Annotated in this window: 49 protein-coding genes (2 of these 49 running past the window's edge); 33 read left to right on the top strand and 16 right to left on the bottom strand. The window is 62.8% G+C overall.

Features of this window, described 5'->3' with window-relative positions:
- On the bottom strand, nt 1-1,188 hold the 5' portion of the coding sequence (locus NKH71_RS23335; RefSeq protein WP_352789298.1) for a UxaA family hydrolase. 318 nt of this gene lie to the left of the window's left edge; only the first 1,188 of its 1,506 coding nucleotides appear in the window; its start codon is at nt 1,186-1,188; its stop codon lies off the left edge, out of view.
- A 256-nt stretch (nt 1,189-1,444) separates the two neighbouring features.
- Between NKH71_RS23335 and NKH71_RS23330 the strand changes: the two genes are divergently transcribed.
- The 8 genes from NKH71_RS23330 to NKH71_RS23295 all read left to right on the top strand — a co-directional run bounded on the left by NKH71_RS23330 (nt 1,445) and on the right by NKH71_RS23295 (nt 14,733).
- Nucleotides 1,445-2,347 (top strand): GntR family transcriptional regulator, encoded by a 903-nt coding sequence (locus tag NKH71_RS23330; protein WP_352483619.1) that lies wholly within the window; start codon nt 1,445-1,447, stop codon nt 2,345-2,347.
- A gap of 119 nt (nt 2,348-2,466) precedes the next feature.
- The gene (locus NKH71_RS23325; RefSeq protein WP_352483618.1) at nt 2,467-2,823 is read left to right on the top strand and encodes a DUF2946 family protein; all 357 of its coding nucleotides are present in this window, start codon (nt 2,467-2,469) and stop codon (nt 2,821-2,823) included.
- 99 nt (nt 2,824-2,922) lie between these two features.
- On the top strand, nt 2,923-3,459 hold the full coding sequence (locus tag NKH71_RS23320; RefSeq protein WP_352789301.1) for a copper chaperone PCu(A)C: 537 nt from the start codon (nt 2,923-2,925) through the stop codon (nt 3,457-3,459).
- Nucleotides 3,460-3,484: 25 nt separating this feature from the next.
- Nucleotides 3,485-4,003, top strand: a complete 519-nt coding sequence (locus NKH71_RS23315) for a YcnI family copper-binding membrane protein (protein ID WP_352483616.1) — start codon at nt 3,485-3,487, stop codon at nt 4,001-4,003.
- A 52-nt stretch (nt 4,004-4,055) separates the two neighbouring features.
- Nucleotides 4,056-5,693, top strand: a complete 1,638-nt coding sequence (locus NKH71_RS23310; protein ID WP_502900413.1) for a copper resistance CopC/CopD family protein — start codon at nt 4,056-4,058, stop codon at nt 5,691-5,693.
- A 139-nt stretch (nt 5,694-5,832) separates the two neighbouring features.
- Nucleotides 5,833-7,257 carry an NADP-dependent phosphogluconate dehydrogenase gene (gene gnd / locus NKH71_RS23305; protein WP_352789304.1) on the top strand — a complete coding sequence of 475 codons (1,425 nt, stop codon included), beginning with the start codon at nt 5,833-5,835 and terminating at the stop codon, nt 7,255-7,257.
- Nucleotides 7,258-7,548: 291 nt separating this feature from the next.
- Entirely contained in the window at nt 7,549-11,478 is a 3,930-nt protein-coding gene (locus tag NKH71_RS23300) for a hypothetical protein (RefSeq protein WP_352895351.1), read from the top strand.
- A 2,604-nt stretch (nt 11,479-14,082) separates the two neighbouring features.
- Nucleotides 14,083-14,733 carry a hypothetical protein gene (locus NKH71_RS23295; protein ID WP_352789307.1) on the top strand — a complete coding sequence of 217 codons (651 nt, stop codon included), beginning with the start codon at nt 14,083-14,085 and terminating at the stop codon, nt 14,731-14,733.
- A 265-nt stretch (nt 14,734-14,998) separates the two neighbouring features.
- Here the strand turns inward: NKH71_RS23295 and NKH71_RS23290 are convergent, their stop codons facing one another.
- Complete coding sequence (locus NKH71_RS23290; RefSeq protein ID WP_254816774.1) at nt 14,999-16,048, bottom strand: LacI family transcriptional regulator; 1,050 nt, start codon at nt 16,046-16,048, stop codon at nt 14,999-15,001.
- Between the two features lie 392 nt (nt 16,049-16,440).
- Here NKH71_RS23290 and NKH71_RS23285 point away from each other — a divergent pair, with 392 nt between their 5' ends.
- The 7 genes from NKH71_RS23285 to mgrA all read left to right on the top strand — a co-directional run bounded on the left by NKH71_RS23285 (nt 16,441) and on the right by mgrA (nt 23,915).
- Nucleotides 16,441-17,679: an ABC transporter substrate-binding protein gene (locus tag NKH71_RS23285; RefSeq protein ID WP_031194918.1), complete on the top strand. Its 1,239-nt coding sequence runs from the start codon at nt 16,441-16,443 to the stop codon at nt 17,677-17,679.
- A gap of 107 nt (nt 17,680-17,786) precedes the next feature.
- A complete protein-coding gene (locus NKH71_RS23280) occupies nt 17,787-18,680 on the top strand; it encodes a carbohydrate ABC transporter permease (RefSeq protein ID WP_023721950.1) in 894 nt (297 codons plus the stop codon).
- Nucleotides 18,673-19,608, top strand: a complete 936-nt coding sequence (locus tag NKH71_RS23275; RefSeq protein ID WP_352789309.1) for a carbohydrate ABC transporter permease — start codon at nt 18,673-18,675, stop codon at nt 19,606-19,608. The genes NKH71_RS23280 and NKH71_RS23275 overlap by 8 nt, the downstream gene beginning before the upstream one ends.
- Before the next feature lie 5 nt (nt 19,609-19,613).
- Nucleotides 19,614-20,744: an ABC transporter ATP-binding protein gene (locus NKH71_RS23270; RefSeq protein ID WP_051409752.1), complete on the top strand. Its 1,131-nt coding sequence runs from the start codon at nt 19,614-19,616 to the stop codon at nt 20,742-20,744.
- 87 nt (nt 20,745-20,831) lie between these two features.
- Entirely contained in the window at nt 20,832-21,578 is a 747-nt protein-coding gene (locus tag NKH71_RS23265; RefSeq protein ID WP_023721947.1) for a sugar phosphate isomerase/epimerase family protein, read from the top strand.
- 12 nt (nt 21,579-21,590) lie between these two features.
- Nucleotides 21,591-22,739: a Gfo/Idh/MocA family protein gene (locus NKH71_RS23260; protein ID WP_023721946.1), complete on the top strand. Its 1,149-nt coding sequence runs from the start codon at nt 21,591-21,593 to the stop codon at nt 22,737-22,739.
- 129 nt (nt 22,740-22,868) lie between these two features.
- On the top strand, nt 22,869-23,915 hold the full coding sequence (mgrA, locus tag NKH71_RS23255; protein ID WP_023721945.1) for an L-glyceraldehyde 3-phosphate reductase: 1,047 nt from the start codon (nt 22,869-22,871) through the stop codon (nt 23,913-23,915).
- 81 nt (nt 23,916-23,996) lie between these two features.
- Here mgrA and NKH71_RS23250 read toward each other — a convergent pair whose 3' ends face one another.
- Nucleotides 23,997-24,296, bottom strand: coding sequence for a DUF2934 domain-containing protein (locus NKH71_RS23250; protein WP_023721944.1), 300 nt, complete (start codon nt 24,294-24,296; stop codon nt 23,997-23,999).
- 191 nt (nt 24,297-24,487) lie between these two features.
- On the opposite strand from NKH71_RS23250, the gene NKH71_RS23245 reads away from it, so the two are divergent.
- Nucleotides 24,488-24,838, top strand: coding sequence for a hypothetical protein (locus NKH71_RS23245; RefSeq protein WP_023721943.1), 351 nt, complete (start codon nt 24,488-24,490; stop codon nt 24,836-24,838).
- A 73-nt stretch (nt 24,839-24,911) separates the two neighbouring features.
- Here NKH71_RS23245 and NKH71_RS23240 read toward each other — a convergent pair whose 3' ends face one another.
- Entirely contained in the window at nt 24,912-26,045 is a 1,134-nt protein-coding gene (locus NKH71_RS23240) for a S1 family serine peptidase (RefSeq protein ID WP_245278721.1), read from the bottom strand.
- Nucleotides 26,046-26,395: 350 nt separating this feature from the next.
- Between NKH71_RS23240 and NKH71_RS23235 the strand changes: the two genes are divergently transcribed.
- Nucleotides 26,396-27,478 (top strand): trypsin-like serine peptidase, encoded by a 1,083-nt coding sequence (locus tag NKH71_RS23235; RefSeq protein WP_031194911.1) that lies wholly within the window; start codon nt 26,396-26,398, stop codon nt 27,476-27,478.
- 151 nt (nt 27,479-27,629) lie between these two features.
- Here NKH71_RS23235 and NKH71_RS23230 read toward each other — a convergent pair whose 3' ends face one another.
- From NKH71_RS23230 to NKH71_RS23220, 3 genes are all read right to left on the bottom strand, one after another.
- Nucleotides 27,630-28,334 carry a DUF4760 domain-containing protein gene (locus NKH71_RS23230; RefSeq protein WP_352895350.1) on the bottom strand — a complete coding sequence of 235 codons (705 nt, stop codon included), beginning with the start codon at nt 28,332-28,334 and terminating at the stop codon, nt 27,630-27,632.
- On the bottom strand, nt 28,331-28,702 hold the full coding sequence (locus NKH71_RS23225) for a hypothetical protein (RefSeq protein ID WP_352483640.1): 372 nt from the start codon (nt 28,700-28,702) through the stop codon (nt 28,331-28,333). Before NKH71_RS23225 ends, NKH71_RS23230 begins: the two co-directional genes overlap by 4 nt.
- Before the next feature lie 111 nt (nt 28,703-28,813).
- Nucleotides 28,814-31,015, bottom strand: coding sequence for a caspase family protein (locus NKH71_RS23220; RefSeq protein ID WP_352789315.1), 2,202 nt, complete (start codon nt 31,013-31,015; stop codon nt 28,814-28,816).
- A 211-nt stretch (nt 31,016-31,226) separates the two neighbouring features.
- Between NKH71_RS23220 and NKH71_RS23215 the strand changes: the two genes are divergently transcribed.
- Complete coding sequence (locus NKH71_RS23215) at nt 31,227-31,631, top strand: Fur family transcriptional regulator (protein ID WP_023721937.1); 405 nt, start codon at nt 31,227-31,229, stop codon at nt 31,629-31,631.
- Between the two features lie 223 nt (nt 31,632-31,854).
- Here NKH71_RS23215 and polA read toward each other — a convergent pair whose 3' ends face one another.
- Nucleotides 31,855-34,803 (bottom strand): DNA polymerase I, encoded by a 2,949-nt coding sequence (polA, locus tag NKH71_RS23210; RefSeq protein WP_352895349.1) that lies wholly within the window; start codon nt 34,801-34,803, stop codon nt 31,855-31,857.
- 445 nt (nt 34,804-35,248) lie between these two features.
- On the opposite strand from polA, the gene NKH71_RS23205 reads away from it, so the two are divergent.
- From NKH71_RS23205 to NKH71_RS23180, 6 genes are all read left to right on the top strand, one after another.
- The gene (locus NKH71_RS23205; protein WP_352483602.1) at nt 35,249-36,634 is read left to right on the top strand and encodes a M20/M25/M40 family metallo-hydrolase; all 1,386 of its coding nucleotides are present in this window, start codon (nt 35,249-35,251) and stop codon (nt 36,632-36,634) included.
- Between the two features lie 103 nt (nt 36,635-36,737).
- Complete coding sequence (locus NKH71_RS23200; protein WP_031193995.1) at nt 36,738-37,358, top strand: ribonuclease D; 621 nt, start codon at nt 36,738-36,740, stop codon at nt 37,356-37,358.
- A gap of 204 nt (nt 37,359-37,562) precedes the next feature.
- Complete coding sequence (locus tag NKH71_RS23195) at nt 37,563-37,814, top strand: hypothetical protein (protein ID WP_352483601.1); 252 nt, start codon at nt 37,563-37,565, stop codon at nt 37,812-37,814.
- Nucleotides 37,815-38,104: 290 nt separating this feature from the next.
- Nucleotides 38,105-40,357 carry a transglycosylase domain-containing protein gene (locus NKH71_RS23190; protein WP_352483600.1) on the top strand — a complete coding sequence of 751 codons (2,253 nt, stop codon included), beginning with the start codon at nt 38,105-38,107 and terminating at the stop codon, nt 40,355-40,357.
- Between the two features lie 3 nt (nt 40,358-40,360).
- Complete coding sequence (locus NKH71_RS23185; RefSeq protein ID WP_352483599.1) at nt 40,361-40,699, top strand: hypothetical protein; 339 nt, start codon at nt 40,361-40,363, stop codon at nt 40,697-40,699.
- A gap of 97 nt (nt 40,700-40,796) precedes the next feature.
- The gene (locus tag NKH71_RS23180) at nt 40,797-41,549 is read left to right on the top strand and encodes an SDR family NAD(P)-dependent oxidoreductase (protein ID WP_023718933.1); all 753 of its coding nucleotides are present in this window, start codon (nt 40,797-40,799) and stop codon (nt 41,547-41,549) included.
- Nucleotides 41,550-41,663: 114 nt separating this feature from the next.
- Here the strand turns inward: NKH71_RS23180 and NKH71_RS23175 are convergent, their stop codons facing one another.
- Nucleotides 41,664-43,436 (bottom strand): cation:proton antiporter domain-containing protein, encoded by a 1,773-nt coding sequence (locus NKH71_RS23175; RefSeq protein ID WP_352789318.1) that lies wholly within the window; start codon nt 43,434-43,436, stop codon nt 41,664-41,666.
- A gap of 451 nt (nt 43,437-43,887) precedes the next feature.
- Between NKH71_RS23175 and NKH71_RS23170 the strand changes: the two genes are divergently transcribed.
- Nucleotides 43,888-44,385: a GNAT family N-acetyltransferase gene (locus NKH71_RS23170; protein ID WP_023718935.1), complete on the top strand. Its 498-nt coding sequence runs from the start codon at nt 43,888-43,890 to the stop codon at nt 44,383-44,385.
- A gap of 420 nt (nt 44,386-44,805) precedes the next feature.
- On the opposite strand, the gene NKH71_RS23165 is transcribed toward NKH71_RS23170, so the two are convergent.
- Nucleotides 44,806-45,255, bottom strand: a complete 450-nt coding sequence (locus NKH71_RS23165; RefSeq protein WP_023718936.1) for a baeRF12 domain-containing protein — start codon at nt 45,253-45,255, stop codon at nt 44,806-44,808.
- A 441-nt stretch (nt 45,256-45,696) separates the two neighbouring features.
- On the opposite strand from NKH71_RS23165, the gene cysG reads away from it, so the two are divergent.
- The 6 genes from cysG to NKH71_RS23135 all read left to right on the top strand — a co-directional run bounded on the left by cysG (nt 45,697) and on the right by NKH71_RS23135 (nt 51,443).
- Nucleotides 45,697-47,148: a siroheme synthase CysG gene (gene cysG, locus NKH71_RS23160; protein ID WP_352592662.1), complete on the top strand. Its 1,452-nt coding sequence runs from the start codon at nt 45,697-45,699 to the stop codon at nt 47,146-47,148.
- A complete protein-coding gene (locus NKH71_RS23155) occupies nt 47,145-47,450 on the top strand; it encodes a DUF2849 domain-containing protein (RefSeq protein ID WP_023718938.1) in 306 nt (101 codons plus the stop codon). The genes cysG and NKH71_RS23155 overlap by 4 nt, the downstream gene beginning before the upstream one ends.
- A 73-nt stretch (nt 47,451-47,523) precedes the next feature.
- On the top strand, nt 47,524-49,194 hold the full coding sequence (locus tag NKH71_RS23150; RefSeq protein ID WP_023718939.1) for a nitrite/sulfite reductase: 1,671 nt from the start codon (nt 47,524-47,526) through the stop codon (nt 49,192-49,194).
- Nucleotides 49,169-49,933, top strand: coding sequence for a phosphoadenylyl-sulfate reductase (locus tag NKH71_RS23145; protein ID WP_023718940.1), 765 nt, complete (start codon nt 49,169-49,171; stop codon nt 49,931-49,933). The genes NKH71_RS23150 and NKH71_RS23145 overlap by 26 nt, the downstream gene beginning before the upstream one ends.
- A gap of 215 nt (nt 49,934-50,148) precedes the next feature.
- Nucleotides 50,149-50,685, top strand: a complete 537-nt coding sequence (locus NKH71_RS23140; RefSeq protein WP_023718941.1) for a DUF934 domain-containing protein — start codon at nt 50,149-50,151, stop codon at nt 50,683-50,685.
- Nucleotides 50,686-50,822: 137 nt separating this feature from the next.
- Nucleotides 50,823-51,443: a DJ-1/PfpI family protein gene (locus NKH71_RS23135; RefSeq protein ID WP_352483597.1), complete on the top strand. Its 621-nt coding sequence runs from the start codon at nt 50,823-50,825 to the stop codon at nt 51,441-51,443.
- A gap of 146 nt (nt 51,444-51,589) precedes the next feature.
- Here NKH71_RS23135 and NKH71_RS23130 read toward each other — a convergent pair whose 3' ends face one another.
- Together NKH71_RS23130 and NKH71_RS23125 are read right to left on the bottom strand one after the other, a co-directional pair.
- Nucleotides 51,590-52,612 carry a fatty acid desaturase gene (locus NKH71_RS23130; RefSeq protein WP_352483596.1) on the bottom strand — a complete coding sequence of 341 codons (1,023 nt, stop codon included), beginning with the start codon at nt 52,610-52,612 and terminating at the stop codon, nt 51,590-51,592.
- 121 nt (nt 52,613-52,733) lie between these two features.
- Nucleotides 52,734-52,937 (bottom strand): hypothetical protein, encoded by a 204-nt coding sequence (locus NKH71_RS23125; RefSeq protein WP_023718943.1) that lies wholly within the window; start codon nt 52,935-52,937, stop codon nt 52,734-52,736.
- A 237-nt stretch (nt 52,938-53,174) separates the two neighbouring features.
- Between NKH71_RS23125 and grpE the strand changes: the two genes are divergently transcribed.
- Complete coding sequence (gene grpE, locus NKH71_RS23120; protein WP_023675250.1) at nt 53,175-53,810, top strand: nucleotide exchange factor GrpE; 636 nt, start codon at nt 53,175-53,177, stop codon at nt 53,808-53,810.
- Between the two features lie 119 nt (nt 53,811-53,929).
- Here grpE and NKH71_RS23115 read toward each other — a convergent pair whose 3' ends face one another.
- Nucleotides 53,930-54,709 (bottom strand): cupin domain-containing protein, encoded by a 780-nt coding sequence (locus NKH71_RS23115; RefSeq protein WP_352483595.1) that lies wholly within the window; start codon nt 54,707-54,709, stop codon nt 53,930-53,932.
- 53 nt (nt 54,710-54,762) lie between these two features.
- The gene (locus NKH71_RS23110; RefSeq protein WP_352483594.1) at nt 54,763-55,413 is read right to left on the bottom strand and encodes a TetR/AcrR family transcriptional regulator; all 651 of its coding nucleotides are present in this window, start codon (nt 55,411-55,413) and stop codon (nt 54,763-54,765) included.
- 75 nt (nt 55,414-55,488) lie between these two features.
- Here NKH71_RS23110 and NKH71_RS23105 point away from each other — a divergent pair, with 75 nt between their 5' ends.
- Nucleotides 55,489-56,121, top strand: coding sequence for a trimeric intracellular cation channel family protein (locus tag NKH71_RS23105; protein ID WP_023718946.1), 633 nt, complete (start codon nt 55,489-55,491; stop codon nt 56,119-56,121).
- A 9-nt stretch (nt 56,122-56,130) separates the two neighbouring features.
- On the opposite strand, the gene olsB is transcribed toward NKH71_RS23105, so the two are convergent.
- Nucleotides 56,131-57,006: a l-ornithine N(alpha)-acyltransferase gene (olsB, locus tag NKH71_RS23100; protein ID WP_023675251.1), complete on the bottom strand. Its 876-nt coding sequence runs from the start codon at nt 57,004-57,006 to the stop codon at nt 56,131-56,133.
- Between the two features lie 149 nt (nt 57,007-57,155).
- Nucleotides 57,156-57,315, bottom strand: partial view of a hybrid sensor histidine kinase/response regulator gene (locus NKH71_RS23095; RefSeq protein WP_023718947.1) — the 3' portion only. 2,129 nt of this gene lie beyond the right edge of the window; the window shows 160 of its 2,289 coding nt (coding positions 2,130-2,289); its start codon lies off the right edge, out of view; it ends in the stop codon at nt 57,156-57,158.

Raw genomic sequence — 57,315 nt, 5'->3', positions numbered from 1 at the left:
GTAGCCGGGCGTGTCCATGAACACCAGCCCGTGCCCGGTGACCTTTTCGGCATAGCCGAAGACGCCGTTGAGCGGCGTCTGGCCGCCCTTGGCGACCGCGCCGAGCGACTTTTCCAGGATGGTGGTCAGGCCGCCGCGCTTGTTGCCCGGCGAGGGATTGTTGTCGATGGATGCGCCATGCTTGGCGACATGGTCTTCCCACCATTTCACGTAGCCGTCGAGCTTGGCGGCGATCTCGGGAGTTGCGGCGCGATAGGCAAGCAGGTGCTCGGCGCCGTAGATCTCCGTCGTTTCGGAGAGGATGCCGACGCCGCCGACGCCGGCCAAAATGTCGACGGCCGCACCCAGCGCCGGGTTGGCAGTGATGCCGGACATGCCGTCGGAGCCGCCGCATTGCAGGCCGACGACGATCTCGCTGACCGGGATCGGCTCACGCTGAAGCTTGCCGACCTCTTCGGCGATCTCGGCCAGCACGACCAGCGCCTTCTCGACCGATTTGCGCGAGCCGCCGGCTTCCTGGATGTTGAAATGGCGTTTTCCCGCGGCGACGCCCTTCTGGCCATAGAGGGTGAGCTGGTTGACCTCGCAGCCGAGCCCGACCATCAGCACGCCGCCGAAATTCGGATGACGTGCATAGCCGGCCAGCGTACGGTGCAGCACCATCATGCCATCGCCGGTGGCGCTCATGCCGCAGCCCTGGCCGTGGACGATCGGGACGAAGCCGTCGATGCCGGGATATTGCGGCAGAAGCGTGCGGTTCGCCGCGTCGGCGATGGCATGGCAGACGGTGGCCGAGCAATTGACGCTGGCGAGAATGCCGATGAAGTTGCGCGTGCCGGCACGGCCGTCGGCACGGCGGTAGCCCATGAAGGCGCGGGCGCGGTCGGCCTCGGTCGCGTGCACGGCCTCGCTCGGCGGCACCACCGGCAAACGCCCGCTTTCGAAGACCAGATTGTGCGAATGGACATGCTCGCCGGGCGCGATATCCTGCGTGGCACGGCCGATTGCCTGGGCGTATTTGACCACGGCTTCGCCGGCGGCAATCGGCTTGATCGCCACCTTGTGGCCCGGCTCGATCAGCGCGGCGGCGGCGGCGCCGCCCGGCAGTACGGTGCCGATCTCGATGCGGCCATTGGCGACCGCGACATTGTCGGCGGGAGACAGAAGAATGCTGTTTGCGGCGTTCACGGGAGCTTCCTGGGTATGTTCCTGGGTGCGCGAGCGAATTGACACGCGGCTCTTAACATATAATGTCTTTTATCGTGAAAAAACATTTTTGCGTCAATTGTTTTTTCGCCAGAGCGCGACGCGTCTTTTGGATGCGCGACGTAGGCTCTACAACCAAAACTAGCGTTGCGCATGATGTTTTCCGAAGCGATTCCGATTTCATGCGCGAGAAAAGCTTCACGCCGGCCGCAAACGCCGGCGCGCCACGGGGCAGGGGATGTCGAAGAGCAACAACGTATACAAGGACGCCTATAATCGCGGTCTTAGGCTGCTCGACGAAACCAGGAGCCTGCCTTCGGAGCCGGAGCTGGGCACGCTGCTCGGCGTCAGCCGCACGACCGTCCGCACCATCCTTGCCCGCATGGAAGAGACCGGGCTGATCGATTGGAACAAGCGCAGCAAGACGGTTCTGCGCGAGCCGCGGCCGGACGATTTTTTTCCCGAGGAAGAGACCGACACGCTGGCCGAGATCATCGAACGCTCCTTCATGCGGCGGCTGCTTGCCGGTGGCGCCGAGGCCGGCATGCAGATCAACGAACTCGAACTGGCGCGCGAGATCGGCGTCGGCACCACCAGCGTGCGCGAATTCCTGATCCGCTTCTCGCGCTTCGGCCTGATCGAGAAGCGCCGCAACAGTCATTGGGTGCTGAAAGGCTTTACCCGCGCCTTCGCGCTGGAGCTGACCGAAATCCGCGAGATGTTCGAACTGCGCTCGGCCGCCGCCTTTGCCGCTCTGCCCGAGGACAGCCCGGTCTGGGCCGACCTCGACAGCCTGGAAGACGAGCATCGCCTGCTGGCGCGCGAGATCGCCGTGCGCTTCAACGCGTTCTCCGAGCTCGACGAGCGCTTTCACCGGCTGATCCACCGCGCCTCGCACAACCGCTTCATCGTCGATTTCTACGACGTCATCGCCATGATCTTCCACTACCACTACCAATGGAACAAGGCGCAGGAGCGCGAGCGCAACGAAGTCGCGGTCCAGGAGCATCTCGCCTATATCGCCGCGCTCAAATCGCGCGATCTCGCCAAGGTCGACGCCGCCTGCCGCAAGCACCTGAAATCGGCCCGCCACACGCTGCTGACGTCGATCCCGGAGGGCAGGCAGCCGCTGCGCGCGTGATTGTGTTGCGTTGCCGCAGCAACGTTTTGGCGATTTTCCGGCCGCCGGCTCCGTGCTAGAGAGCTGACGTTGCTGCGTGAAGAGGCTGGTTCTTGACCATACGCCGGAGACGATGGAGCATGCCGGTCGCGTTCGCCGCGGCCTGGCTTTTCGTGCTCCAGTCGATGTTCGGCGCGTTTGCTTCCGGCATCGAGCCGAACGCCTCGCAATTCGATGCTTTCGGCAACACGATCTGCACCCATGACGGTGCGGCGCAACTCCCGGCAGGGGATCCGCATCAGCAGCACATGCCGGCTTGCTGCATGCTTGGCTGCAACCTCGTTTCGGCGGTCTACGCGCCGCCCGATGCCACCGGGAGCCTGTCTCGCAGCCCTTCCGTCGAAACCATCGCCTTTTTCCTGCCGGCCTTCCGGCATCGCGATTTCGCCCGCGCCCGCACTCCGTCCAATCCGCGCGCACCACCGGCGACGGCCTGATCCGTTCTGGTTTGCGCCGCGCACACCCTTGGCCGGCGCGTTTATCGACATCGTTCGCGACCGGCATCGGCGCGATCTCTTAAAATCCACGGAGCAATCATGTCTCACTCTTTTCGCGCTGCCGCATCCAGCCGCAGGCGCTTCTCACTGGGTAGTTTCGAGCAGCGTCTCGGCGTCGCCCTTTGCGTTCTTGCCCTCCTGTTCGCCAACGCCCAGACGGTGTTGGCACATGAGTTCAAGCTTGGCGGTCTCGAGATCGGGCACCCCTGGTCGCGCGCCACGCCAGCCGGCGCCAAGGTAGCCGGCGGCTACTTCACCATCACCAACACCGGCAGTGCGCCGGATCGCCTGCTGTCGATCGCCTCCGACATTTCGGTTAAGGCCGAACTGCACGAGATGGGCGTCAGCAATGGCGTCATGACCATGCGGCCGGTCACCGGCGGCCTCGAAATCCCGGCCGGCGGCAAGGTCGCGCTGGCGCCTAAGGGCTATCATCTGATGTTCATGGATTTGAAGCGGCGGCCCAAGGAGGGCGAAATGTTCTCCGCCACGCTGACCTTCGAGAAGGCCGGGCCCGTGCAGATTGAATTCGCCGTGCAAGGCATCGGCAGTGCGGCACCCCAGGACGACGACTGACTTGGCCGCTTCGAGAGGTACCATCATGAAGAAATCTCTTTTGCCCGGCTGCGTGCTTCTTGTTCTCGGGACCAGCGCGGCCTTCGCCCACATCACGCTCGAAACGCCGGAGGCGGCGGTCGGCTCGACCTACAAGGCGGTTCTTCGGGTGCCGCATGGCTGCGAGGGCAAGGCAATGACCGCCTTGCGCGTGCAGATCCCGGAAGGGGTGCTCTCGGTCAAACCGATGCCGAAGCCGGGCTGGACGCTGCAGGTCAAGAACGGCAAATACGAGAAGTCCTACCAGCTCTACGGCCAGGCAGTGACCAGCGGCGTCAAGGAGGTCGACTGGAGCGCCGGCAGCCTGCCGGACGAATTCTACGACGAATTCGTCTTTCGCACGACACTGGCGTCCGACCTGCCGGCAGGCCAGACGCTGCATTTCCCGGTGGTGCAGGAATGTGACGGCGTCGCCGATCGCTGGATCGAAATTCCGGCGGTCGGGCAGGCTGAGGACGCGCTGGAATTTCCGGCGCCCGGCCTCAAGCTGCTGCCGAAGAAGTGAGCTCCAGCGGCGCGCTTTGGCGGATGAGCGCGCCGCTGCTCTTGGCGGTGAGATGAGCGCGGCATCCTTCCTGCGGCGAGCTTGCATGGCCGGCAACCATTCTGGCCGGCTTGTGGCTGGCCTGCTCGCCGCCATCGTGCTGCTCGCCGTAATTGCCATGCCTGATCCGGCCTTCGCCCATGCGGCGCTGATCAAGGCCGAGCCGGCTGACGGTGCGGTGCTGGCGCAGAGCCCGTCGCCGATGTCGCTGACCTTCAGCGAGCCGGTTTCGCCGCTGGTGCTGACGCTGGTGCGGCCCGACGGCACGGCGGTCCCGCTGAGCTCTTTCCAGCTCAGCGGCCAGACCGTCGAGATCGACAATCCGCAGGCGCTGACATCCGGCACGCATGTGCTGAGCTGGCGAGTGATCTCCGCCGACGGGCATCCGGTCGGCGGCTCGGTGCTGTTCTCGGTCGGCGCACCGAGTGCTGCGCCGGCCGCCTCCGAAGCCGTCGACCGGGGGCTTCGAACGGCGATCTGGATCGGCAAGGTTTTTCTATATATCGGCCTGTTTTTCGGCGTCGGCGGTGCCTTTGCGCTGGCCTGGCTGGCGCAAGGCGGTCGATCCGGCCAGCGCCTGATCGTCGCGGCAATCCTGTGCGGGCTGGCCGCCGCACCCCTGTCGCTCGGCATGCAGGGGCTGGATGCGCTTGGCGCGCCGCTTGCCCGGCTGGCGCAGCCGGTCATCTGGCAGACCGGGCTGGGCACCAGCTTCGGCTGGACGGTGCTGATCGCGCTGATGGCGCTCGGCCTCAGCCTATTATCGCTGGTCGTGCCGCCCGCCGACGCAAAGCCGCTCGCCTTGGCCGGACTGGCTGGCGTCGGCGCAGCACTTGCCGCCAGCGGGCATGCCAGTGCCGCCGAGCCGCAATGGCTGACCAGGCCGATGGTGTTTCTGCACGGAACTGGTATCGCCGTCTGGGCCGGGGCGCTGGCGCCGCTTGGTCTTGCCTTGAAACGGCAGCCGGCCAAAGCCGGGCCATTGCTGCGACGGTTTTCGCGAGCGATCCTGTTCGTCGTGGCCGTGCTTGCGGCAGCCGGCATCGTGCTCGCCGTCATCCAGGTGCAAACGCCGTCGGCGCTGGTCCACACCGCTTATGGCCGGCTGCTGCTGCTCAAGCTCGTGCTGCTCGTCTTTCTGTTCACGCTCGCCGCCGTCAACCGCTTCAAGCTCACGGCCTCGGCCGAGGCAGGAAATACGGAAGTCCAGCGGCGGCTGGCCCGCTCGATCGCCATCGAGGTGCTGATCGTGGTGGCGATCTTCGGAGTTGGCGCCGGCTGGCGCTTCACGCCGCCGCCGCGGGCGCTGGCAATCGCCGCGGCACAGCCGGCATCGGTGCATATCCACACGCAGCAAGCGATGGCCGATCTCAGCATTGCGCCCGGCCACACCGGACCTGTTGCTGCTTCGATCTTCATCATGACCGGCGATTTCGGCCCGCTCGACGCCAAGCAGGTGACGCTGGTGCTGTCAAAGCCCGATTCCGGCATCGAGCCGATAAAACGCCCTGCGACGAAGCCCGGCGACGGCACCTGGCGCGTCGACGATCTCGTCATTCCGATCGCCGGCCGGTGGACGGCGCGGCTCGATATCCTGGTCTCCGATTTCGAGATGGTGAAGATAGAGGCGCCGATCGACATCAGGCCGTGACGAGAGCGCTGGTCCGCGCAACACAATTCGGCGAGACGGTTGACGCGGCCTTGAAGGCCCGTCAATCATCGTCATCAAGAATGGGCATCCAACCCAATCGCGGCTCAAAGCAACAAGATCCGAAAGCAGGGAAGAAACAATGGAAAAAGCCGAAATCGGCCTGATCGGCCTTGGCACGATGGGCTCCAACCTGGCGCTCAACATCGCCGAGAAGGGGCACCGCATCGCCGTCTTCAACCGCACGGCGGCGCGCACCGATGCCTTTGTCGAAAATGCCGGCGCGCTCAGGGATAGGGTGGTGCCCTGCTACAGCCTCGAGGAACTGGCCGCCGCGATCCGGCCGCCGCGGCCGATCATCATCATGGTGCTGGCCGGCAAGCCGGTCGACGAGCAGATCGCGGCATTGCGCGGCGTGCTGTCGGCCAACGACATCGTCATCGACGCCGGCAACGCCAATTTCCGCGATACGATGCGGCGCTTCTCGGAGCTTACCGATTCGGGCCTGACCTTCATCGGCATGGGCGTGTCCGGCGGCGAGGAGGGCGCACGCCACGGTCCCTCGATCATGGTCGGCGGCACCGAAGAGTCCTGGAAGCGCGTCGAAAAGGTGCTGACCGCGATCTCGGCCAAGTTCAAGGGCGAGCCTTGCGCGGCGTGGCTTGGCACCGACGGCGCCGGCCATTTCGTCAAGACCATCCACAACGGCATCGAATATGCCGACATGCAGATGATCGCCGAGATCTACGGCATCTTGCGTGACGGGCTCGGCATGGGGCCGAAAGAAATCGCTGAGGTGTTTTCCCAGTGGAACACGGGCCGGCTCAACTCGTACCTGATCGAGATCACCGCCAAGGTACTGGCCGCCGACGACCCCAAGACCGGCAAACCGGTGGTCGACATCATTCTCGACCGCGCCGGCCAGAAAGGCACCGGCAAATGGTCGGTGATCGAGGCGCAGCAGCTCGGTATCCCGGCCACAGCGATCGAGGCGGCTGTGGCGGCCCGCGTGCTGTCGTCGATCAAGGACGAGCGGCTGGCCGCCGAAAAAGCCTATGGCGGCGGCGTGAGCAAGATTTCCGGAGACAGGGACGCGCTGCTCGGCGATCTCGAGCTGGCGCTGTTTGCCGGCAAGATCGCCGCCTATGCGCAAGGGTTCGCGGTGATGAGCGGCGCGTCGAAGGAATTCAACTGGAACCTGCCGATGCCGGTCATCGCCAAGATCTGGCGGGCCGGCTGCATCATCCGCTCGCAATTGCTGGATACGATGGCGGAGGCCTTCGGCGCCGGCGGCGCAGCCACCAACCTGTTGATGGCGCCGGCTTTCGTTTCATTGATGCAGGAGGCCCATCCGTCGCTTCGCCGTGTCGTGGCAAGTGCAGCCGAAGCGGGCTCGCCGGTGCCGGCCCTGTCATCGGCGCTTGCCTATTTCGACAGTTACCGGCAGGGCCGCGGCACCTCGAACCTGATCCAGGCGCAGCGCGATTTCTTCGGCGCGCACGGCTTCGAGCGTATCGACGGGCAGGGCGCTTTCCATGGCCCGTGGGGGAGCGGGGCGGCGGGGTAGCCTCATATTGGGCGTTCACGTCTGCGCCGTCGCCTCCTGAAAGCCGACTTCGTCATTGACGACATTGGAAGTCTCGTTGCGCCAAGCCGACCTTCGCAAGCATCCCATAAATCGAGTACCAGGCAGTGCGATCCCCGTCGCTTCAGCACCGGCGAGTTTTGACCTGACAATAGGGCCCACATACATTCAGCGCAGGCATCAGGGAACCGAAGCCGAATGACTTTTCAATGCCAAAACCGGCTAAGAAGCAGATACGTGCTTCCGAAAAACTAGGTAATTGGAGCGATACGTTTGAACCCACCGAACGCTGCTGACTATCGGGGCGCCCGTGCATCTAATGCCGGAGATCAATTTCACGAACTTTGGGCGCTCCAGCAGATGCTGGGCCTGCTTATACCCGGGACTCAGCTTGCTGCCGTCTCGGTTGAGGGAATTGGATATGAGGACGGCGGTACGGTCGGCACTGATGCACCCACTTGGGATGGCGTCGATTGCGCTCTCTACTACGGCGCTCCCACCCTAAAAACGGCTGACCGAGTTGAATTCGCGCAGCTGAAATACTCTCCTTCGGACCCGGCTACCTCATGGTCGGTCGCCCGACTCACGTACAACTCCAAGAAGACTGGCGACAACTCGGTCATCAGAAAGCTGGCCGACGACTTTGCCGCTGCGCGTGCTGACGTCAAACCGGAGGCCACGGTCAAACTCCGGTTGGTGAGTAACCAACCGGCAGGCGCGGACATACTTGACCTTCTCAATCCCGGTCTCACCTCCGAGACGCCCGCGATCCGTGCTGTCCGCGGGACAAACCTAAGGAAAGTCGCGACGGCATCGGGACTGATGGGCGAGGAGCTGAAGGCGTTCCTGGCTGCGCTTGACCTTAGTGAGTGCGGATCGCTGTCTCGTTTCTCGCTGAGAGAAAGTGTCGTCGAAAAAACCACGCAGGTTTTGGGCGACGAAGTTGGCAATGAGATCGAGAGCCTGCAATCTCAAGTCCGTACGCTCATGCTCCCCGAGCGCGTGCGCGAATTCGTTGACGAACACAAACTCCTTGCCTGGTTTGACGTCGGGGACCGCAAGGCGTTGTTCCCTTCGCCCCAAGACATCACCCTCCCAAAGAAGCAGATCGTCCGGGTCGCCACCGGAGAGGTCGTGCGAAAACTGAACGAGGGTAGACGGCTGATACTCGTCCATGGTGAAGGCGGTTGCGGCAAGACAACGTTGACGCAACAACTCGCCTCTCGCCTTCCGCCCGGGTCGGTTGTCGTTACCTACGATTGCTATGGCGCTGGCCGCTACATGTATTCCGACGACCGTCGACATTTGCCTGAGCGAGCTTTTCTGCAAATCATCAATGACCTTGCGCTGGCTGCAGAACTTCCAATCCTGATCCCACGAAGTCGGACACACCCGGTCACGACAGAAGTTCTCTTCAAGCGCCTCAAATTCGCAGGCGAGGCGATCGCCGCAGTGTCGCCCGATGCGATCGTGTTGATCATTGTAGATGCCGCTGACAATGCGATGACCGCGGCAGCAAAGACCGTTCCAGCCGATCCTTCGTTCGTCTACGAACTCGCAACCGCAAACCTGGAATCGCTGCCGCCGAATGTTCGATTCGTGGTGTCCGCAAGGACGGCGCGGAGAGATTCACTCAATCTTCCACCAATGACAGAAGAGATTCCGTGTCTCCCTTTCACGGAGAACGAATCGCGACTCCATTTGCTTGAAGCATTTCCGAACGCCTCGAATGCCGACATCACAAGCTTTCACGCGCTGACAGGTGGCAACCCCCGCGTTCAATCCTACGCGTTGCAGGCGGCGGACGGAAAACTTGAAACGTTGTTCGAGGCGCTCCTCCCAAACGGCAAAAGCCTTCCTGACGTCATAGAAGCGTCCTTCACGCTCGCGCTACACAAGCTGGGTCAGCGCGACATTCTGGACGGGCTCGTCGCATCGCTTGCCTTCCTTCCCACACCGGCGACGCTTGCAGCCGTGGCAGAAACCGCAGGGACGACCACAGAGATTGTGCGTGACTTTGTTCTAGACCTCGGTCGCGGCCTAAGGCTAGAAGCCGATACCGTTACGGTTTCCGATGAGGACTTCGAGGATCATATCAAAGCGCGTGCCGCTGCTAGACGAGCGGCTACGCTTGGGAAGATCGCAGATTATTTTTGGACGCGCTACAAGTCCGACGCCTACTCGGCGGCCTACGTAGCAGATTACCTGATCAAGGCTGGGCGGCAGCAGCACGCCTTTGACATCATTGACACAGACACCAAAGTCCAAGCGGTGCCGGACCCGATCCGCAAGCGCGAGATACAGATACGTCGCCTCACTCTTGCTCTCGCCTCGTGCCGGCAAACCGGGAACACGGTCAAGGCACTTCAGACCATTCTCATTGGCGCTGAGGCTCAACACGACGAGGGTGCATTCTACACGCTCATTGATCGCGAAACCGAACTGGCGACCGAGTTCAGCGGCCCGTCGATCATGCGCCGCATCCTTCTCGACCGGGATGAAGTCGGAGCTCATGGCTCCGTCATGGCGCACCTTGCTCTCAGCGCCGGTCGAAGCGGTGATCGTGCGGCAACGCTACACTACCTGCGCATGTACGACGCGTGGATCGGTCGTCGGCCTGAAAACGATAGCCCGTCGCGAAGAGGACGACCTGACGAATGGAAGGTCGAAGACGACGACATAGCCGCTCGCGTCGAAGCTGCATTCCTCGTCGGAGGCCCACAACCGGCGATGCACGAGCTTTGGAGGTGGACCCCCCTTGGTGTCCGTCTCGCAGTCGGCCTTAAGGTTGTGCCGCGTCTGATTGCCGCTGGCGGAGGCGACGCTCTCCTTACCTTCCTAAAAGAAGGGCACCTAAAAAAGCCGTGGCCGCTTGTACTGGCGGTCCCCTTGGCGCAGGCAGGCTTCGCGGTCCCAAGCGAGATCCTTCTGGAATGTTTGCGACGCCTGCGGAGCGCATTTATCCCCGGCATTGACCTAGGCTACTCGCGTGCCGCGCCTGCGTGGGAGCCAGAATGGATGCGCACGCTCGTAGGCGCCTGCGAGCTGGCCCACGCTCGTGGGGGCGACGGCGCAATCGTAGCCCGCGCCGTAAGCAAAATTACGAAAGCGCTCGAGAACAGCCGCCAGGGACGGCTGTACACGTCGGATGCTGTTCGCATCGACGGCCTGATGCGGTTGTGGCTACTGGCGCGATCCATTGCAGGCGACGAGCGCAAGGCCGGTGAATTCGTGAAGTATGGGGACGGGCTCGAGGCAAAACCCGTCAGTGAGCCGCCCGCCAAGCCCAAAGCTGCCCGAAAGAAGGGCAAGGCAGACAGGCAAAAGGTCGAGCACGACGACGAAAAGGAACGTCTACATCGCGTGCTCCACGTCCTCTTTCCGCTCTACGCGCAGCGCGTTGACTTGATTGAGAAGCGGCGATCGGGAGACGACTCCCTCCTAGACGTGGCAAAGCTCGCGGTATCCGGAAACAGCTACCAGCTCGATCAAGGATATCAGGGGGTCCATCTCCGGGTCGTCGCGGCGCGCAGCGTGGCGGAGCTCCTCTTTCTTGGCGGCATGCCGATCGACCAACTCTATGAGCGCTGTATGGGCACCGCGAGCGAGAAGCCAAGCAACTTTCTAAGCAGAGACGCCTTGATCCTGAGCGTCTTTAGAATGTCGTCCTCATTCCACCCTCAGTTCATGACGCACATCGCAAAGGCGGCCGCCGGCGTCCGATCCTTGAGCACACGCGCCACGGACAAGGTCGATGAGCTCGTTGGACTGGCGCGCCTCGTGCTGCCGATCAGCAGGCTGGACGCCCAGGCCTGTTTCAACGAAGCTGTGACCATCGCCAAGGAGATCGACGAAGAGGCAATTGACCAAATTAGCTTCTCGTCCTCGTTGGTGGATGTTCTCGCGCGCAGCGGCCCGAGGCACGAACCGGTTCTCGCTTCTAAGTTCGCCACGTTCGCGGCCGCGGCATCGATCCGCCTAGAAGGCCATGAGGGCTTCAGTTGGACCGCGTTGCTCGAGGGCTTGTGGGCCTGCACCTTCCTACTGCCTTGTCCTCTGCGGCGCGATGGATGGACGATGGGACCGTCGGCCTTCGCGACACCCTGCAGCCCGTGGTTGAGGCTTCGATATCTTCCAATCAGATCGACGCTCCGCTGGGCTTGGCACTCTCCATTCTCCTGGACGGCCCTGATCTGGAGGTAATTACAGCGCTCGTGCCTCAGCTGCACGCCATGAAAAGCAACGAAGACGCAAACCTGCTAGAGGAGACGTCCCGTCTGATCCTTCTTGCAGAGGGCCAGGGTGTACGACCGGAGCGCGCACGTCGCCTCTTAGCCGCAGTCTCGCCTGATGCACGTGGCGAGTGGTTGTCGCAACTTCGGCGCCTCATGGACTTCGCCCAGCAGCAAAGGCGCGCGGATACGATCCAGCCTAAGAATGAAGACCACCGCATTAGCCTGCGTGGTACTCCAACTCCTACCGATGAGGCCGCGCCGAAACTCCCGGTGGTCATCACGGAAGTTTCCAAAGCGGGTCTCGAAGAGGCAATACAGGCTTCGCGCGGGCAGGATCGCTATTTTCAACCGGCCACGACCCTCGGTGAAATCGCCTCGACCCTGCGCATGGCGGATAGCGTTCCATTTCTGGCCGCGCTAACTGCGATCGACAGTGATCTCGTTGGTGCTGCGGAGTGGAGTCCTCTGCTTGCGAACCTTCTGAGAGACTGGAGCTCAAGCCCCGCGGTCCAGTTGTGGTGCAAGAACGAGCTACCGGCTGTGATCGCCCAGAGTCTCGACGGTTTTACGCGCTATCTGCGGTTCAACGACAGCAGGCTCGATAGCCTCCTGGATTACACCCAGGCGAGCGCGGACGAGCGGGCCGAAATCCTCATCGACGGAATTGCAGCCTGTGGTATCCGCATGGGCAGCAGCACGTTATTCGGTATTGCCTCGCGGATCGCCGCCACGCTTCCAGCGGATGGCGTGGAAGCCCTGCTGCGCTGGTACCTTGATCGGCTCGTGAACCGGTTGCCTGAGACAGATCAGCAGGCACGCATTCCAGTCGATGTACCTGACGATCTCGACCACGCTATGGCGCGCTTTTACTACGCGCTCCTGAGTGACATCGATACCCGCGTCAGATGGCGCGCCGCTCACTCCATCCGCTGCCTCGCTCGTCTTGGACTCGCATCCCGCATCGCCGCTATTTTCGCCGAAGCAGGGCGGACGTCTGACAACGCGTTCCGCGATCCTGAGGCGCCATTCTACTTTCTGGGCGCAAGGCTCTGGCTTGGAATCGTCGCCTATAGGCTCAGTGCTGAGTCACCTGCGGCGCTTCCGGCGATCAAGGACAGTCTCCTTAGCGACGCAATGCTGAGTGATCCGCATATTGCAATTCGCGAATACACCAAGCGGGCACTGCTGCAGGCCGATGCAGCCAACGCGGGCTTGCTCACTCCGGCAGAGCGCCAACGCGTGTCCCAACTCAACACACCCAAGAAGCGAGCCGGAAAGAACACTCAGAAAAATCCGCATCGCTCCTTCGGATGGGCGAGAGAGCGCGCGTCAGGTCGCTTTAACTTCGATGAAACGGATACGGTGCCGTACTGGTACAGCAATCTGCTCAATATCTTTCCAACGGTACCGCAGGATCAGATTCTGGCCGGGGCGGAGCGTTGGATACTTGATGTTTGGTACGCGCCCATCGACGCCAACAGATGGGTCAAGGAGCCACGTCGCGATACCCGCCTCAACGATCGCAGCTGGGGCCTGTACAGCCACAGCCATGGTTCATTCCCAACTTGCGAGCGCTACAGCACTTATCTGGAATGGCACGCAATGCTCTGCGTTGCTGGCGAGCTTCTAGAGGTGGCACCAGTTGGTGCGACCGAATACGGAGAAGATCGCTTTGAATCCTGGATGCAACGCTTTCTTCCCACCGATCCGCCGTTGTGGGCGGTCGACCACCGCGGCCCCACACCGCTGGAATACGCTCTCTGGTCTGCCGATCCGCGAACGGACCGCGGCTGGCTCTCAAACGTTCGAAACGACGAGTATCTGTCGGCGCTTGGGATAAGGTCATCTGGCCGGCCGCAGTGGATTGCGGTCGCCGCACGAGAGACCAGCCATCATCCAACGCGCGAACAGGACATCCATGTCAGCACCGCTCTGGTTTCTCCCGAAACATCGGACGCTCTGGCTCGCGCTCTTCAAACAGCTTCGAGCACCTACGACTTCCGCATCCCAGATGAGAGCGACGATCTTGCGATCCATCAGGCCCCCTACACATTGACCGGATGGCTCCGCTCGCTTTCAGGCGAGGTTCAATTCGACGACCACGATCCGTTTTTGTTTGAAGTCAGGGCCCGTCGTTATGAGCCAGGCGCGCTCGTTACTCGTCAGTTTGGATTGCAAAGGGGACCGGAGTCCAAAACCGCCTGGTACCGGACGGGCGCTCCTGAACCGTCGTTCTTGTATGTTGCGTGGTCTGATGAGCCGTCCAGGGAACGAGACTACGCCCGAACTACCAAGTCGGAGGGCTGGCGGCTTCTGATGCGCGCGGATGAGCTCGCCGAATTCCTCACCAAAGCAAAGTATCGTCTGGTCGTCGAAATAGGTATCGATCGAACGCTGCGAAACCAATACAGTACATCCTATGAGCCCGACGCGAAGCAAAAGAGACAGCACAAAATCCTCCTCCTCTCGGGGGACGGCTCGTTCAGGGACTACCGAGGAAACACTGGCTCTTGGAAGAAAACTGGTCGCTGAATACAAGCTCGACCCCGGCGTCGATACGCTTGGCCGGTGGATGGTCCACTACATCGCCGAACTGATCACAGAAGCCGAGAAGGAAGCCAACGCTCGTCCCGGTGTTCGGGCCGAGGCCGTACAGGCGATCCTGTCCTTCTGGGATCACCGGCATTCGGTCGACCGAATCGATCCGCTTCGAAGCCTGAAGCCGATCCTCAAAGTCATAGCGACTCTAGACCCAGACGGGAACCGGTGGATGCCGCTCGGCCGAGAGAGCGCCTTGCGCGACGTGTATGCGTTGCTCCGGGATATCGTGATCTTTTCGACCATTGCTCAGTCCAAGCCTGCTCCAACGCCTGCTCCCGAGAACCCCGCGGTTTCCGAGGAGGAAGCCACTATCATGTCCGGCCTGAACGTTTGGCTCGCAGACTACCAGAAGCAGGCCATGAGCGAGGTAGCTCAGAAACCCATCCACCGGCGTCCTAAGAAAGCCGATCCCAAAGTAGAACCATTTGACGTATCTGAGCATGTGATCTTTCAAATCGCGAACGCGAAAAAGGCTCTGGACGCCCTGGAACGAGAGGTGCGCGGCCTCCCACCGCTTCAACCTGATATGTCGCGCTTGGAGCGGCTCCTCGCAGCCAAAGTTCCGACTATCGAGATTGAGTTAGTCGGCGTTGAAGGAGGCGCCTCCGAAGAAAGCTCCTAGGTCCGTGGCCTGAAGACTCATTCTCGTTTCGAGCAGCAGAGCGGACCATTCGACAGGTCCGCCTTGGGCTAATCCGAGACGCTAGCGCATTCGATTTTAACGTCCGCTACTCGCGCGGCTGATGCCAGAAGCTGCCAGTCCGCTCCCGGCTCCAAGCTTGCCAGTCAGCAGCACACATTTTCCAGCCAAGTGGAATCACTTGGCGTCGCAGAAATGCGGCTAAGACAAATAGATGGAGCCCAGTTCGATTTGAACGTATCCCGCCCTAGTCGGGCCGGCGATAGGCCTGGACTTCGCCCGGTTCGCTCAGGCTTTGCAGGGTGCCGGGTGCGGCGCCGCCGATCCAGCCCAGCACCGAGCGGGCGAGTTCGGCGCCGGCCAGCCGGAAGTTCTCGTTGACGACCAGCAATTCGCTGCGAAACAGGTGCAGAAGCTCCGACGATTGTTTGGACACCACATCGACATCGCGGCCAAGCTTGAGGCCGGCGTCTTCGATGCCGGCGACGATGGCAAGCGTCGCGGCGGCGGCGCTGCTGATGAAACCGTCCGGGCGGCTTTCGCGGCGCATCAGCTGCGCCGTCCGCATTCTGATCTGCTCGATCGAATGATCGATTGAAACGGTGTTGAACGGAATCTCGCTGGCGCCGACCTCGCTCAGCGCATCGGCAAAGCCGGCGAGCGTGTGGCCGTGATAGGTCAGCTCGACCGGCGGCGCCAACAGAGCCAGCCGGCGGCGGCCGAGGCCGGCCAGATGGCGCACCGCCTCGGCTGCGAAAGCGTAATTGTCGAAATCATGATATGGATGAATCAGCCCCATGTCGGTGCGGCCATGCGTGGCAAAGGGGATACCGCGCTCCAGCATATAACGGGCTCTCGGATCGTTCGGCTGCGTGCGCGAAATGATGACGCCGTCGGCTGAACCGGTTTCCACGAGGTAACGGATAGGGTCGAGCGGATCCTGCGAGCGCGAATAGGGCGTCACGATCAAATGGTAGGGCGTGTCGGCGATGACTTCCGAAACGCCGTAGATGATGTCCGAGACAAAGCTCATGATCTCGTGCTCGGTGTTGAGCACCAGGCTGATGACATTGGTCTTGCCGGTGCGCAAGCGTACGCCGGCACGGTTGGGGCGATAGCCGATCTGCTTGGCGACAAGCTGGACGCGACGCCTGGTCTCGGCGCCGATCTCGGGCGCGTCCTTCAGCGCGCGCGACACGGTGGTGACGCCCAGCCCGGTCATGAAGGCGAGCGTCTTCAGTGTCGGCCGGCCCTGTCCCGACGCTTCGTCGGCCTTCTCTTTTTGATGCCTGTTCATTCGTCCCGCCCCGTCAGGCGCATAGCAGTTGCCGGGCAGGCCGGCAATCGGCGGCCGCGGGTACGCCGCGGGCCTTCACCGAATGAGGCCGCTATATACTGAAACGTTACAGATTGTCACTGCCGTCGCGATATCACTGGTGACAGATGCAGAACGAGCGGCGCTGCAATCGGCGCAAAACAGCGATCGGAACGGCTTTTCCGATCTTTTTGGCGTCGCAGCATTGCATTTTGCAGTGCAACCTCTCTGGTTGCGATGCGGTAGGCCAGCGAGCCGCGCGATTTTATTCGCGCTTCGAAAAAACTTGATGCCACCTTCGCCTGAGGGGTTGCGCGCCTCAAGCAATTGCCGTATCGAAAATCTGTAACGTTTCAGATTCTGGGAGGAACGAAATGCGATACCAACTCATGACTGCTGCGCTGGCATTGACGACCGCGCTGCAATTCGCCGGCCCGGCGGCCGCGACGGATCTGGAAGTCACCCATTGGTGGACCTCCGGCGGCGAAGCGGCAGCGGTCGCCGAACTCGCCAAGGCTTTCGACGCAACCGGCAATCATTGGGTGGACGGCGCTATCGCCGGCTCCGGCGGCACGGCGCGGCCGATCATGATCAGCCGCATCACCGGCGGCGACCCGATGGGCGCGACCCAGTTCAATCACGGCCGGCAGGCGGAAGAATTGGTGCAGGCCGGGCTGATGCGCGACCTCACCGATCTCGCCACCAAGGAAAAGTGGACGGAAATCGTGCAGCCGAAGAGCCTGCTCGACGGCTGTACCCTCGATGGCAAAATCTATTGCGTGCCGGTCAATATCCACTCCTGGCAGTGGCTGTGGCTGTCGAACGCCGCCTTCGAAAAAGCCGGCGTGCCGGTGCCGAAGAACTGGAATGAATATGTCGCTGCGGCGCCCGCGCTTGAAAAAGCAGGCATCCAGCCGCTCGCGGTCGGCGGCCAGCCCTGGCAGGCCTCCGGCGCTTTCGACGTGCTGCTCGCGGCGGTCGGCGGCACCGATGCCTTCCTCAAGGTCTATAAGGACAAGGACGCGGAATTCGCCGCCGGGCCCGAAGTCGCCAAGGTCTTCAAGGCCGCGGACGACGCCCGCAAGATGGCGAAGAACACCAATGTGCAGGACTGGAACCAGGCCACCAACCTGGTCATCACCGGCAAGGCCGGCGGCCAGATCATGGGTGACTGGGCGCAGGGCGAGTTCCAGGTTGCCGGCCAGACCGCCGGCAAGGACTATACTTGCCTTCCGGGCCTCGGCCTCAACGAGATGATCGCCACCGGCGGCGACGCTTTTTACTTCCCGCTGCTGAAGGATCCCGAAAAATCGAAGGCGCAGGAAGTGCTGGCCCACACGCTGCTTGATCCCAAGACGCAGGTCGCCTTCAATCTCAAGAAGGGTTCGCTGCCGGTGCGCGGCGACGTCGACCTCAAGGCGGCGAACGACTGCATGAAGAAGGGCCTCGAAATCCTCGCCAAGGGCAATGTCATGCCTTGGACGGACCAGTTGCTTTCGCAGGATACGCAGAAGCAAAAGGAGGATCTGTTCTCCGAGTTCTTCGCCAAGCAGGACATGACCGTGGAAGATGCGCAGAAGCGCTTCGCCGCCATCGTCGGTTCGGCCGATTGAGCGATCGATCAAGCGCCTCACTCCCGCCCCTGCGAGCGCAGGGTCGGGAGCTCGGGTCAAGACCTCTTGACCCTCCCGCCCTTACCCGATCCAGCGCGGCTGTGCAGATGAGCAAGAGCGAACGCCCCAGCCAACTCTTTCGCAACCTCAATGCGAAAATCGCCTCGATCCCAATGATCTTCACCGCGCTGGTGATCTTTGTTGGCGGCACCGTCTGGACGGTGTTCTATTCCTTCACCAATTCCAAGTTGCTGCCGCGGCTGCACTTCGTCGGTCTCGACCAGTATTACCGGCTGTGGGCGACGCCGCGCTGGCTGATCTCGATCGAGAACCTGCTGATCTACGGCGTGCTGTCGCTGGTGTTCTCGCTGGTAATCGGTTTCCTGCTTGCTGCCCTGCTCGACCAGAAGATCCGGTTCGAGGACACATTCCGGACCATTTTCCTCTATCCCTTCGCCCTGTCCTTCATCGTCACCGGTCTCGTCTGGCAATGGCTGCTCAACCCCGAGTTCGGTGTCCAGGCAGTGGTGCGCAGCCTCGGCTGGACGAGCTTCAGCTTCAATCCGCTCTATGATTCCAGCATCGTCATCTACGGCATATTGATCGCCGCTCTCTGGCAAGGCACCGGGCTGATAATGTGCCTGATGCTGGCCGGCCTGCGCGGCATCGACGAGGATATCTGGAAGGCCGCGCGGGTCGACGGGATACCGACCTGGAAGACCTATCTGTTCATCATCATACCGATGATGCGGCCGGTCTTCATCACCACGCTGGTCATCGTCGCCTCCAACATTGTTCGCGTCTACGACCTTGTCGTCGCCCAGACCAGCGGCGGGCCCGGTATCGCCTCCGAAGTCCCGGCCAAATATGTCTATGATTACATGTTCTTCGCCCAGAACCTCGGCCAAGGGTTCGCCGCTTCGACGATGATGCTGCTGTCGGTGATCATCGTCATCGTGCCGTGGGCCTATCTCGAGTTCGGAGGCAAGAAGCGTGTCTGACCATGCCGTCTCATTGCCTGCCATTGGCGACGCCGGCGGGCTCGAAGCCTACGGGCCGAGCGGACCGAAGCCGCGCCACACGTTCTCGCGCCGCAACATCTTCCTCTACGGCACGCTGATCGTGGTGGCGCTCTACTATCTTTTGCCGCTCTACGTCATGGTGGTGACATCGCTTAAAGGCATGCCTGAGATACGCCTTGGCAACATCTTCTCGCCGCCGATGGAGATCACCTTCGAGCCCTGGGTCAAGGCCTGGTCGAGCGCCTGCACCGGGCTCAACTGCGACGGGCTGTCGCGTGGCTTCTGGAATTCGGTGCGCATCACCATCCCGTCGGTGATCCTGTCGATCGCGCTCGCCTCGGTGAACGGCTATGCGCTGGCCAACTGGCGCTTCAAAGGGGCCGACACTTTCTTCATCATCCTGATCGTTGGCGCCTTCATCCCGTATCAGGTGATGATCTATCCGATCGTCATTATCCTGCGCGAGGTCGGCCTCTACGGCAGCCTCAGCGGCCTGGTGATCGTCCATTCCATCTTCGGCATGCCGATCCTCACGCTTTTGTTCCGCAACTACTTTACCTCCATGCCGGAGGAGCTGTTCCGGGCAGCGCGTGTCGACGGCGCCGGCTTCTGGGGCATCTATTTCCGCATCATGCTGCCGATGTCGCTGCCGATCTTCGTCGTCGCCATCATCCTGCAGGTGACCGGCATCTGGAACGACTTCCTGTTCGGCGTCGTCTACACCCGCCCCGACACCTATCCGATGACGGTGCAGCTCAACAACATCGTCAACTCGGTGCAAGGCGTGAAGGAATACAACGTCAACATGGCAGCCACCATCCTGACCGGCCTGGTGCCGCTGATCGTCTATTTCCTGTCCGGAAAATTGTTTGTGCGCGGCATCGCCGCCGGCGCGGTGAAAGGATGATGGCGATGAACGCAAACGGCAGTGTTGAGGTAAACGGCAGCAGCGGGGCAAACGGCACCAGCGTCTCGATCCAGAACCTGTCGCTGAATTTCGGCGCGATATCGGTGCTGCAGACGCTCAACCTCGATGTCGCAGAAGGCGAGTTCATCGTGCTGCTCGGCCCGTCCGGCTGCGGCAAGTCGACCCTGCTCAACTGCATTGCCGGGCTGCTGGACGTTTCCGAAGGCCGCATCTTCATCAAGGGCAAGAACGTCACCTGGGAAGAGCCCAAGGATCGCGGCATCGGCATGGTGTTCCAGTCCTACGCGCTCTATCCGCAGATGACGGTGGAGAAGAACCTGTCGTTTGGGCTGCGCGTTGCCGGCCTCGCCAAGGACGAGATCGCCAAGCGCATCGCCCGGGCCGCCGAGATCCTGCAGATCGAGCCGCTTTTGCATCGCAAGCCGGCGGCTCTGTCCGGTGGCCAGCGCCAGCGCGTGGCGATCGGGCGCGCACTTGTGCGTGACGTCGATGTCTTTCTGTTCGACGAGCCGCTCTCCAACCTCGACGCCAAGCTGCGCGCGGAATTGCGCGTCGAGATAAAGCTGCTGCATCGCAAGCTCGAGAACACCATGATCTACGTCACCCACGACCAGATCGAGGCGATGACGCTGGCCGACCGCATCGCGGTGATGAAGGGCGGCGTCATCCAGCAGCTCGATGCACCGCAGACCATCTATAACCGGCCGGTCAACCGGTTTGTCGCCGGCTTCCTCGGCTCGCCGGCGATGAACTTCCTCGACGGCAGGCTGGAGCAGGCGGACGGCGACTGGCACTTCGTCGCCGAGGATGTACGGATTCCGCTTGCCACCTATGCTTTCGAGAAGGACCCGGTGCCGGGGCCGGCCGTGTTCGGCATCCGCCCCGAGCACGTCGCGTTCAACAGCGGCACGGGATGGCCATTCGCAGCCACGGCAAGTGTCGAGGTCGTCGAGCCCATGGGTTCCGACACGCTGGTCTGGCTGAAGCTCGGCGGCCAGAATTTCACGGTACGGGTGACAGCCGAGCGCACGCCAAACAACGCCGAGGCGGTCGGCATCGGTTTTGATCCGATGCGCGCCTCGCTGTTCGACGCCGCCACAGGTAACCGCCTCTAGAGCAGATCTAGCCACCCAAGACTCTTCCATTCCCCCCAAGACTCATCCCCCCAAGACTAACCATCCACAAGAAAACGGACAGAGACGATGAACTGGTCATTCCAACTTTACAGTGCCCGCAATTTCCAGCCCTGGGAGGGCGTGCTCAAGATGCTGGGCGAGCTTGGTTACAGCCAAGTCGAAGGGTTCGGTGGTGTCTATGACGATCCCAAGGCATTCCGTGCGGAACTCGACAAGAACGGGCTTGCCATGCCGACCGGGCATTTCTCGATCGACGCGCTCGAGAAGGATTTCGATGGCGTGCGCAGGACGGCCGACGCGCTCGGCATCACGCTGCTCATCTGCCCGTTCCTGAACGCCGAGTTCAGGCCGGCCGACACAGCCGGCTGGCGCGGCTTCGGCGAACGCCTGGCCAAGGTCGGCGAGACGGCCAGGAAAGCCGGCTATGGCTTTGCCTGGCACAACCATGATTTCGAGTTCAAGGCGCTTGCCGACGGCTCGGTGCCGCAGGACCATATTCTGTCCTCGGCGCCTGACATCGGCTGGGAGATGGACGTCGCCTGGGTGGTGCGCGGCGGCGTCGATCCGCTGCCCTGGATCGAGAAGCACGGCAAGCGCATCGTCGCCGTCCACGTCAAGGACATGGCCAAGGCGGGCGAGGGACTCGACGAGGACGGCTGGTCGGATGTCGGCCACGGCACCATCGACTGGCCCGGCCTGATCAAGGCGCTGCGCGCCAAAAGCGCCGCAAAATACTACGTCATGGAACAGGACAATCCCAACGATATCGCGCGCTTCGCCCGCCGCTCGATCGCAGCCGCCAAGACCTATTAGGAGCACACCAGCATGGCAACAAAACTTGGCATCGGCGTCATCGGCTGCGGCAACATCTCGAAGGCGTATTTCTCGCTGGCGCCGCTGTTCCGTGGCATCGAGATGCGCGCCTGCGCCGACATCAACATGGAAGCGGCGAAAGCGCGGGCAAAAGAGTTCAAGCTGCGCGCCGAGACCGTCGAGGGGCTACTCAAGGCCGACGATATCGACATCATCGTCAACCTGACCATTCCGGCGGTGCATTACGAGGTGTCGAAGCAGATTCTCGACGCCGGCAAGCATGTTTATTCGGAGAAGCCCTTCGTGCTCTCGGTCAAGGAAGGGCTCGACCTGAAGAAACGGGCCGAAAGCAAGGGGCTGCGCATCGGTTCGGCGCCCGACACCTTCCTCGGCGGCGCGCACCAGCTTGTCCGCGACCTGATCGACACCGGCAGGCTCGGCAGGATCACCAGCGGCACCTGTCATGTGATGAGCCATGGGATGGAACATTGGCACCCCAATCCGGACTTCTTCTTCCAGCCGGGCGCCGGGCCGGTGCTCGATATCGGACCGTATTACATCACCAACCTGATCCAGCTGATCGGGCCGGTGAAGCAGGTCGCGGCTTTTGCTTCGATCCCGATGACGGAACGCATCATCAGCTCGAAGCCGCGCGCCGGCGAAAAGATCCCGGTCTCCACGCCGACGACGATCCATGGCGTGCTGGAATTCGAGAACGGCGCCGTGGTGACGCTCAACACCAGCTGGGATGTCTGGAGCCATGGCCACGCGCCGATGGAGCTCTATGGCGAGGTAGGCACGGTGTTCGTGCCGGATCCGAATTTCTTCGGCGGCGAGGTGCGCTACACCGAGGCCGCCAAGCCGGTGAAGAAGCTGCCGAAATGGCGGCATCCGTTCGGCGTGCCCAACGAGATGCATTCGCATGGCATGATGGCCAACTACCGCACCGCCGGCCTTGCCGACATGGCGATCGCGATTACCGAAGGCCGGCCGCACCGCTGCTCGATGGAACTGGCGCTGCATGCCGTCGATGTCATGACCGGCCTGTTGCGTTCTGGCGAGACCGGAAAGTTCGTCGCCATGCAGACCAGCTGCGAGCGGCCCGCGGCACTCGGCGTCAAGGCAGCGAAGGAGCTGCTGGCGAAGAAGAAAACGAAGTAGGCGGCGCACCTCCCAAGCACCGTAAAAGCCTCTCCCCGTTTGCGCGGGGAGAGGCTAAAGGTGCGGAAGGCTCGGCTGCCGTGCGTCGCGGCGACAGCCGTCGGGCTCGTTTCGATATGAGGATTTCCCATGCCCTATGTTCCCGCCGAGAACCGCTACGAAAAGATGGTCTACAATCGCTGCGGGCGGTCCGGCCTGAAGCTGCCGGCGATCTCGCTCGGGCTGTGGCACAATTTCGGCGATGACACGCCGCATAGAACCAAGCAGGCAATCACGCGCAAGGCCTTCGATCTCGGCATCACGCATTTCGATCTCGCCAACAATTACGGCCCGCCGCCCGGCTCGGCGGAGCGGGCCTTTGGCGAGATCCTGCGGACGGACTTTGCCGGTTATCGCGACGAGCTGATCATCTCGACCAAGGCCGGCTACGAAATGTGGGCAGGACCTTACGGCGAATGGGGCGGCCGCAAATATGTGCTGGCCAGCCTCGACCAGAGCCTGAAGCGGATGGGGCTCGATTATGTCGACATCTTCTATTCCCATCGCTTCGACCCCGACACCCCTCTGGAAGAGACGATGGGCGCGCTCGATCACGCGGTGCGCTCGGGCAAGGCGCTCTATGCCGGCATTTCCTCCTATAATTCACAGCGCACCCGCGAAGCCGCCGACATTTTGAAGCAGCTCGGCACGCCTTGCGTGATCCATCAGCCGAGCTATTCGATGCTCAACCGCTGGGTCGAGGATGATGGCCTGCTCGATACGCTCGAGGGGCTTGGCGTCGGTTCCATCGTGTTCTCGCCGCTGGCGCAAGGCATGCTGACCGACAAATATCTCGGCGGCATCCCCGATGGCAGCCGCGCCAGCCAGGGCAAGTCGCTGCGCCCGGCATTCATCAACGACAAATCGATCGGCAATATCGAGGCGCTGAACGTCATCGCCCGTCGCCGCGGCCAGACGCTGGCGCAGATGGCGCTGGCCTGGGTGTTGCGCCGGGGCAGGGTGACGTCGGCGCTGATCGGCGCCAGCCGGCCGGAACAGGTCGTGGATTGCGTCGGCGCGCTCGAGACGCTCGACTTCAGCGATGCCGAGCTCGCCGAGATCGACACCTTTGCCCGCGAGTCGGACATCAATCTCTGGGCGACGTCGGCCGAGCGCAAGGGGCCGCCAAGGAAGTAGGCGAAGACGGTCCGCGGTCCGTTTTCATCGAAAGACGCGGCAGCGCAAACTGATAGCTGTCTTCGACACGGTGGCCAGCGGCTAACTTTCGGCTGCCTTGAGGTTCCGCGCGGCTTCTTCGAGTGCGGCTCTGTCGTTGCCGAGCCTGTCGATCAGCTCTTGCGCCTGATCACCGGTTATCCCGGTGCGCATCGCCAGTGCCTCGACCGTCAGAACGTCGGAACTGGCGATCACTCCAGCCGGACCGCGATCCGCGTCGTCGAGGTCAAGCTCTCGCTTCGCCTGCTGCCAATGACGCTCATGTTCGCCGTGCGGGCGGCCTTCGCGCACCCAGATTTCATAGGCTCGCTGCCGAATTTTTTCATGTCGATCGTCATCCATGGCGGTTCCTCCCTTGTGGCGTTTTCACCAACGCGGGGAGCGCTGGAACGATCCGATGTTGATGCCGAATTCGCACACATGCCGAACAAATCCCGGGTTCTCACCGAACAAACACCGGACAGAATCGTTTTGCCGAGGAACCTGCACAGTGGGCCGACCGTTGAGCCGAGCCTTCCGCAAAGGAGATTACCATGGCCGACGACCCGAACGAATCCGCAGCACCCAAGATGACTCAACGTGAAGCTCAGGAAGCCCTGGAGAAGCAGGTCGCGCAGCTGAGGCGTGAGATCAGCAAGATCAATCGGACCTTGGCCGAACGCGCGGAAGAGGCGATCGAAGAGGCCGGCGACTGGTATGACAGCGCTGCTGACCGCGCGTCCCGGACGGCGCAAGCCCTGCGCAACAGGGCGCAGACGGTTTCCGGGGTCGTCCAGGAGAATCCCGGCACAGTATCGTCCGCATTCATACTCGGAGCGGCCGTAGGGGCGCTACTGGGCCTCGCCTTGGCCGCCACAGACCAGCGCCGCGATCGCTGGTTCTAGTTCCGACCAAAAGTTTCCGGGCAGAAGCGGCGGGATTGCTCGCGCCGTTCGTTCGTTCAGCGGGTGACGCCGGTCAGGGGGTCGCCGGCTTCTGCGCCGTGCCGAGGGCTTTGGGTGCTGCGGGCACGGGCGCTGCCCTTTTCATCTTCTCCTCGATCCAGCCGGTGTAATTGGCCAGCCGCGTGTAGATGCCGTAGGCGTTCTTGTGGCCGCAGGCGGTGCCGCCGTCGGCCGGACCTTCGCCCCAGCTGACGACGCCGACCTGCACCGGACCATCGGCGCCGGTCATGAACAGCGGTCCGCCGCTGTCGCCATTGCAGGCGTCGCGCTCGCCGCTGGCCGTTCCGGCGCAGATCATGTTGCCGGTCAGCGGATCCGCCATGTCGGCAGCAATCGCGTTGGCGGCCGCCTCGATGCCCCTTTCCGAATAACGCATGCGGCGGGCGAGCTCGCCGAGCGCTGCTTTCAAATCATGCGCATAAATCGCCTTGATGCCGCTGTTGCAGGTTGCGTTCGGCTGGAGGTCCAGGTCGGCGACCATCAGCGCGGTGGGAAATGTTCCGTCCTGCATCTTGCCCCAGCCGGTGACTGTCGTCTTGCCGGCGTCGGGGGTCGGCTCACTGGCAATTTTGATGGTCGGGGCATCGGCCGGCTCGGCCAGCCGGATCAGGCCGAGATCGTTGTCCAGCGTCTGCTCGCTGTAGCCCTCGTTGACGATGATCTCCACCGCCTTGTAGCGCTTGCCCTCGCTGAGATCGGTGGCGCCGGTGAGCACGGTGACCACATCAGGCGAAATCGGCTCGCCGTCGTCATTGAGGCAGTGCGCCGCGGTCAGCACCCATTGCGGCGCGATCAGGCTGCCGCCGCAGAACTGCGCATTCGCCTGCGAGGCCGGGCTTTTGTCCAGCTTGCCCGTGGTCAGCAATGCCACCTGGAACGGGTAGGCGCCCGTCTCGGCCTGCTTGCCGCCGTAGACGCGATCGGCGCCGTCGGGGTTCTCCGCCCTGGCCTTTGCCCTGGCCTCGGCCACGCGTTTCATCGGCGAGATCGCCGCCTCCGGCCGGGCGGCCGCGTCCGTGGCATGAACGGAATCAACGACCGGCAAGGCCGCCGCGATGCCGAGCAGCGCGGCGGCGGCAATCGGTCTGAACCTATGGATGATCTTCACCTCGAACCCCCTGAGACAATATTCCGACAGGTCAGCCACGGACGCATGATCCACTGAAATGGAACCGGCCGGTGAGATCATGCTCCAAGGCGGAGCGCGATCCGTCACAAAACCGAGCACCACTTTTGCTAATCGTGCTGTCGAACCAAGCCCGCCCAAATCCTATAGCCCCCCACGGGCTATGTGAAAGCAATTTGTCATTGCCAATGTTGGATTAATTTAGGCAGTATACCGTTGCGGGCATTTTTGGCGGGGACCTAAACTGGCTGCACTGAATAATGGCCCGGTAAAGGCGCCGGCAACCAATTTCATTTTTCGTCACCACCACGATCTCGACAATATTTCTCTATCTTGATCCAGTCCTTGCTGACTTTTGGGAGAGTCTCACCATGACAAAACTGACACATAGCATTATTGCGTCCGCGTTGCTTTCCACCGCAATGTGGGCGGTTCCTGCCTTGGCTGCCGATCCAGGCTCCGCCAATGCTGGCAACGGCGAAAGCATGCGGGACGTGACATCGGGCGATTACAAGCCCGGCCGGGCGAAACCGATCGCCCCGCCGAAACTGACCGACGACGAGGCCAACCGCGCCGCGCCGCTCGCCGACGAAGCAACGGCAGTCAAATCTTATGGCATCGTCGGCCGCTCCGCCGATGGCAAGGACATCAAGATCGACCCGAACGAGACGCTGAAGGACCTTGTCATCAAGGAAATGAACGCGCCCGCCGACGGGCAGAAGTCCGATAATTCCGGACTAAGCGGAGGCGAAGAGGCCGGCCGCCAGGTGTTCGGGACGGACGACCGCGAGCAGATCAAGAATACCAAAACCTACCCGTTCACCGCGATCGGCTATCTCGAAGGCAAATCGAAGAGCGGCAGCTATGGCAGCTGCTCGGCGACACTGATCGGCCCGCGCACGGTGCTCACCGCGGCGCACTGCCTCTACAGCCACGAGGACAAGGCCTGGCTCGACGATATCCTGTTCGTGCCGGCTCTCAATGGCAAGACCGCCGACGACGCTCCGTTCGGCGCCTTCACCTATGAAAGCGCCTATATCGTCCAGGGCTTCATCGACAATTACCAAGGCTTTTACGGCTCTGTCGTGCCGTGGGATCTCGGCATCGTCACTCTCAAGCAGGATGTCGGCACCAATCTCGGCTGGCTGGGCTATGCCAACTATGTGGATCTCGGCGATTTCACCGCCAACATCATCGGCTATCCCGGCGACAAGCCGATGGGCACGATGTGGAAGGCGACCTGCGAAGTGCACGCCGAAAACATCGCCACCGAGTATTTCCAGTACGACTGCGACACGTATCCAGGTTCGAGCGGCAGCTCGGTCTATGCCTATGACAATGGCTCCAAGCAGCGCGTCATCACCGGCGTGAACGTGGCCGAGAGCCCGGATGCCAATACCGCCGTGCGCCTGAACGCCATCAACGTCCAGTGGATCAACAGCCTGTACAAATAGGCCTGCAGAGTGCGCGCCGCGATCATCGGGGCGGGTTATCTATTTTAGCGGCATTTCTGCGACGCCAAATATGATCACACTTGGCTGCAAAATGCTCCAATCAAAGCCGGCGGCGGAGCATTTCCGTCGCCGGCTTTCGCATTTTCGGGGATTATCTGGATTGGGCCGGGGGTGGCGCCTGGCGGACATAGTTCTCGATTGGCAGGGCGAAGGTCGGCGAACCGGCCTTGCGCTCCTTGTCGATATAGCCGGCAAAATAGCTCCAGAACGAGGCGGCATAGTCGCGGAAATACGAGTCGGCGACCTGACGCGAGCAAAGCCTGCCTTCGACGCAGAAGGAAAGACGGTTGAGGAAATAGACGATGCGGTCGAAATTGTCGCTGAACTCGGCAAGCGGCATGTCGCCGCCGGTTGCGCTCATCGCCTCGATGCCGATGCGTTGCCGATAGACCTGTTCCTCGGTCGGCGTGGGATTGGCGCTGAGCAGATTGCCGTATTTGGCATTGAGCGTCGCCAGGCGTTGCTTGAGGGCCCGTTGCGCCTGCTGGTAATCCTTGCTTTCCCAGAGCTCGACCAGCGACATCGTCTGTTCGACACGCTTCTGCTCCTGGTTTGCCAGGAACTGGTAGACCGAAAAGATCAAGGTGAAGATGATCGCCAGCCGTACCAGCAATCCGGACCAGGCATAGACAAGCATGCGCCAGTCGCGATCGGTGAACGGGTTCGCCTCCTTCTTGACCTCGTGATTGCTCACCCAAGGCAGGCCTTCGACGGTTTCCGGCAGTGACGCCGGCCTCTTTTGCGGTACCGGCGCCGCCCCTGCCTGCTGCGTTGCGTCGCTCCCTGCTTTCGTCATCCGCAGCTGTCCAGTTCGATGATAGCTGACGGATCGAGCACGATGCCCGGCGTCTCCAGCTTCTTCTTCAGGCAATCCAGCTGCGCCCGCGAAACGATGAACTGCACGTCAGGCTCCACCTGCGGCTTGCCCGGCGACGGCAACGGCTCGACCACGCCGCGTGAGGTGCAGCTGCTGAGATCGACGACGACGGCGGTGTTGCCGGTTTTGGCGATCTGGTCGTACTGATCGAGAAAGCAACTCGCCAGTTCGGAGTTGATGACGACCTCCTTGGCGCAAAGGCCGCAGATCTCGTCCGCCGAGGCATTGGCGGCCAGCAACAGCCCGGCGACAAGGCCGGCGGTTGTTGCGCGCCACGAAAATACCATCCTGTTCACGAACGCCCTCATCCGTTCCGTTCGGCCGCCGACAGCGGCGGTCGAAGAATGTTCATTATCAGCCGATCAGGCAAGAGGCCTGGCCGGGCGCTTGATCCCGCCTCAGGCGCGCGGCACCGTCTCCATCGGGAAGATCATCACGGCGCCCTTCGATGCCTTGTCGTCGGTGAGCCGCATGGCCGACCGCGTCGCCGGCGCCATGCCGATATCGGCCAGCATATCGGAGAAACTTGGCTGTCCCAGTCCGCGCGTTACCGAGACAACCCCCGCTTGCGCCAGGAAGCTCAGGTCCTGCTTCTCGCTCTGCGGCGGCGCCTCGGTCAAGACGGCGATCATCTGCTCCATGCCGAAGCTGGTGTCGGTGAATTTGAACAGGCCTTCCTCGAGCACGGCGCCCTCGGTCAGGCGCTCGGCAAGAAAATGCTGGATGGAATAGTCGGAGCCGACATAGAGCACGTTGATGTCAACCAGGTTGGTCGAGCCGTTCCTGACCAGCACATGCACCTGATCGTCGGGCGAAACACGCGGCACCGTCGACGGCTCGATAGGCTGCAGCGCGTCACTGTCCAGACGCTTGATCCGGAACTCGACGTCGACCTCTTCCGGCCGATAATCCGAAGCGGCGGCCAGCCTCGACAGGCCGATGGCGCGGAAGATTTTCGTCAGGTTCCTGGCCGCGGCGTCGATCAGCTTTTCGCGGCCGTCCGGATGAATGACGATCAGCGGCGGCTTGCTGCCATCCTTGAGCGTCATGTCGCCCGAAGCTGGCAGGAACCACAGCGCCGGCGCGTCGGTGGCGTCTTCTGCGGCGCCGGCAATGGCATTCTCGCGCAGCACGGCGAGACGCAGATCTGCGCTCTTGCCCGGCTCGACCAGCGCGATGTGGAACCCTGAGTTCTCCCTGGCCGCCAGATCGTCGAGAACCGAGTTCGCCAGCGCAGCCTCTTTCTCGAGGCCTTTGGCCGCTGCCGGCCGCGCGACCACGAGCTTGTAGTCGACGGCGAGCTCGGCGAGCCGGGCATAGGCATTGGCGGGGATGTCAGCCAGCTTGAGCGCCGGCTTGCCGCCGAACTCGACCGGCTGGACCCGGCTCTCCAGGTTCTTTGCCGATCGCACCTGGAGATAACCAAGCGCCTCGGACAGCGGCGACAGCGCCGACGGCAAGATTGCCAGCTTGCTGCCGGGGGTGAGGCGATGCAGCAGTCCGGCGCCGATCGTGGCTTTGTCGTCCTTGACGACGATCGGCCATTGCATGACCGCATCGGTCTTGTCGGTGCCGAAGACGCGTGCGTCGAGTTCTCCCTCGAACAGCGGCGTTGGCCGGGTGCGGCCGTCCGCCGAATATTGCTGCAGCACGGCCTGGCCGAGCTGGCGGTAGGTGATGTTGGGGTTCTCGGCCAGTTTCGACAGGATGGTGAAGGTGAACAGCCCGAAACGCGGCGCATCGGCCGTGCCCCTGGGCAGCGGCATCTCAGGCGTCGTCTCCACCGTCTGCGCCGCGTAGAAGGCGACCAATCTACCCTTGGTGGTCGGCTCGGCGCCGGTCGGCGCCAGCTTGAAGGCCGGCTTGCGCTGCCCGTCCTCGTCAAAGCCGCGCGGCGCGGCCGACGCAATCCCGTCATAGGCTTTCACCGCAGCCGCCCTGGCAGCATCGTCGCCGCCGACCAGATCGGCGAACTCGACCTTGCGTTCCAGCTCGTCGTCGACCTCGGCGGCGCGCGTCGCCGTGCCGGAATGGCAGCAGTCGAACACGGCCCAGATAAAGGCGCCCTTGTCGCGAATGGCGTCGAGCGCGGTGCCGATCTCGTTGTCGACCAGCGCATTGGGCACGCCCTGTTCGCGGTTGACCCATTTGTCGATGTCGGACGGCAAGAAAATTTCGTCGAGGCCGTCGGTCTCGTCGCCCTTGGTCGCCGCGGGCTGTTGCGCGCCGTGACCGGACAAATGCAGATAGACGAAATCATCACGCTGGACCTTGGCGGCAAGGTCGGCGAGTGCTGCCTTGATCGCCGCATGTGTCGGCGGTCCGTTGGCGCCTTCGACATCCTTGGCGAGCAGCGTGACGTTTTCGGCCAGGAATTTTACCGGCGCGGGCGTGTTCCCCAGGAGGTAATCGCGCACCAGGCCGGCATCGTTTTTCGGTCCGATCAGCCAGTTTTTCTTCGGCAGGTTCGGGTAATCGGTGCAGGCAACAAGCAGCGCATGGTAGGTGCGCGCCGCTGCGAATGCCCGAAACGGCACCAGGCCGGCAGCGGCCAGCGCAGACGTGCCGGCAAGCAGCGTCCGCCGCGTCACTTTGATCATGGTTGCTTCCCCAAGCCCGATCGAATTTCCAAGCACAGCCAGCCTGGCTGACGATTTTGTCAGTATTTTGAATATGGCGCCGCCGGCCAGCCGACCACCGGCTGCGAATAGAAACAGTAGCAAAAATAGCAGTTCGTCGCTATCTCAGTGCAAGAGGTCGAATTGCATGCGAACTGGCAGTGATCGGCACGGAGCGGCTTGGAACGGGATCATGGCGGCAAGGGATGTACTGACGAAGAACCAGCTTTGCGTTCTCGAGAAACTCGAGGCCGCCAGCGGGCCGCTCAGCGCCTATACGTTGCTCGACCAATTGCGCGAGCGCGGTTTTCGTGCACCGCTGCAGGTCTATCGGGCGCTCGACACGCTGGTGAAGTCCGGCTTCGTGCACAGGCTCGAAAGCCTCAATTCCTTCGTCGCCTGTGCCGAGCCGCACGACCACAGCCATTCGATGACGGCGTTTGCCATCTGCGACAGCTGCGGCCAGGTGACCGAGTTCTCCGACCACGATGTCGGCCACCGGCTCGACGAATGGGTGCGCTCGACCGGCTTCGCCGCCAAGAAGGCGGTGATCGAGTTCCGCGGCACCTGTGCGAAGTGTTTGGCTGAGGCGGCTTGAGGGCTTACTAAGCCGCGAGATGCTGGCGGGACAGCGCCCCCCTCTGTCCTGCCGGACATCTCCCCCACATGGGGGGAGATCGGCTAACATCCCGGCGTTTGCCACTTCCAATCGATGGTGCGCAGCGCCCAAGCTGCCAATCTCCCCCCTCGTGGGGGAGATGTCCGGCAGGACAGAGGGGGGCGCGACGAATCGCTACAGATTGCAGTTGATCGGCCCCGCCCTAATGCGCCTCTTCCCAGTTGTTGGCGGCGCGGGCGTCGACGTGCAGCGGCACCGACATCGATACCGCCGGCATGGCGGCGTTCTCCATGACGTGGCAGACGACGGGAATCGTCGCCTCGACCTCGGCTTCGGCCGTCTCGAAGACCAGTTCGTCATGCACCTGCAGCAGCATGCGGGCGGAAAGCTTCGCCTTCTCCAGCGCCTCGTCCATGCGGATCATGGCGCGACGGATGATGTCGGCGGCGGTGCCCTGCAGGCGTGCGTTGATCGAGGCGCGCTCGTTGAACGCCCGGATCGAGGGGTTTGACGATCTGATCTCCGGGTAGTGGATGCGGCGGCCGAAGATGGTCTCGACGAAGCCGTGCTCGCGCGCATAGGCCTTGGTGGCGTCGATATAGTCGCGGATGCCGGGGAAGCGCTCGAAATATTTCTTGATGTAGTCACCGGCTTCTTCGCGTGCGATCGACAGCTGGTTGGCGAGGCCAAAGGCCGAAATGCCGTAGATGATGCCGAAATTGATCGCCTTGGCACGGCGGCGCACTTCCGAAGGCATGCCCTCGACCGGCACGTTGAACATTTCCGAGGCGGTGATGGCGTGGATGTCGGCGCCGTCGGCGAAGGCCTGCTTGAGCTGCGGGATTTCGGCGACATGGGCGAGCACGCGCAATTCGATCTGGCTGTAGTCGGCGGAAACCAGCTTGTTGCCCTTGTCGGCGATGAAGGCCGTCCTGATCTTTCGCCCCTCGACGGTGCGCACCGGGATGTTCTGCAGATTGGGATCCGAGGACGACAGCCGGCCGGTCGTCGTCGCGGCAAGCGCGTAGGAGGTGTGGACGCGCTTGGTGTCGGGATGGATGAAGCCGGGCAGGGCATCGGTATAGGTCGATTTCAGCTTGGTCAGCTGGCGCCAATCGACGATCTTGCGCGGCAATTCGTGGCCTTCGGCGGCGAGGTCTTCGAGAAGCTGCGCCGAGGTCGACCATTGGCCGGTCTTGGTTTTCGAACCGCCGGGCAGGCCCATCCTGCCGAACAGGATGTCGCCGAGCTGTTTTGGCGAGCCGATGTTGATGCGCTCGCCGACCAGCTGGTAGATCTCGTCCTCGAGCCGCGCCGCACCTTGTGCCAGTTCGCCGGAGAGCCGCGACAGGATCTGCCGGTCGACGGAGATGCCGCGTTGTTCCATCCGTGCCAGGACTGGCACCAGCGGCCGTTCCAGCCGTTCATAGACCGAGACCAGGCCCTTGGCGGCAAGGCGTGGCTTCAGCACCTGCCAGAGCCTGAGCGCGACGTCGGCGTGCTCGGCGCCGTAAGCCGTCGCCTTGCCGAGGTCGGCCTGATCGAGGCCGACGAAGTTTCTTCCCGAACCGGCCAGTTCCTTCAGCGGAATGGTCGCGTGGCCGAGCCATTTATCGGCCAGCGCCTCCAGGCCATGGCCACCATGGGTGCCGGCCTCGAGCACGTAGGAGATCAGCATGGTGTCGTCATAGGGGCCGATCTCGATGCCATGACGGCTCATGACGACGAGGCGGTATTTCATGTCGTGCACGATCTTGAGGACAGATTTGTCCTCGAGCAGCGGCTTGAGCAACGCTAGTGCGTCGCGGATCGAGATCTGGTTGTCGACCGCGCCGCCGCCGAGCAGGTCGCCATTGCCGTTTTTATGGGCAAGCGGCACGTAGGCGGCATGGCCAGGCGCGACGGCCATGGCAAGGCCGATCAGTTCGACCCGCATCGGATCGGGCGAGGAGGCCTTAACGTCGAAGGCGACGATGCCTCTCTCCATCGCCTCGGCGATCCAGGCCTTCAGCGTCGCGGCGTCGCGGATGCAGGCGTAGGCGCCGGTGTCGATCTTGCGGGCGGTCGCAACCTCCAGGCGAAGCGCCGAAAGCAGCGATGGGGTGTCGCCTTGCTTGGCTTCGGCCGGGACTTCGGAAGCCGCTTCGTCCGACGGGGGTGCGCTCTCGGCGGCCGCGGGCATGCCAAAACCCATATCGGGGCCATGCGCGGTATCGGCACGCTCTATCGTGACGGCAGTGGCCGCAACGTCGCCCGCGTCGGTTCCGGTCGCTTCGGCGACGCGGCGGGTCAGCGTCGAGAATTCCATGGTCTTGAGAAAGCCGATCAGCCTGGGACCGTCCGGCGCGTGCAACACGAAATCGTCAAGCCCTTCGGTCACCGGCACGTCGTTCTTCAGCGTCACCAGATCACGCGAAATGCGCGCCTTGTCGGCGTTGGCGATGATCGATTCGCGCCGCTTGTCCTGCTTGATCTCGCCGGCGCGGGCGAGCAGCGTATCGAGATCGCCGAACTGTTCGAGCAATTGCGCCGCCGTCTTCGGCCCGATGCCGGGCACGCCCGGCACATTGTCGACCGAATCGCCGGTCAGCGCCTGCAGGTCGATCATCTTCTGCGGCGGCACGCCCCATTTCTCGATCACCTCGGGAACGCCGATCTGGCGGTCCTTCATCGGGTCGTACATGGCAACCGTTGGGCCGACCAGTTGCATCAGATCCTTGTCGGAAGAGATGATGGTGGTGTCGGCGCCGGCTTCGCAGGCAAGCCGGCAATAGGTGGCGATCAGGTCATCGGCCTCGTAGCCTTCCGTCTCAAGGCATGGCAGGTTGAAGGCCCTGGTCGCCTGGCGGATCAGGCCGAATTGCGGGATCAAATCTTCCGGCGGCGCCGAGCGGTTGGCCTTGTATTCGGGGTAGAGGTCGTTGCGGAAGGTCTTCGACGAATAATCGAAAATCACGGCGAAATGCGTCGGCACGATGCCGACATCGGTGTTGCGGGCGTCCTGGGTCAGCTTCCAGACCATGTTGCAGAAGCCGAGCACGGCACTGGTCGGCAGCCCGTCGGACTTGCGGGACAGTGGCGGGAGCGCGTGATAGGCACGGAAGATGTAGCCGGAGCCGTCGACAAGGAAGAGATGATCGCCTTTTTTCATGGCACGAGGGATAGCGCGGCGCAGCGCCGCGGTCCATGCCAAAGGCGGCTTGCGCCAAGGGTTCCGGCAACACCCTGACAAATGGCGTGTGAGCTTGGCCGGCCTGGCGGCTTGGCCGGAGCTTTGTTCGCTCACGCCTATGTTACAAAAGTGTAATTTTTGTGCCCTTGAATCGCCACGTTCGCAGACACAGATAAACGCCATCGGCAGTTTTCGCCGAAGTCCGGAGCAAGGCCCGTCCCCCGCCTATCCCGGACACTTGCGGCAGCCTATCCCCCCTCTCCGGGCTGCCGCATCGTTTCGAGTAAGGCCGCCGTGGTTCCCCCTCCACCACGGCGGCATTTTTTTGCCTTTCGACCCGATCCTGCCCGTGGCCCAACGTTCGCGGGCTTTCCGTTTGGCCGCATGGGCTCTAGATTCGCCGCCAGAATCGAAAGGCCCGCCTATGTCCGCAGTTTCCCCTGTCCTCGACCGCCTCGACAAGAACTTCGACCAGAGCCTGGAACGCCTGTTCGGCCTGCTCAGTATCAAGTCGATCTCCACCGATCCGGACTACGCGGCCTACTGCCGCAAGGCCGCCGAATGGCTGGTCGCCGAGCTCAAGTTGATCGGCTTCGACGCCAGCGTGCGCGACACGCCAGGGCATCCGATGGTGGTGGCGCATCACGACGGGCCAGCCGGCGCGCCGCATCTGTTGTTTTACGGCCATTACGACGTGCAGCCGATCGATCCGATCGAGTTGTGGGAAAGCGACCCGTTCGCGCCGGCGGTCAAGGAGATCGAGCCCGGCCACAAGGTGATCACCGGCCGCGGCGCGGCCGACGACAAGGGTCAGCTGATGACCTTCGTCGAGGCCTGCCGCGCGTGGAAGCAGGTGCATGGCGGATTGCCGTGCCGAATCACGATCCTGTTCGAGGGCGAGGAGGAGTCCGGATCGCCGTCGCTGAAACCGTTTCTCGAGGCGAATGCGGACGAGCTCAAGGCCGATTTCGCGCTGGTCTGCGACACCGGCATGTGGGACCGCGATACGCCGTCGATCTGCGTCTCGCTGCGCGGGCTGGTCGGCGAGGAGATCACGGTGACGGCCGCCGACCGCGACCTGCATTCCGGGCTGTATGGCGGTGCGGCCGCCAATCCGATCCGCATCCTGGCAAAAATCCTGGCCGACATCCACGATGAGGATGGTCACGTCACCATTCCGGGTTTCTATGACGGCGTCGAGGAAACGCCCTCGCAGATATTGCAGTCGTGGCTGTCGCTGGGCGAGACCGCCGAGACCTTCCTCGGCCCGATCGGCCTGTCGATTCCGTCCGGCGAAAAGGGCCGCTCGGTGCTCGAACTGACCTGGGCGCGCCCGACGGCCGAGTTCAACGGCATCATCGGCGGCTATACCGGCAAGGGCTTCAAGACGGTGATCGCCGCGCAAGCCTCGGCAAAAGTCTCCTTCCGCCTCGTCCACAAACAGGATCCGGCAAAAATCCGCGCCGCCTTCCAGGCATTCGTCAGGCAGCGCGTTCCGGCCGACTGCTCGGTTGAATTCCATCCGCACGGCGCCTCGCCGGCGATCCAGCTTTCCTACGACTCGCCCTTTCTCGCCAAGGCCAAGCAGGCGCTGTCCGACGAGTGGCCGAAGCCGGCGGTGGTGACCGGCAGCGGCGGCTCGATCCCGGTGGTCGGCGATTTCCAGACCTATCTCGGCATGGAATCGCTGCTGGTCGGTTTCGGTCTTGACGACGACCGCATCCACTCGCCGAACGAGAAGTACGAGATGAGCTCTTTCCACAAGGGCCAGCGCTCCTGGGCGCGCATTCTCGAGGCGCTGACACGCTGAAATTGCGTCACAATCAACTTTGTGTTGATTTTTCACCGGATCACGGCAAGGACGGGCACGGCCCGTCGCGTATCGCTGCACGGGGCCGCGACCGGAGAAGACGATGAGCGACATACGTTTCCACAAAAACGATTTGCCCGGCCTGCTGCATTACGATGTCGGGGCGGTCGCTATCGACACCGAGACGCTCGGGCTGAACCCGCATCGCGACCGGCTCTGCGTCGTGCAGATCTCACCGGGCGACGGCTCGGCCGACGTCATCCAGATCGCGCCCGGCCAGAGGAAGGCGCCGAACCTCGTCAGCCTGCTGAAGAATCGCAGCATCACCAAGCTCTTCCACTACGGCCGCTTCGATCTCGCCGTACTCTACAACGCCTTTGGCGTCATGCCGGAGCCGGTGTTCTGCACCAAGATCGCGTCGCGGCTGACGCGCACCTACACCGACCGGCACGGGCTGAAGGACATCTGCTTCGAGCTTCTCGGGGTCGGCCTGTCGAAGGCGCAGCAATCCTCGGACTGGGCGGCCGAGACGCTGTCGCCCGAGCAGCTCGAATATGCCGCCTCCGACGTGCTCTACCTGCACCGGCTGCGCGACGTGCTGAGCGCGCGGCTGGCGCGCGACAACCGGACCAGGGAGGCCGATGCCTGCTTCCGCTTCCTGCCGACGCGTGCGAAACTCGACCTGATGGGCTGGGATGAGGAGGATATCTTCGCCCACAGCTAATGGCCTTCATGATAATTCTACTCCGGCGGCCATCTGGCGCAGTTTTCTCCGCTTCCGGTGCTCACGGACCCAAATGTCCGCTGCGCTCCGGTTCTCGAAAACCACGCCATATGTCTCGCCGGAGCGAATTCTCATAAAGGCCATCGGCCAGGAACCGAGGGCGCTTGTCCCGGCGCTCCGTTCGCTTCACCGGGAGGAATGGAAATGGCTGCGCGAAAACCGATCGAAACGGCACCCAAGGACGGTTCCAAGGTCACCGTCTACTGGCAGGATAGGGACGGCGTGATGAACGAAAGCATCGCGCAATACCGTTCGCTCGACCGGCTGAAGGCGGCCGGCGGCGACTGGGACGAAAGCGACGCCGGCTGGTGGGCCTATACGGACGGCCATACGCAAAAGAAGATCGAACCGATCAGCTGGCGGCCCGCCTCCGACGACCCGGACGCGGACGACTGAGGGTGGTCGCAACCGTCGAACTGAAGTGATTATTCTGAGGCGAAGCGTATTTTGTTCTTGCTTTGTGCCGGCAGCTATGCTATTAATCCCGCTATGGTGCTTATTGGCGCCAACGACCCGCCCGCCGAGGCGGGTTTTTTCGTTTCGGCTTTGGCACTGTCGCGAGCCGGGCGTGCTTCGCAAGTGATTGAATACAGTTTACTCGATTTTTCCCGACTTAACCCGCCCTTAAATCGCCGCATCTAGTCTTCAACCCGAACGCCATAGGCATGGGGAAGACAGCACAGCGCATGGCGAACCGGAAAGACAGTCGCATCGAACCCAGCTTCGAGACATCGCCGGGGGCGAGATCCTCGGCCGGTTTTTCGGTGAGCGAGGAGGACCGCGTCGTGCCGAACAACCGCAAAGCCGCCGCAAAGCGCAAATCGACCAAGGCCAAGCCGTCACGCGGCGGGCGCGGCAAAGGCCGGCGCGGCGCGTTCGGCGTGCTTGGCCGGCTGTTCTACTGGTGCTTCGTGCTGGCCATCTGGGGCGGTATCGCCACTGCCGGCATCGTCGTCTATTACGGCGCGAAAATGCCGGCGGCCACCACCTGGGCCATTCCCGACCGCGCCCCCAACATCAAGATCGTCTCGGTCGACGGCCAGCTGCTTGGCAATCGCGGCATGAGCGGCGGCGAGGCCGTCGGCCTGCACGAAATGTCGCCCTATATTCCCGAGGCCGTCATCGCCATCGAAGACCGCCGCTTCTATTCGCATTTCGGCATCGACCCGATCGGCCTTTCCCGGGCAATGATGACCAATGTGCTCGGCGGGCATTTTTCGCAGGGCGGCTCGACGCTGACCCAGCAGCTGGCCAAGAACCTGTTCCTGACGCCGGACCGCACGCTGGAGCGCAAGGTGCAGGAAGTGCTTTTGGCGCTGTGGCTCGAGCACAAGCATACGAAGGACCAGATCCTCGAAATGTACCTCAACCGGGTCTATTTCGGCTCGGGCGCCTATGGCGTCGAAGCGGCCTCGCGCCGCTATTTCGGCAAGAGCGCGCGCGACGTCACGCTGTCGGAGGCGGCACTTCTCGCCGGTCTGCTCAAGGCGCCGTCGCGGCTGTCGCCGGCACGCGACCCAAAGGCGGCCGAGCAGCGCTCGCAGCTGGTGCTCGCCGCGATGCGCGACGAGGGCAAGATAAGCGCCAAGGAGATGACCACGGCGATGAGCGCGCCGGCGACGCGCGCGCCGTCCTACTGGACCGGCTCGGAAAACTATGTCGCCGATACGATCATGGAAGAACTGCCCGACCTGATCGGTGACGTGCGCCGCGACATCGTCGTCGACACGACCGTCGATCTGACGCTGCAGAAGCTCGCCGAGCAATCGATCCGCCGGCTGATCGACCAGAGCGGCAAGAAGCTCAATGTCAGCCAGGGCGCGCTGGTGTCGATCGACAATTCCGGCGCGGTGCGCGCCATGGTCGGCGGCTATGATTATTCGACCAGCCAGTTCGACCGCGCCTCGGAAGCGCGCCGCCAGCCGGGCTCGGCGTTCAAGCCGTTCGTCTATATGGCGGCGCTGGAATCCGGCCGTACGCCGGACAGCGTGCGCAATGACGCGCCGATCAAGATCGGCAACTGGACGCCCGACAATTACGGCGGCAAATATTTCGGCAAGGTGACGCTGGCGACGGCGCTGGCAAAATCGCTGAACTCGGTGGCCGCGCAGCTGACCATGGAAGTCGGACCGAATGCGGTGGTCGAGGCGGCGCACCGCATGGGCATCCAGTCCGAGCTGACGGCCAACACTTCGATCGCGCTGGGCACCTCGGAAGTGACGCCGCTGGAACTGACCTCGGCCTATGTTCCCTTCGCCAATGGCGGCTATAAGCCCGACATCCATTTCATCCGCCGCGTCACGACGAGCGACGGCAAGGTGCTCTACGAAAACAATGGCGGCGGTGCGCCGCGCGTCGTCAAGCCCGATGTCGTCGGCATGATGAACTCGATGATGACCGGCACGGTCGAGATCGGCACGGCCAGGAAGGCGGCGTTCGCCTGGCCGGCGGCCGGCAAGACCGGCACCAGCCAGAACTCGCGCGACGCCTGGTTCATCGGCTATACCGCCAACCTCACCACCGGCGTCTGGTTCGGCAATGATGACGGCAGCGCGATGAAGAAGGTCACCGGCGGCGCCTTGCCCGCGCAGGCCTGGCACGAGTTCATGGTCGCCGCGCATGAGGGCGTGCCGGTGCGGCCGCTGCCCGGAACCTGGAAATCGACGCCGCCCGACACCGTCGTCCCGGACGAGATACCGGCCGACACGGCACCGCCGGCGCCGGTCGCGTCCGTTGGCCAATCGGCGCCGCCTGCGGCAGCTACGCAGCCCGCTTCGCGTCCCGTGCGCCCTGCTGAGACGGTCGATGCCGGCGGCCTTGCCATGCCGGGCGTCGACAGTGCCACCGGATCGATCAAGCATCCGGTGCCGCCCGGCGAAGTTGGCGGCCCGGTCAAGAAGCGGCAGACCTCGATCCTGGACATTCTGGGCGGAGGTTAGGCGATGTCCGGTGAACCGGCCAAGCCGGCTGACGTCAAAGGATACAAGCGTCTAAGCACGTGGCAGTGGCTCTTGCTGCTCGGGATGACCGTTTGTGTCGTGGTCATTCGGCATCTGCCGTATCTCTATTTCCCCAATCCGGCATACCTCGATCAGGAAAGAATCGGAGCGGTATACGGCTCCGTCATCATGGGTCTTTTGTTGCCTTATGGGGTGGCCTGGGGCGTTGCGCGTCTGGCCGGGCGCTCGCGTGGCGCGTTCTTAGGGGTTATCTGGACGTTGGCGGCTCTGGTCTTTGTTCTCAATCTCGGCCTGTATGTGCAGTGTCCGACCTGCTATTGAACGGTTGCCAGCAGCCACGCAACCGGCCCTGTGATCTTCTGGCGGCCTCTCGTCATTGTAACCATATTCGGTTAGATCACGCGCCGGAGACCGCGACATGGCTGAACCCGACACCAGAAAAACCATCGTGCTGACCGGCGCCAGCCGTGGCATCGGCCATGCCACGGTCAAGCGCTTTTCACGCGAAGGCTGGCGCGTCATCACCTGCTCGCGCCAGGCCTTTGCCGAGGACTGCCCGTGGCCGGCCGGCCCGGAAGACCACATCAAGGTCGATCTCGCCGACCAGGAAGATGTCGGCATCGCCATCTCCGAGATCCGCCACCGGCTCGAGGCCCATGGCGGGCAGTTGCACGCGCTGGTCAACAATGCCGGCATCTCGCCGAAGCTCAAGGACGGCAACAGCCGCATGAACTCGATCGACACGCCGATGCATGTCTGGCGCGACGTCTTCCAGGTGAATTTCTTCGCGCCGATCATGCTGGCGCGGGGCCTGTTCAAGGAGCTGGCGTCAGCCAAGGGTTCGATCGTCAACGTCACCTCGATCGCCGGCACCCGCGTGCATCCTTTCGCCGGCACCGCCTACGCGACCTCGAAGGCGGCACTCGGCTCGCTGACGCGCGAGATGGCGCATGATTTCGGTCCGCACGGCATTCGCGTCAACGCCATTGCGCCGGGCGAGATCGACACCGCGATCCTGTCGCCGGGCACGGAAAAAATCGTCGAGACCATTCCGCTGAGGCGGCTCGGCACCACCGCGGAAGTCGCCGACATCATCTTCTTCCTGTGCTCGCAGCAGGCGTCCTACGTGACCGGCTCAGAAATCCACATCAACGGCGGCCAGCACGTTTGAGCGGTTGGTTTTGATCAATCGTTGACGCTACCCCTCATCCCCCTGCCGGGACCTTCTCCCCGTGAAGAACGGGGAGAAGGGGCTTGACCGCTACGCTGGCGGGGCAGCGCAGGCTTAGGCTGCCGTGGGCGCTTTCGGTGCTGCCAAAACCTCCTCGACGATCCCGCGGGCGATCTCGCGTTCACCCATGATGACGGTGTCGGCACCAAGGCCCTTGAGGTGCTCGACCTCGGCATCGGAATGGGCGCGGGCGATGATCTCGATTGTCTGATTGGCGGCGCGGGCGCGCAGCACGACCTGCCCGGCCTCGAAGGCGTTGGGGATGGCCAGGATCAGCCGCTTCGCGCCCTCGGCATTGGATGCGGCGAACACGTCGCCATTCGCCGCGTTGCCGGCCACGGTTTCGACGCCTTCGGCCTTGAGCTTCGCCAACGTCTTGTCGGCATCCTCGATGACGAGGAAGGGCAGGGCGGCCTGCTTCAGCGACGCGCCGACGAGGCTGCCGACGCGGCCGTAGCCGATCAGGATGGTGTGGCCGGTCAGCCTCGTCCTGGGCGGCGGGCCATCCTCCTTCGCGGGCGCCGCGACCGAAGCCACCTGGCCGGGTTCGGTCGCCGGGCCGATCGGCCTTGCTTCGCCGGACGGCGCCGTCCTGCCGGCGCGTGCTTCCAGCCAGGGTTTCATCCGGTCGGCGGCAAGAAACATCAGCGGATTGAGGACGATCGACAGGATGGCGCCGGCGAGGATGAGGTCGCGGCCTTGTTCGGGCAGCAGTTTCAGCCCGACGCCGAGTTCGGCCAGGATGAACGAGAATTCGCCGATCTGGGCAAGGCTTGCCGAAATCATCAATGCCGTTGCGACCGGATAGCGGAAAACGACGACGATGACGAAGGCTGCCAGCGACTTGCCGATAACGATGATGGCCAGCGTCGCCAGGATCGGCCAGCCATTGCTGATCAGGCTGAACGGGTCGAACAGCATGCCGACCGAAACGAAGAACAGCACGGAAAAGGCGTCGCGCAGCGGCAGCGATTCCTCGGCCGCCCGATGGCTGAGCTCGGATTCGCTCATGATCATGCCGGCGAAGAAAGCGCCGAGAGCCAGCGACACGCCGAACAGCTTGGCCGCGCCGAAGGCGACGCCAAGCGCAATCGCAAGCACCGCCAGCCGGAACAGTTCGCGCGATCCGGTATGGGCGACGTAGTGCAGGATCCAGGGGATAAGCCGGCGGCCGACCACCAGCATGACCACGACAAAGGCCGCGACCTTGGCCAGTGTGATGCCGACGACGCCCCAGACGCCGTAGCTCGCCGGCAGCGACAGCAGACCGCCGGAGTGCACCCCCACCTGCTCCTGGCCGCCGAGCACGCCGGCCAATGCCGGCAAAAGCACCAGCGCCAGCACCATCGCCAGATCCTCGACGATCAGCCAGCCGACAGCGATGCGGCCACGCTCGGTCTCGATCAGCCGCCGCTCCTGCAGCGCGCGCAACAGCACCACGGTCGAGGCCACGGAAAGCGCCAGGCCGAAGACCAGCCCGGCGCCCATCGACCAGCCGAGCATCCAGGCGAGGCCGGCGCCAAGGGCTGTCGCGAAGCCGATCTGCACGATGGCGCCGGGCACGGCGATGGCGCGGACCGACAACAGGTCCTTCAGCGAGAAATGCAGGCCGACGCCGAACATCAGCAGGATGACGCCGATCTCGGCCAGTTCATTGGCGAGGCCGGCATCGGCAACGAAACCCGGCGTGTTCGGTCCAACCAGAACGCCGGCGATGAGATAGCCTACCAGCGGCGGCACGCGAAAACGGTTGGCAAGTGCGCCGAAGACGAAAGCCAGCCCCAGACCGGCAACGATGGTGGCGATAAGGGGCGTGTCATGCGGCATTGTCTATGGAGCGCCTTCAGGAATTGCCATGTCGGACGTGCGCCGCCCGAAAGCCGCCGCCTCGGCAGTATGGGGGCTCGGACAGTCGCGAGACAACCCGCAATCCCCATGAAATCGATGGCAAAGAAGCAAAAGGCAGAGAGCCGGTAAGCGTTGCCACCCGGCGCGGCCTGCTCTAGGCAGGCGATTGATACGGAAAAGGGCTTATCCCGTTCGCGCAGGCAGACGCTGCTAATTGTGCATTGATAGAACTGGGATTCATCCGTTAGCAGACCGAAGCGGTCCTCGGGATGGAAGATGGGTGCGACGCATCAGGCACGATTCGCCAACCCGTGTCCTGTCAGATCGTGGCAGCCTCCTACTGCGCCACAGGCGTTTTTGAAGCCGGGCGCTTGCGGATGAGACAATCTTCGACAAAGACTTTGGGAAAGCGGAGAACCTTGGAGGAAGTATGGTTGAAATCGCCAATACAGCCGCAGAGCACATTGAGAGTTTCCATGCGGCTCTCGACGTTGTCGCGCGGGAGCGAAAATACCTGACCATGCTTGAAGCGTTCCCGCTTCCTGAGACACGCGATTTCGTTTTGAATATGATTAAGCAGCGAAACCCGCATATCGTGGCGACGGAAGGAGACCGCGTTGTGGGATGGTGCGACATCACCCGCCATTTCTTTCCATCTCACGCTCATCGCGGAAGTTTAGCGATAGGAATCATACCCGATTATCGTGGACAAGGATTGGGCCGTCGCCTTATCACCGCCGCCTTAGAAAAGGCTCGGCAAGAAAACTTCGTTCGCGTTGAACTCTCGGTGCACGCCGATAATAGCCGGGCCATAACGCTGTATGAGAAAACTGGTTTCGTTACGGAAGGTGTCCTCAGGCGTAGCGTTTGCATTGATGGTCGCTATGTCGACACCATCTGCATGGCCGTGATGCTCGACGGTCAATGACGATGCTGGCGCATCCCGACCGACAGTACGTTTTGTCGCCGTGATCCGGCCCCCGGTCAGCTTTGAACCGATTGGAACGTGGCGAAGGAGGCCCATTTCGACATCTTCCGGAGCGAGGCTTGGAGGGTGAACGTGCCGCCTTGTGTTTCTCTCCTCACCCTTGCGTCGGGGTGGGAGGGCGGAACGCTGCCCCTCATCCGCCTACCGGCACCTTCTCCCCGTAAGTGACAGGGAGAAGGGGCTTGGACGCAACGCTGGCAACCCCCTCTCCCCGTCTTTCACGGGGGGCCGAAGGACGGGCGAGACAAGCGGCTCGCCCCGGAATGGGTAAGGGTGAGGGGCAGCACAAACCTGATGCGATTGCCCTGGGCTGCTTCAGCCTCACGATCAATAAGGAATGTACGCACCGCCGATGCCCGATCAGGTCGCCTGCAGCAGGCTCTCGATATCGGGTATGCTGTGGTTGGTCAGCGTCTTTGGAATTTCGGCCGTTATCTTGTCGGTGACCTCCTTGTGCAGTTTCCGGCGCATGTCGCCCAGCACTGGCGGCGGTGCGATCAGCACGATCTCCTTGAAGGTGCCGCGATGCGCGAGCTTGTAGAGCCGGTCGGCAATCTCGTCGGCAAAACGCTCCTTGCCGAGGCGGTGCCAATCGGTGTCCTCGACCGCACTGCGGTGGACGGAAGGGCCGTCGCTGTAGCGGCCGGGGCGGTCCGTGCCTTGCTCTCGGGTTGCCGGATTTTCCTGCTCCATCTCGTGCACGACCTGAAGGTCGGGATATTGGACGTCTCCACGGTTCTCGAGGAACAGCGCCTTTTCGCCATCTGCCACCACGATCCACAGTCCGCGTTTCAGTCTGACGTTGCTCATGGGGCGCTCCTTTTTGATTTTTCAAGCCCATAGCCGGGCCTTTGCCGCAGGGGCATGACCGGGCTTGGCCCTATAGAGCAAACGCGTGCCGAGGCGTGAATGTTCCGGTACTCGGACCCGGTATCTCCGACAGGAGCCGGCGAGAGCGCCAGGCTGTCTTTGATGGCTCGGCTGGCATGCGGCGGCTTTAATCTACTAAATTGGTAGAAATTGGAAAAATCTGTTTTGTGGCTGGCTCGGCAAGCCGCTAGAAAGGCAGCGGATCAAGGGCCGCAACAGCAGCTTCAATCCGCTCCGCATCTGAATGTGGAATATTTTTCTCTTGGCCGTTATGCTTGCAGAAAAGAGATTGCCTGCTACGAAGCGATGCGCGAGTGGGTGCCTTCTGGTTTTTCGCGGCCCCGCGTAGAACTGGCAAACGGTTCCAGGATTCCGCTCGTCATGCCGCAAGCCAAGCCTAAGCTCAATGCCTTTCCCGTCTTCATGCGGGTCGAGGGCGAAGCCGTCGCCATCGTCGGCGGCGGCGAGGAAGCGCTGGCCAAGGCGCGGCTGCTCGCTCAGTCGAGCGCTGTGCTGCGCATCGTCAGCGATGCCGCAAGCGCCGATCTGCTGGCCTGCATCGCCGAGACGGGCGCCACCCACATTGCCGACGCCTATAATGCAGCACATCTCAATGGTGCGGTGATGGTGTTTGCCGCCAGCGGCGATGAGGCGCTCGACCGCCGCGTTGCCGGGGATGCGCGCCGGCTGGGCATTCCGGTCAATGCCGTCGACCGGCCGGAGCTCTGCGATTTCTTCACGCCGGCACTGGTCAACCGCGCGCCGGTCGCCATTGCCATCGGCACGGAAGGTGCCGGCCCGGTGCTTGCGCAGATGCTGCGCAGCCGCATCGACCGCATGCTGTCGCCCTCGCTCGGGCCGCTAGCGGCACTTGCCGCGTCGTTTCGCGGCGCCGCCGAAAAGCTGCTGCCGAAGGGCAATGCCCGCCGCCGCTTCTGGAGCGATTTCTTTGGCGGCGCGCCGGCCCGTGCCGTGGAGGCCGGCGAGCTTTCGCAGGCGCATGATGCCGCCGTCGGCCTGCTGCTTTCGAACGAACCGGCATCGGGCCATATCGCGCTTGTAGGCGCCGGTCCCGGCGCCGAGGACCTTTTGACGCTGCGCGCCCATCGCCTGCTGATGGAAGCCGACGTGATCGTCCATGACGCGCTGGTGCCGGAGGCCATCGTCGCCATGGGCCGCCGCGATGCCGAACGCCTGCCGGTCGGCAAGCGCAAGGGCTGCCATTCCAAGAGCCAGGCCGAGATCAATGCGCTGCTGGTCGAGCTTGGCCACGCCGGCAAGCGCGTCGTGCGGCTGAAGTCCGGCGACCCGCTGGTGTTCGGCCGGGCCGGCGAGGAGATGGCGGCACTTCGCGATGCCGGCGTCGCCTACGAAGTGGTTCCGGGCGTCACCGCGGCCTTCGCCGCCGCCGCCGATTTCGAACTGCCGCTGACGTTGCGCGGCGTGTCGTCGTCGATGGTGTTCACCACCGGCCACGACCTCAAGGGAAATTCGCTGCCCGATTGGGCAAAGCTCGCCATTTCGGGCGCGACGGTCGCCGTCTATATGGGGCGCTCGGTCGCCGCCGAGGTCGCCGGCCGGCTGATCGAAGCCGGCCTGTCGCCGGACACGGCCGTCGCCGTGGTCGAGAATGCCAGTCTTGCCAACCGCCGCCGTTTCCACGGCACGCTCGCCGACCTGCCGTCGCTGGAGGCGCGCGCCGACCTCAGCGGCCCGGTGATGACGATCATCGGCGACGCCGTCGCCGGCGCCAATTTCGAACGGTCCGAGCCGCTGGCCGCACACAGGCAGGACAGCGTGGCCCGTGCTGCCGCGGAAGGAGTGAACCAATGAAAGTGCTGACCGCGAACCGTCTCGCCGACGGCATAGCCGTCTGGTACGCCAATGGCGGCTGGGCCGAGATCATCGACCATGCCGACATCGCCCATGACAAGGCGGCCGAGGACCGGCTGGAGGCGATCGGCGCCAAGGCCTCCGCCGACAATGAGGTGGTCGACGTCAATCTGATCGACGTGACTGTGGTCAACGGCACTGTCGAGGCGGTCCGGCTGCGCGAAAAGATCCGTGCCGCCGGCCCGACCACCCGCCACGATCTGGGCAAGCAGGCCCGTCCGCAGGCCGCACGCGCGGCATAGATGACACAAGCATGATCCCGATCGTGCTCGAACGAAGAAAATAACGGGCGGACGCGCCCGGAAAGACCTGAAAATGTACCGTTACGATGAGTTCGACCACGATTTCGTCAAGGCCCGCGTCGCCGAGTTCAGCGACCAGGTCGCACGGCGGCTTGCCGGCGAGATCACCGAGGACCAGTTCCGGCCGCTTCGGCTGATGAACGGCGTCTATCTACAGCTGCATGCCTATATGCTGCGCATCGCCGTGCCCTACGGCACGCTGAACAGCAAGCAACTGCGTATGCTCGGCCACATCGCACGCAAATACGACAAGGGTTATGGGCATTTCACGACCCGCCAGAACATCCAGTTCAACTGGCCGGCGTTGTCGGACATCCCGGCGATCCTGGCGGACCTGGCAAGCGTCGAGATGCATGCCATCCAGACCAGTGGCAACTGCATTCGCAACGTCACCGCCGACCACTTCGCCGGCGCCGCCGCCGACGAGGTTGCCGATCCGCGCCCCTATGCCGAAATCCTGCGGCAATGGTCGTCGGTGCATCCGGAGTTTTCGTTCCTGCCGCGAAAATTCAAGATCGCGGTGACCGGCGCCGAGCGCGACCGCGCCGCCATCCAGACGCATGACATCGGCCTGCATCTGAAGAAGAACGCCGCCGGCGAGCTTGGTTTCGCCGTCTATGTCGGCGGCGGCCAGGGCCGCACGCCGATGGTGGCCAAGAAGATCCGCGACTTCCTGCCCGAAGCGGATCTGTTGTCCTACTGCACGGCGATCCTGCGCGTTTACAACCTCTACGGCCGTCGCGACAACAAGTTCAAGGCGCGCATCAAGATCCTGGTCCACGAGACCGGCGTCGAGGAGATCACCCGCCAGGTCGAGGCCGAATGGCAGGAGTTGAAGGACGCCGAGCTGAGGCTGCCGGAAGAAGACATCCGCGCCATCGACGCCTATTTCGCGCCGCCGGCGCTTGTCGATCGGCCGGAAGGCGACGAGGCGGTCAAGCTTGCCCGACTCGACTCGAAGAGCTTTTCCGAATGGCTGGACCAGAATGTGGTCACCCATCGCCATCCCGACTACGCGGCGGTGACCATCTCGCTCAAGGGCATTGGCGAGACGCCCGGCGACGCCTCCGACAGCCAGATGGAAGCGGTCGCAGACATTGCCGAAAAATATTCCTTCGACGAGCTGCGCGTCAGTCACGAGCAGAACCTGATCCTGCCGCATGTCGCGCGTGCCGACCTCAAGGCGGTCTATGACGCGCTTGTCGATATCGGGCTGGCGACGGCCAATTCCAACCTGATCAGCGACATCATCTCCTGCCCCGGCCTCGATTATTGCGCGCTGGCGACAGCGCGTTCGATTCCCGTGGCACAGGAAATCTCGCGGCGCTTCGCCTCGCTGGAGCGCCAGCGCGAGATCGGCGAATTGAAGCTGAAGATTTCCGGGTGCATCAATGCCTGCGGCCATCACCATGTCGGCCATATCGGCATCCTCGGCGTCGAGAAGAAAGGCGCCGAGCTCTACCAGGTGACGCTCGGCGGCTCGGCCGACGAGAACACCTCGGTCGGCGAGATCATCGGCCGCGGCTTCAGTTCGGAAGAGATCACCGATGCCATCGAGCAGATCGTCGAGACCTATCTCGGGCTTCGGCTGGACAGAAACGAAAGATTTATCGACGCCTACCGCCGTGTCGGTCCCGCGCCGTTCAAGGAGGCGCTCTATGCTGGCGAAACCAAGGCCGCTTGACCGGATCATCGACGTCGAGGCCGGCATCGCCGCCGAAGCGGCGGGTCTCGACGCGCTCTATGGCCATCTAAAGCCGCTGGAGATTATCGAGCGGTCGGCCCGGGAATTCTTTCACGGCGAAATCGCCGCCGTCTCGTCCTTCGGCGCGGATTCGGCGGTGCTGCTGCACATGATCGCGGAGATCGACCGCACGCTGCCGGTGATCTTTCTCGACACCGGCAAGCATTTCGAGGAAACGCTCGGCTATCGTGACGCGCTGGTCGCCGATTTCGGGTTGACCGATATCCGGGTGATCAGGCCCGACGATGCGGCGCTGGCAAGGATCGACCCGACCGGCAATCTGAACGAGACCGATACCGACGCCTGCTGCGACGTGCGCAAGGTCGAGCCGCTGGCGCGCGGCGTCGAGCCGTTCCGCGCCTGGTTCACCGGACGCAAGCGCTTCCAGGCCGCGACCCGGGCAGCGCTTCCGGTGTTCGAGGCGGTCGGCTCGCGCATCCGCATCAATCCGCTGGCGCACTGGACGACATCAGACCAGGCCAGCTACATGCGCGCACATGCGCTGCGTGAAAACCCGCTCGTCGCCTATGGCTATCTGTCGATCGGCTGTTTCCCTTGCACGCAGCCGGTGCAGCCGGGCGACGACGCGCGCAGTGGCCGCTGGGCCGGGCACGCCAAGACCGAATGCGGCATCCATTTGTCGGGGCTGGAGAAGTCGCTGACCGATGCCTCACTTTAGGATATATTGATATTCAGGTGATGCCGGCCTGCAAACGGCGGCTTCCTGCGCTTCCGGCGCTCACGTACCTAAAAGTACGCTCCGCTCCGGTTCTCGGAAGCCACGCAGTTTGGTCGCTTCGCGCCCGCCTTCGGCTCCGGCTCGGCCTGACCTGAATCTCAACACCCCCTGAGGTGTTTTGCACTTTAGAACCTTGTGGACTTGGGAATTTCTTGATGAGCGAATTGATAGCGGAAAACGCCACCCGGCTGTGGACGCCGAATGGTTTTTGCGAGGACGAGTGGGTTCATGCCGAAAGCGCCGAGGCGCTGGTCGGCAATGGCCGCTTCATCCTGCCGCTGCAGGCGTTTCTCGGCCTCGATCGGGAGGTGCGGCGGTCGGCGAAGGAACGCATCGGCGTGCTGCTGCAGCCCGGCGATCAGCTCGAGAAGATCGCCGGCCTGCTCGACCAGCTGTCGCTGGTGGCGCTGGCCTTCCCGGCGTTCAATGACGGCCGCTCGTTCTCCAAGGGCGAATTGCTGCGCAGCCGTTACCATTTCACCGGCGCCATGCGCGCCACCGGGCAGGTGCTTATCGACCAGCTGCCGCACATGCTGCGCCTCGGCTTCGACGAATTCGAGATCTCGCACCCGGTGCTGCTGAAGCGGCTCGAGCAAGGCCGCACCGGCGGACTGCCGCTGTTCTACCAGCCGGCGGTGAAGCCGGAGGCCAAAGGCCCGAAATATTCCTGGCGGCGGGTGCGCGCCAGCTGATCTGCTCCAGGGGACCAGAAGCACGATCTGGTCGGACCACATTGCCGATTCGATCTTTTATTTTGCCCGTCCCCGTCTTAGGATAGGTCCATTATTTTGCGATCCGAATAAATGTGGCCACAAGGGAGGAACCGGGTATGGCTGGCAAGAAGATATTGATGCTCGTTGGCGAGTTCAGCGAGGAATACGAGATTTTCGTCTTTGAACAGGCCATGCATGCGGTGGGCCATACGGTCCATGTCGTTTGCCCCGACAAGAAGGCCGGCGACATCCTGAAGACCTCGTTGCACGACTTCGAAGGCCACCAGACCTATACGGAAAAGCTCGGCCACGACTACATCCTCAACAAGACGTTTTCCGAGGTCAACCCGGCCGAATACGACGCCGTCTACGCGGCGGGCGGGCGCGGGCCGGAATATATCCGCATCGACAAGCGCGTGCAGGCGCTGGTGCGGCATTTCCATGAGGCCGGCAAGCCGATCTTCACCATCTGCCACGGCGTGCAGATCCTGATCGCGGTCGACGGCGTGGTGCGCGGCAGGGAAGTCGCGGCGCTGCAATATTGCGAGCCGGAAGTCACGCTGGCCGGGGGCATCTATATCGATGTTGCGCCGACCGGTGCCCATGTCGACGGCAATCTGGTGTCGGCCAAGGGCTGGCCGGGCCTTGCCGCCTTCATGCGCGAATGTCTGAAAGTGCTGGGCACCGAGATTCGCCAGGGAGAGATCCTGATGCGCGACCAACGCCAGGCGGCTTAAGCTCGGAATTTGGAGCCGCCGCGCCCCTAATGCATGTCGCGCAAAAGTGTGCAGCGGTTTTGCGATAACGGCATGCATAAACAAGAACTTAAAGCGCGTCGCATGAGGCCGGTCGAGCGCGACGCGCTTTAGGTGCGGCGGTGCGTCTACACGGCCATCCGCGCTTCGCGGAACGAGACCAGCTTGCTGCGGCTCTCGTCCCATAGCGCCAGCTTGACGCAGCGCAGGCTGTCGAGAAGCGTGACGCGGCCGATCTCACGCAACTCCGGATAGTCCCTCAGCACTTCCGGAAGCCGGTAACACGGCACTTTGGCCGAGAGGTGGTGCACATGGTGGACGCCGATATTGCCGGTGATCCAGTTCAGAACCGGCGGCAGGTCGTAATAGGACGAGCCGTGCAGGGCAGCGTGCTGGAATTCCCACTCGGAGTCCTTTGTCCACTCCGTTTCCTCGAACTGATGCTGGACGTAGAACAGCCAGATGCCGGCCGATCCGGCGAGAATGACGATCGGCAGATGCACGACCAGGAACGCGCCGGGGCCGACGAACCAGATGAGCAGAGCGGCGATGACGGCGATGGCGAGGTTGGTGGACATCGACGACACCCAAGGGGTGAGGCCGCCCCGCATCATGCCCAAGGGCAGTCTCTGCTCGAAAATGAAAATCCATATCGGACCAAGGCCAAACATCACCAGCGGATGGCGATAGAGGCGATAGGCGAGCCGGCGCCGCCACGACAGTTGCCGGTATTCGGCGACGGTCAGTGTCTTGATGTCGCCGGTGCCGCGCTCGTCGAGATTGCCGGCGCTGGCGTGATGGGTTGCGTGGGCGCGGCGCCAGCAATCGTAGGGCGTCAGCGTCAGCACGCCAAGGACGCGGCCGATCCAGTCGTCGGCATAGCGATTGGCAAAGAAGGAGCCGTGACCGCAATCGTGCTGGATCATGAAGATTCGCACCAGAAAGCCGGCGGCCGGAAGGATGAGGACCAGACCCCACCAATGGCCATAGGCATAGGCGGCCGAGGACAGCGCCCATAACGTGGCGAAAGGGATGAGGGTGATGGCGAGTTCGACAGCGCTGCGACGTCTGTCGGGCTTTTTATAGCGCGACAGGATTTTCAACCAGGCGCGCTTGCTGTTTGCCACAGCTTCGGGGGAAATCATGTTCATTATGAAACATAGGCGGAGCAGGGCGCTGCCGCAAGACGGAGATCACGCAAAGTTACTGCGCGTAAATGTCGCGCGATGGCAACCGGCCACAATTGCCGGTCGCGTCCCTGGCAACGGCGCGCTACCGACGGCGCCCGCCTGCGACCACCTTGGCTTCCACGCCGTCCAGGCGGTCGAGCAATTCCTTCAGACGGTCGGGAATATCGGACTCGGTGCGGAAGGCCGGCAAGGTGCGCAGAAAGCGCTTGGTCGCTTCGGTGCCGAGCTGGCGCCGGATATCGGCGGCGAGCCCGTTGCGTTTTTCGCCGTTCCTGCGGGGCATCATCTCAAAATCCTGTGTCGGCTTCGAAACTCTTCCAAGGGAGGAATGGTTCCCGCATTGTAGTAGCCTGGCAAGCAAAGCCGGCGGTTACGGTAAAGTTTGAATTAAAATCGAAAGGTTTGCGCCGTCCGCCATCAAGCCGCAACAGCGGCTGCAGTATCGCTTGCCCCTTGATTTTTGGCCGCTAAACCTCGATATCGGGCGCAAATCCACACCATTTGAAAATGACGGGAAACGGCGATGAGCGACCAGGCAAAAGACGAACGCGCGCCCGATGAAGCCGAGAAGACCGAGGCTGCCGCGGAGCCAAGGGAAGGCGGCGTCGACGGCGACTATGAAGCGCTTGTGCGGCTTCTGAAGGAAAACGAAGAGCTGAAGGATCGCGCGCTGCGCGTGGCGGCCGACATGGAGAATTTGCGCCGCCGCACCGCCCGAGACGTCCACGATGCGCGCGCCTATGCGGTCGCCAATTTTGCCCGCGACATGCTGTCGGTATCAGACAATCTGCGCCGTGCGCTGGATGCCATCCCGGAGGAGGCCAAGGCGTCGGGTGATGCCGGCTTCAAGGCGCTGATCGACGGCGTCGAGATCACCGAGCGCGCCATGCTGTCGGCGCTGGAGCGCCACGGCGTGAAGAAGCTCGAGCCCGAGGGGGAGAAATTCGATCCGAATTTCCACCAGGCGATGTTCGAGGTGCCCAATCCCGACGTGCCGGCCAACACGGTCGTCCAGGTCGTGCAGCCCGGCTATTCGATCGGCGAGCGCGTGCTGCGGCCGGCCATGGTCGGCGTCGCCAAGGGCGGCCCCAAGCATGTGGCAAGCGAAGCGCCGGTGGAGCCGGGGCCGGTGAACGAGCAGGCTGAGAAGGATGCGTGAACTGGGAGTAGGGCTCCGTTAGCCAGCAACCGCCACCAAAGCGTGAGGGATGATCGACCGCCCCCAACCTATCCGATTTCAGGGCGATCAAACAGTTCGCCGTGCAGGCTTTCCTGCCCTCAGCTCAGCAGTTCACAGCCATAGCGGCGGACCACGTCGGGGAATGTCTCCATGTCCGGCATTCCTTCGCCGTCCGGAGGAATGCGCCTGTCGGCGGTGGGCACACTGGTCGCCCTCAGAAGTTCCTCGAAACCGCCAGGCGTGAAGAAGAACAGCATCCGGGCCGGCCCACGCTTGACCGTATAGCGGTGCGGCACATCGCGTGGCCCAAAGAGAAACGAACCGGGTCCAGCCATAATCGCCTTACCGCCGATCTCGAACTCGATCTCGCCTTCCATCACCAGGAATGACTCGTCCTCGCGATGGTGCACATGCAGCGGCGCCTCACCTTCGCTCTCGAGCACTTCGATCAGCGTGAACTGGCCCGCGGTCTGGACCGCTGTCGCCTTGATCACCGCTAGCGAGCCAAGCCACCAGCGCGCCTCTCCTTCCAAGGCGTGACTGCAAAAGGCGTGGGGAGTGCTCCTGCCAGCTTCGCCGCCAGCCACGGCCGCCACAGAATGGTAGCCGACCTTGATCGAGGCGGAATTCACCATCGAGCAATAGTTTTTGATGCCGGGCAGGGAGGACCAGACCTCGCCAGCCGCCTTGGCGCTGTCCATGTCCGCCCATTCGAATATCTCCGTCCAGCCGCCTGCGGATTTGAGCAGGCGACGGTTGAGGAAACCCTTGAGCTTTCGCACCTCGTCATTCACTTGATCCCTAGTCTGCAGGAACATCTGCTCGGTGAATCCGGGCTTCAATGCAAATTCAGTGATTTCAACGACATTCGTGTCCATGACTTCCTCCCTTTGCCATCTGACCTTTGTTTCGCCTCCCGCATTCTGTTCGCTCAAGACGTGCTCGTCCGGCCTCTGCCTTTGAGCCAGCAGAGCGCCATTGTCGTTGCCGTTTCGACGGCGAGGTCCACCGTCATGCCGCGTATCCGCATGGCGTTGAACGTCGGAAAGTCGAATAGAAAGCTGATTGCCTGCACGACATCATCGCCCGGACCGTCGTGCGCCAGTGCCTCACGCACGAATCCGGCCACCATGTGTCGCAGGTATTCCTCCCATTCCCGCATGGCCGGAAGCTCGCGCTCGCGCAGGTCGCTTTCGAGATGCCGTCCGCCACGTTGGTAGAAGGCGAACAGCTCGTTGGCGACCCGGCGGAGCCGTTCTTCAGGATCGGTCGCGTCGCCGATTATCTCCGTCACTGCTTCGGGCGACGGAGGACGCAGGCGCTCCATCAGCAATTCGCCGCACGCCGGCACCAGGTCATCCAGAGTAGGAAAATGCTTGTAGACGGTGCCAACGGCGACATCGGCTTCCGTAGCGATATCCTTCCAAGTCGTGCCAAAGATGCCGTTCTGGGTGTGCAGCTTGATTGTCGCGTCGAGAATGCGCTGCCTCGTCTTGGCGAAGGCGGCAGTCCGGGAAGCCATGCTGTAGCGGCGAGGGGACATAGACGTCCACCCAAATAATTGAATGAACAATTCAATCATTTAATTTATCTGGAGTCAATCCAGATTCGCAGGAGCCACTCGCTATTCCCCACTCGGTATTTCATTATTCCCTCCATGAACCCGATCGAGCTTCTCGACTATGCCGGCGTCGCCGTCTTCGCGGCGACCGGTGCGCTGGCCGCCTCGCGCAAACAGCTCGACATTATCGGTTACCTGTTTCTGGCTAGCGTTGCCGGCATCGGGGGCGGAACGTTTCGCGACGTCATCCTCAACGTGCCCGTGTTCTGGGTGGGAAACCGCGACTATGTGCTAATCTGTGCGGCGGTGGCGGTCGTCGTCTTCTTCAGCGCACATCGTTTCGAGTCGCGCTACAAATTGCTGCTCTGGCTCGACGCCATAGGTCTTGCCGCATTTTCGGTGATTGGCGCGGCCAAGGGGCTGACGATCACCGGGTCACCTGCAGTTTCGATCGTCACCGGCATGCTCACCGCAACCCTTGGCGGCATTCTGCGCGATCTGTTGACAGGCGAGCCTTCGGTGCTCCTGAGACCGGAAATCTACGTTACCGCAGCGCTTGCCGGCGCCGGCCTCTACACACTTGGCGATTTCGCCGGACTGCCGCCGCTTGCGTCGGGCCTGGCAGGTTTCATGGCGGCTTTCTGCGTACGCGGCGGCGCGCTGAAATTCGGCTGGGCCTTTCCGTCCTACAAAAGCAAGCCTGGCCGGCGTCCGGAAGATATTCCCTGATTTAAGGTGTCAGGCTGCAAACCGCTGCGCTTCCCCGCCATAATAATTGACGTAGCGGGCACCGATCTCCTTGACCGGCATCACCACGAACACGTCGACCGTCGAGAATTCACGGTCGATGACGCAGCCGTCGCCGATGCGCGCGCCGACGCGCAGATAGCCCTTGACCAGCGGCGGCATCGCGGCGATCGCCGCCTTGGTGTTAACGGCTTCGATCGGCATCAGATCCATCGAACAATAGCGCCCGGCGACGGCACGCACGTCCCACGATGAATTCGTCCGGCAGTGGTGGGCAAGATAGGTCAGCGCCTCTGCATGTGCCGCCGGCACGGTGCCGTGGAACGACGCGCAGCCGGTCATCACGCCAATGCCGTAATGATTGATATAGGCCCAGATGCCTTGCCACAGCGCCTCGATGGTGCGCTTGGAGCGGTATTCCGGCAGAACGCAGGAGCGGCCGAGCTCGAGGAAGCGCTGGCCGGGATGTCGCGCGATCAGCTTGGTCAACTCGAATTCGCCTTCGGAATAGAAGCCGCCCGCCGCCGCGGCAATCTCCTGCCGCAGCAGGCGGTAGGTGCCGACGATGCGGCGATGCTCGGGACCGGAAAGCGAAGTATCGAAGACCAGCAGATGGTCGCAGAGGGGATCGAAGCGGTCGGCATCGCGGCGGTCCTGCATCTGGAACAGGTCCTTCCTGGCACCAAGCTCGTCGTAGAACACCCGGTAGCGCACTTCCTGCGCGGCGGCGATCTCGGCCTCGTTGCGGGCGAGCCGCACTTCGAGATTGCCGATGCGGCCGAGCGATGCGCCTTTTATGACGGCATCGGCGTTCCGGCCGACGAGCAAAGGCCCGCTGGCGTTCGGCCGAGCATCACATTCCGGCATGACTGTATGCACGAGTGATTCTCCTTCGAGCCATCCCTCTTGGCACGGGGATACGGTGTAGGTGCAACAGGATTGTGACAGTACCGTGATACGGCTCTGCGGGCAATACTTCGTCGGCTGGGTAATCTATCGACCGTCTATGTTGTGCCTCAAGCGGCCACTTGCCCTTCAACCGCATGAACCAGGGCATCAGGGTCGAGCGGCTTGGTGACGAAGCCGCTCGCACCGTGGGCGAGCACGGCGTGGCGGGTCTTTTCCTGGCTGTCGGCCGACAGCACCATGATCGGCACCGGCGGAACCGCGGTCTCC

It is taken from the genome of Mesorhizobium sp. M0983, assembly GCF_040318975.1.
GTDB lineage: Bacteria > Pseudomonadota > Alphaproteobacteria > Rhizobiales > Rhizobiaceae > Mesorhizobium.
The sequence above is the reverse complement of the archived record's forward strand: the minus strand, read 5'-3'. Positions and strand labels throughout refer to the sequence as shown.

What these genes read in the sequence shown, in the direction of transcription:
- NKH71_RS23330 (WP_352483619.1), top strand. Translation starts at nt 1,445, where the DNA reads ATGTCGAAGAGCAACAACGTATACAAGGACGCCTATAATCGCGGTCTT.
- NKH71_RS23325 (WP_352483618.1), top strand. Translation starts at nt 2,467, where the DNA reads ATGCCGGTCGCGTTCGCCGCGGCCTGGCTTTTCGTGCTCCAGTCGATG.
- NKH71_RS23320 (WP_352789301.1), top strand. Translation starts at nt 2,923, where the DNA reads ATGTCTCACTCTTTTCGCGCTGCCGCATCCAGCCGCAGGCGCTTCTCA.
- NKH71_RS23315 (WP_352483616.1), top strand. Translation starts at nt 3,485, where the DNA reads ATGAAGAAATCTCTTTTGCCCGGCTGCGTGCTTCTTGTTCTCGGGACC.
- NKH71_RS23310 (WP_502900413.1), top strand. Translation starts at nt 4,056, where the DNA reads ATGAGCGCGGCATCCTTCCTGCGGCGAGCTTGCATGGCCGGCAACCAT.
- gnd (WP_352789304.1), top strand. Translation starts at nt 5,833, where the DNA reads ATGGAAAAAGCCGAAATCGGCCTGATCGGCCTTGGCACGATGGGCTCC.
- NKH71_RS23295 (WP_352789307.1), top strand. Translation starts at nt 14,083, where the DNA reads ATGGTCCACTACATCGCCGAACTGATCACAGAAGCCGAGAAGGAAGCC.
- NKH71_RS23290 (WP_254816774.1), bottom strand. Translation starts at nt 16,048, where the DNA reads ATGAACAGGCATCAAAAAGAGAAGGCCGACGAAGCGTCGGGACAGGGC.
- NKH71_RS23285 (WP_031194918.1), top strand. Translation starts at nt 16,441, where the DNA reads ATGCGATACCAACTCATGACTGCTGCGCTGGCATTGACGACCGCGCTG.
- NKH71_RS23280 (WP_023721950.1), top strand. Translation starts at nt 17,787, where the DNA reads ATGAGCAAGAGCGAACGCCCCAGCCAACTCTTTCGCAACCTCAATGCG.
- NKH71_RS23270 (WP_051409752.1), top strand. Translation starts at nt 19,614, where the DNA reads ATGAACGCAAACGGCAGTGTTGAGGTAAACGGCAGCAGCGGGGCAAAC.
- NKH71_RS23265 (WP_023721947.1), top strand. Translation starts at nt 20,832, where the DNA reads ATGAACTGGTCATTCCAACTTTACAGTGCCCGCAATTTCCAGCCCTGG.
- NKH71_RS23260 (WP_023721946.1), top strand. Translation starts at nt 21,591, where the DNA reads ATGGCAACAAAACTTGGCATCGGCGTCATCGGCTGCGGCAACATCTCG.
- mgrA (WP_023721945.1), top strand. Translation starts at nt 22,869, where the DNA reads ATGCCCTATGTTCCCGCCGAGAACCGCTACGAAAAGATGGTCTACAAT.
- NKH71_RS23250 (WP_023721944.1), bottom strand. Translation starts at nt 24,296, where the DNA reads ATGGATGACGATCGACATGAAAAAATTCGGCAGCGAGCCTATGAAATC.
- NKH71_RS23245 (WP_023721943.1), top strand. Translation starts at nt 24,488, where the DNA reads ATGGCCGACGACCCGAACGAATCCGCAGCACCCAAGATGACTCAACGT.
- NKH71_RS23235 (WP_031194911.1), top strand. Translation starts at nt 26,396, where the DNA reads ATGACAAAACTGACACATAGCATTATTGCGTCCGCGTTGCTTTCCACC.
- NKH71_RS23230 (WP_352895350.1), bottom strand. Translation starts at nt 28,334, where the DNA reads ATGACGAAAGCAGGGAGCGACGCAACGCAGCAGGCAGGGGCGGCGCCG.
- NKH71_RS23225 (WP_352483640.1), bottom strand. Translation starts at nt 28,702, where the DNA reads ATGGTATTTTCGTGGCGCGCAACAACCGCCGGCCTTGTCGCCGGGCTG.
- NKH71_RS23220 (WP_352789315.1), bottom strand. Translation starts at nt 31,015, where the DNA reads ATGATCAAAGTGACGCGGCGGACGCTGCTTGCCGGCACGTCTGCGCTG.
- NKH71_RS23215 (WP_023721937.1), top strand. Translation starts at nt 31,227, where the DNA reads ATGGCGGCAAGGGATGTACTGACGAAGAACCAGCTTTGCGTTCTCGAG.
- polA (WP_352895349.1), bottom strand. Translation starts at nt 34,803, where the DNA reads ATGAAAAAAGGCGATCATCTCTTCCTTGTCGACGGCTCCGGCTACATC.
- NKH71_RS23205 (WP_352483602.1), top strand. Translation starts at nt 35,249, where the DNA reads ATGTCCGCAGTTTCCCCTGTCCTCGACCGCCTCGACAAGAACTTCGAC.
- NKH71_RS23200 (WP_031193995.1), top strand. Translation starts at nt 36,738, where the DNA reads ATGAGCGACATACGTTTCCACAAAAACGATTTGCCCGGCCTGCTGCAT.
- NKH71_RS23195 (WP_352483601.1), top strand. Translation starts at nt 37,563, where the DNA reads ATGGCTGCGCGAAAACCGATCGAAACGGCACCCAAGGACGGTTCCAAG.
- NKH71_RS23190 (WP_352483600.1), top strand. Translation starts at nt 38,105, where the DNA reads ATGGCGAACCGGAAAGACAGTCGCATCGAACCCAGCTTCGAGACATCG.
- NKH71_RS23185 (WP_352483599.1), top strand. Translation starts at nt 40,361, where the DNA reads ATGTCCGGTGAACCGGCCAAGCCGGCTGACGTCAAAGGATACAAGCGT.
- NKH71_RS23180 (WP_023718933.1), top strand. Translation starts at nt 40,797, where the DNA reads ATGGCTGAACCCGACACCAGAAAAACCATCGTGCTGACCGGCGCCAGC.
- NKH71_RS23175 (WP_352789318.1), bottom strand. Translation starts at nt 43,436, where the DNA reads ATGCCGCATGACACGCCCCTTATCGCCACCATCGTTGCCGGTCTGGGG.
- NKH71_RS23170 (WP_023718935.1), top strand. Translation starts at nt 43,888, where the DNA reads ATGGTTGAAATCGCCAATACAGCCGCAGAGCACATTGAGAGTTTCCAT.
- NKH71_RS23165 (WP_023718936.1), bottom strand. Translation starts at nt 45,255, where the DNA reads ATGAGCAACGTCAGACTGAAACGCGGACTGTGGATCGTGGTGGCAGAT.
- cysG (WP_352592662.1), top strand. Translation starts at nt 45,697, where the DNA reads ATGCCGCAAGCCAAGCCTAAGCTCAATGCCTTTCCCGTCTTCATGCGG.
- NKH71_RS23155 (WP_023718938.1), top strand. Translation starts at nt 47,145, where the DNA reads ATGAAAGTGCTGACCGCGAACCGTCTCGCCGACGGCATAGCCGTCTGG.
- NKH71_RS23150 (WP_023718939.1), top strand. Translation starts at nt 47,524, where the DNA reads ATGTACCGTTACGATGAGTTCGACCACGATTTCGTCAAGGCCCGCGTC.
- NKH71_RS23145 (WP_023718940.1), top strand. Translation starts at nt 49,169, where the DNA reads ATGCTGGCGAAACCAAGGCCGCTTGACCGGATCATCGACGTCGAGGCC.
- NKH71_RS23140 (WP_023718941.1), top strand. Translation starts at nt 50,149, where the DNA reads ATGAGCGAATTGATAGCGGAAAACGCCACCCGGCTGTGGACGCCGAAT.
- NKH71_RS23135 (WP_352483597.1), top strand. Translation starts at nt 50,823, where the DNA reads ATGGCTGGCAAGAAGATATTGATGCTCGTTGGCGAGTTCAGCGAGGAA.
- NKH71_RS23130 (WP_352483596.1), bottom strand. Translation starts at nt 52,612, where the DNA reads ATGAACATGATTTCCCCCGAAGCTGTGGCAAACAGCAAGCGCGCCTGG.
- NKH71_RS23125 (WP_023718943.1), bottom strand. Translation starts at nt 52,937, where the DNA reads ATGATGCCCCGCAGGAACGGCGAAAAACGCAACGGGCTCGCCGCCGAT.
- grpE (WP_023675250.1), top strand. Translation starts at nt 53,175, where the DNA reads ATGAGCGACCAGGCAAAAGACGAACGCGCGCCCGATGAAGCCGAGAAG.
- NKH71_RS23115 (WP_352483595.1), bottom strand. Translation starts at nt 54,709, where the DNA reads ATGGACACGAATGTCGTTGAAATCACTGAATTTGCATTGAAGCCCGGA.
- NKH71_RS23110 (WP_352483594.1), bottom strand. Translation starts at nt 55,413, where the DNA reads ATGATTGAATTGTTCATTCAATTATTTGGGTGGACGTCTATGTCCCCT.
- NKH71_RS23105 (WP_023718946.1), top strand. Translation starts at nt 55,489, where the DNA reads ATGAACCCGATCGAGCTTCTCGACTATGCCGGCGTCGCCGTCTTCGCG.
- olsB (WP_023675251.1), bottom strand. Translation starts at nt 57,006, where the DNA reads ATGCCGGAATGTGATGCTCGGCCGAACGCCAGCGGGCCTTTGCTCGTC.